Consider the following 43,090-nt stretch of genomic DNA (forward strand, 5'->3'; position numbering starts at 1 on the left):
GGCAACTCTGATATCTTATCACGACCGCTTTCGTTTGTCAACAACTTTTTTAAAACTTTTTTGTCTTGAAAAACTTATGTTTTTCGCGGCAGGTTTTTATATTACCATATCTGCCAGACATCTGTCAACAACTTTTTCGAAATCTTTTTGAATTTCTTTTTCGTTGTTGTGTTGTCTCGGTACTGCCCTGACAACAAATCTGAGTATATCACCCCATATATCACTTGTCAACATTATTTTTTGAATTTTTTACACAAATTATCCCCTGCCATGCAAATTCCGCATGTGCAGGGGATTTTTACCACTTTTCTATTCTATTTTACGAAGAAAGGAAGCTTTTGTCCGAGCTGTTCGATCAGGTATGCCAGGTAATTGTTTTCATACAGACATGTAAGGATCTTGCTGTCTCTGGTGTAATCTACGATGACCTGTCCCAAGGTTCCCAGATCTCTGAAGATGTTAAATGCATATATTGTCCAAACAATTAGGACAGTTTCCAATATTCCAACCACAATACCTAGTAATTTGTCCAGGCTATGTACTATGGGTAGTTTTGAGATTACCTTTGCAGAGAAGAACACCACATTCAGTAAATGGTGTACCAGTCCGATGGCTGCCAGCAACAGCAGGGTGATTATCACATTGAAAAATCTTCCGTCAAAGTAACTGCTCAGCGCATTTCCCAACAGGAACAGTACAACGCAGGTGATCAGCAGGGAGATCAAAGAGATCAGGGATCTCACCATTCCCTTTTTATAACCGTCCATCACCATGCAAAGTAAGATCACTGCTGTAATAATAAGCAATAAATTCAGATTCATTCGTATACTCCTTTATTTTAACTGTATGGTATCTATTGTATTATCCGTCACCAGGTAATATTTGTAGGATCCTCCCGCCGAAAGCATAAGTCGCACGCTCTTGCCAAAGTTCCCCCGGTATTTTTCCACACCCTCTGTTGTGAAGATCTGACATTCCGACTCGTTGTAGATCACCATGGCATCCTCTTCAAAAAATATATCTGTATAATCCACATCGAAATAATAGCTCCCCACTTTTACCGCCGAAGCATTATATACATCCATACGGTATTTGGTCTCCGCCTGATCCGATAAAAATACCAGTCCTACGTATTTCTCGCTGTAAAAAACTGACTGGATCTCATCATCATAGAGATATTCTCCGATGGTTACCGGCTTCTGTGATCCGCTAAAAATCATCAGACGGCTATCACCTGCTGCGAAGGCGGTATCATTATTCATAAACTGCACTTTTGGAACGACCAGATCAGAATAGGTATAGGCGCTGACCATATAGTCACTCTGATTCGCACCCACCGGACCGAAATTATAGAACACCACGTTGGATTTCACCACTCCTGCATCTACATATAAGTAGCTGACCGCCAGCAGCTCTCCACTCGGGGACAGACTGATGGAGATAGGATATCCTCCGTCATTCATATGTGCCTGTCCGGTGTAACTGTTGCTTCCGTCCGCTTCGTAGGTCATGATCCAGGTTGCATCTGTGTCCGCCAGTGTTGCCGTTACTCTGCCGGTGTCTGCTACCGTAATATTACGGATTGGCATGGTCGTGGTAATGGTTCCCAGCTGTTTCTCCGTATTCTGTACATAAATCTCACGACCATTGTAACTACCGATAGCTGCCACACTTCCGCAGGTAGCAAGTTTCACATCCTGGATAACATAAGTCTGATTCCATTTCACATTTCCCTTTGCATCCGTACAATGTGCGCCATCCTTACTATATGTAAGAATTCCGTTTTTCAGGCGGACATCTATGGCATCTGACGAGGTCTCCCTGTTTACAGAGGACAAGGTATCATATCCTGTGTAAATATGCCGTTTTGCCTGCACCACTACCAGTGCCAGCGCCGCTCCCAGTGCCGCCGCTGCCAGAAGCACCCGGTATACAATGGTCAGTTTATGTTTACGGATCTTTTTCTTATAGTCATCCTGATTCTTTTGCCGTTTTTCTTTTTCTTTCAGATAATTTTTAATATCTGCTGCCATGCATTTATTTCCTTATGTATCCTTATATCCTACTATTGTGTAACATTTACAGTATACCATAATCTTACCTTTTGAAAATAAGTTTTTTACGGCAGAAGGATTTCCTGTCCGATTTTGATATCATCCGGATCTGTGATTCCGTTCAATGCACAGATTTCCGGCACTTTTGTATTGTTTCCGTAATTGCGTAAAGAGATACCGATCAATGTGTCACCTTTCTTGATCGTATAAGCCGTCGGCTGTGCCACAGCTGCCTGTGTCTGTGGTGTTTCCGATTCCACTGTCACTTCAGGTGTCGGTTCCGGTGTCGGTGTCACTTCCGGCTGCGGTTCTTCTGTTACCTCTGTTGTGTCTTCCACAGCAGCTTCGGTCACCATCGTCTCCGGCGCAGCGGTCTCCTCTTTAGTTGTCGTATTCTCTGCCATGGCATTGTTTTCCTGCCGCAGTGCATCTTCCAGCTTGTCCTCCGCCACGAGTGTGCTGACCTGGTTCTGCTCCTCCACCGCATCCGGTAATTTCTGCTCCATGAGGCTGCTCATCGCCTGCCTGGCCGTCTCCCCCAGGGATTCCCCGGTGTTTTCCTGCCGCATCAGTGCCAGTGCCATAACGCACAGCAGTACGAACACTCCCGTGGCCGCCATCTTCATCCGGCGTAGTCCCACCGTAGGCATGGGAATGATGTTATCTCTACGTTCTATTCGTCCGGCATATTCGGCATGCCCGGCATGTACGTTTTCCTGTCTCTGTCTGCGCTCTTCCTGCCGCTTCTTTACGACCTCATATTTTTCCTGATCTACCTTCTCCGGTTCCGCTTCCTCTCCCCGATTCTCCAGCATGTACGCCAGCATGCTGTCATTTTTTTCATAAAATTGTGCATAGCCTGCCACATACCTGCAGATCTCCTGCTCACAGATACGGAAGCCTTCCACCATCTCTCCGTTCAAAATCTGATATCCTAAAAATGTCATTTCCGGAAAATACTTTTTCCGCAGCTTCTCGATCTCCTGCTCCTGTGCCTGGGACAAGTGCCGTATCGGTTTTTGCAGAAAATTCAGTTTTGCCGAACCATAGGCGAACAGATAAGCCACACCATTCTCCGTCGTCCGTCTGCCATACAGCGCAATGGCAATGTCTTTGTTCTGTGCCATTCCGTTCATTTGTTTTATGTAAGATACCACATAATCTTCCACATAGACTCTGCAGTGCTTGTCCGCCTCTCCGATCTGCGTTATATTTTTCGGTAATTCCATACAAAAAACACCTCCCATGCCGTTTCTATCAGTTATCACTAACTATATCATCCGCACAGGAGGTATTTTAGCGTTCTTTGTCGCGTCCTTAAAAAAACACTTCGACAAAGTTTGCATAACTATTTATTTACTCGAATTTATATACGGTCACAGAATCATAATCACCATTTTCCCCACCAAAGATATAAGAAGGGAAATTCTCATGATGAATGGTATCCGGATAATACTGGGTCTCCAGGGCGAATCCGCTTCTATTATCATAGGCTGCGCCTGCTTTTCCCTCCTCCGGTGCGATAAAGTTACCTGCATAGAATTGTACGCCGGGCAATGTGGTATATACCTTCATCACTCTGCCGCTCTTCGGTCCTTTCGCAGTCGCAATGTGCTTCAGACTGCCATCCCAGTCATCAATGCAGAAATTATGGTCATAGCCACCCGTCAGCTTTAACTGTTCAAAGTCTGCTTCGATATCTCTTCCGATCTTCTTCGGCTGTGTGAAATCCATGGGTGTACCTGCCACTGCGCAGATCTCACCGGTAGGAATGGATCCCGGTACCACCGGTGTGAAATGGGAAGCTCCCAGCCATAATTCATGGTCTTCAATTCTGCCGGTGCCTTGTCCGTCCAGATTAAAATAGGAATGATTGGTCAGATTAAAAATAGTCCGTTTGTCACTGGACGCATGATAATGCAGTCTTAAGGCATTCTCCTCGTCCAGGGAATAGGTTACGGACACCTTTTTATGTCCGGGGAATCCCAGATATCCATCCTCGTCCTCCAGAGAAAAGGTGACACTGTTATCTCCCGGAACCGCATCCCAGATTCTCTTATGGAAGCCCAGTTCAATATGTGTGTGCAGGTTGTTGGGTCCGTCATTTTGATCCATCCGATAATCCACACCGTCTAATGTATATGCTGCCCCTGCGGTACGGTTCGCACAGGGTCCGATCACTGCACCGAAGAAGCTGTAATTCTTATAATAACGGTCCACGCTGTCAAAGCCCAGTGTCACATCAGCTGTCACACCTTGCGCATCCGGTACCAGGATTCCTACCAGATTCGCACCGAGATCTGTTACCTTCGCCTGCATTCCCTTGCTGTTGCTCAGGGTATACAGAGAGATCTCTCTCCCTTCGGGGCTTTTCCCAAATACACTTTTTGTTACTGCCATTGTCTTCTCCTCCCACATTTATTCATTTTCTCTGCTGCTTATAACTCCACTCTGCCTTCTAAGGCACGGAGCAATGTTACCTCATCGATATATTCCAGATCACCACCCACGGGCACTCCGCTGGCAATTCTGGTCACCTTGATCCCGGTCGGTTTGATCAATTTACTGATATACATTGCCGTAGTCTCGCCCTCCAGGCTGGAATTGGTCGCAATGATCACTTCCTGCACATCTCCCTGCAGGCGTTCCATCAGTTCCTTCAGCTTGATATCACCGGGTCCCACGCCCAGCATGGGCGAGATGGCACCATGCAGGACATGGTACACACCTTCGTATTTGCCGGTCTTCTCATAGGCTGCCAGATCTCTGGTATTCTCCACCACCATGATCGTATGATGATCTCTTCTGGGATTTGCGCACACCGGGCAGATTTCCTTATCTGTCAGGGTATAACACTCCTTACAGTACCGAACATTGGCTCTGGCCTCGATCATGACATTCGCCAGTCTGTCCACACGCTCCTTGGGCATATTGATCAGGTGAAAAGCCAATCGTTGTGCGGACTTACTGCCAATCCCGGGCAGGGCTGCCAGTTCATCTATTAATTTATTGATCTGTCCGCTGTAAAGTTCCATTAGAAAGGAAATCCTCCTAAGCCTCCGGTCATTTTGCCCATGAGTTCGGCATTGGCTTCGTCAGCCTTGCGCAGTGCCTCGTTGGCTGCTGCCACGATTGCATCCTGTAATGTCTCAATATCCTCAGGGTCCACGATCTCCTCTGCCAGTTTGATGGCTGTGATCTCTTTTTTACCGTTGATGGTCACTTCCACAGCTCCGCCGCCTGCGGATGCAGAGAACTCCTTGGTCTCTAATTCCTTCTGTCCCTCTTCCATCTGGCGCTGCATTCTCTGTGCCTGCTTCATCAGATTGTTCATATTACCGGGCATTGCGCCTCCGGGGAATCCACCTCTTTTTGCCATGTTACTGTTCCTCCATATCATTTATGATTGATTTCTCCGTGCTACGCATTCTCGAAATCATAATATATTCGCATTTCGGACTATCGTCCTGCGAGTGAGTTATTATTATATCTTACCTTATCTGTAAGCCTGTCGCAATCCTAAATTCATGCAGGATCACTCCTCTTCATCGATCTCCATGTTGATGACTTTGCTAAGATCTACGTAGTTGTCCTCGAACTGGCGGTTACTTTCCACCGTCTGGATCGTCACTTCGATCTCCTTGCCGGAAAAGTCGGACAATAAAGCCTCCAGCTGCTGCTTATTCTGCTCGTGGGCTTCTCCCTTGAAATAATCGGAAGCCAGTCCATCCTCCAGCACCACCATGAGCTTATTGTCTCCGCCCAGGCTCAATCTGGCATTTTTCAGATACATCTTCATGGGATTCTCCGCATTGCCTACGATGGCCGGCCATTTCCGCACGATCTCCTGTACATCCTCGGGGATAGCCTTGGGCAGCTCCGGTTTGGGTCTCGCCGCGCCACCCTGCGGTCCCCCCTGTACTCCGGGAGCTCCGGCAGGCATTTGTGCTGTAACGACAATACCGTTTTCCACTTTTTCCTCTACCTGACGGATTCGATCCAGGACAGCTTCCTGATCTGTCTCCATCTCCGGCTTGCACAGCTTGATCAGCGCGATCTCTACCAGGATACGCTTCTGCGCTGCATAGCGGATCTGTCCGGACAGTTCGGAGAAAATATGGATATAGCGGATGATCTGATCCATGGAAAGCATGGAAGCCTCTTCCTTCAGATTCGCCAGATTATCCGTGGACATATCTATGACATCCTCCAGATTATCCGCTGTCTGTACCAGCATCAGATTCCGCAGATACCAGGTAAAGTCCGTGACGAACTGCACCAGTTCTCTGCCCTGCATGACGATCTCTTCCAACAGTTCAATGCAGCCTAACACATTCCGGTCCATGACGAAGCGCAGCAATCTGCTGAACACTTCCGTATCCACTGCCCCCAACACATCCAGGGTCATGTCGTAGGTCAGCTCCTTGCCCAGATGGAAGGCAATACACTGATCCAGAAGGCTTAGCGCATCACGCATGGAACCGTCCGCTACTTTCGCAATGTAGCGCAGAGCTCTGTCCTCCACCTGTACCTGCTCCGTGTCCATCAGTTCCTTCATGCGATCCGTGATGGTATCAATGGAAATTCGTTTAAAATCATATCTCTGGCAACGGGACAGAATCGTAATGGGGATCTTGTGCACCTCTGTGGTCGCCAGAATAAAAATAACATAAGAGGGCGGCTCTTCCAGAGTTTTTAACAATGCGTTGAAAGCTCCGGGGGAGAGCATATGCACCTCGTCGATGATGTAGACCTTGTATTTTCCCTCCGCCGGGGAATAGGATACCTCGTCGATGATCTCACGGATATTGTCCACACCGTTGTTGGAAGCCGCGTCGATCTCGATGACATTCATGCTGGCTCCCGCCGCAATTGCCTTACAAATACGGCATTCCCCACAGGGGCCGTCCTCTGTGGGGTGTTCGCAGTTCACTGTTTTCGCAAAAATCTTCGCCACCGTAGTTTTACCGGTACCTCTCGTTCCGGTGAACAGATACGCATGGCCGATCCGGTTCGCCCGTAGCTGATTCTTCAGTGTGGTCACGATATGATCCTGACCTTTGACATCGGAAAAAGCATCCGGACGGAACTTCCGGTATAGCGCTGTATATGACATGTGTTTTCTCTCTTCCTAACTTTGTTCTGCCGTGAAGACTTTCTTAATCGCCAAAGCAGATGCCCAGCATCTTCGCCTCCTGCACGATGGTGGCATCGGGATCCACGGTCTTAAGCTTGCCCGCTACATCCTCTAACGGAACTCTTACGATCTCACGGTTCTTATAGCCTACCATGAAGCCGTACTGGTTGTCCAGGATCAGCTTGCCTGCCTCGGAGCCCAGACGACTGGCGAATACTCTGTCATAAGGGCAGGGGCTTCCGCCTCTCTGCATATGACCGGGTACGGTGACACGTACTTCTCTGCCGGTCTTCTCCTGGATCTGCGCAGCCACTTCATAGGATACGGAAGGGAACGGATATTTTTCCATCTTTTTCTTGTAATCTTTTTTCGTAAGGGCTGCATCCTCTTTGGAGATAGCACCCTCGGCTACCGCGATGATGGTAAAACGGCAGCCTTTTTTGTCTCTGTCTTCAATTTTCTCGATCACCTTATCGATATCATAAGGAATCTCGGGAATCAAAATGATATCCGCGCCGCCGGCCATGCCTGCATTCAGGGTAAGCCATCCTACCTTATGTCCCATCACTTCCACGATAAATACTCTGCCATGGGAAGCCGCTGTGGTGTGGATGCAGTCGATGGCATCCGTCGCAATATCCACTGCGCTCTGAAATCCGAAGGTCATATCGGTGCCCCACAGGTCATTGTCAATGGTCTTGGGCAGCGTTACGATATTCAGGCCTTCCTTGCGCAGCAGGTTTGCGGTCTTGTGAGTACCGTTACCGCCCAGGATCACCAGGCAGTCTAACTGCAGCTTGTAATAATTCTGCTTCATGGCTTCGACCTTATTCAGTCCGTTAGGATCCGGATCCTGAATCGTCTTGAAGGGAGTACGGGAGGTTCCCAGGATTGTTCCGCCCTTGGTAAGAATACCGGAGAAATCCTTGTCCGTCAGCATTCGGAAATTACCGTAGATCAGTCCTCTGTAACCATCCAGGAAGCCATAGATCTCCACCTCTTCCTTACCGTTCGCCAGGGTTTTCACCACGCCTCTCATAGCTGCGTTCAGGGCCTGACAGTCACCACCGCTCGTTAACATTCCGATTCTCTTCATCGTAGGATCCTCCGTTTCTATATTTCATTATTTTTTCTTGCGTCTGCTATATCTATCCAACACTTTGAATCGTTATTTCTATTTTAATACATTTGTTTTCATCTGAAAATAGTTTGTTGTAATTTCCAAAAGATTTCGATATCCTGCAAACAAAAAAAGAGTAACCGGAGCTCTCCGGTCACTCTGCATTGCCATCTCTGAAAAATGTATCCAGTTTTCCCAGACATTTGATCAATGTCTGCATTTCTTCCTCGTCCAGATCCCGAATGATCGTATGGATCATTTTCCTGTGGAAATCTCTGTGGTGGAAAAAAGCTTTTCTCCCCTTCTCTGTCAGGGTCACCAGCACCACACGTTTGTCCTGTGTGCTGCGGTTACGCTCCAGGTAGCCTTTTTTCTCCAGACTGTTCATATTCGTGGTCAGGGTTCCCACGGTGACGTGGAGTTCCCCCGCGATCCGGGACATACTCTTTGGTTCCTCGATGCCGATAGCCTCCAGAATGTGCATATCATTATTCGTAATATCCTTGAATTCTTCTGTTATGACCGCCTTTGCCTCTGCATCCATCACGTTATGGAACAGGTTCACCAGCAGTTCATTCAGCACCCGGTTGTTGCTCTTCTCCATAGTGTCCTCTACGATATCTGAAATATCTCTGTCGTATGTCCGAGATTTTTCGAAGCTGCCTTCTCCGACAGATATCCATCGTGTACGGCGCTCCGAATCATTTTCAGTATATCGTCTACCAGGTCATCACGCAAGCCCCAATCGTAAGTCCGGCGCCGAATCCCGCCAGAACGATGCGGTCACCGCGGTGCAGCTTTCCCTGCCTGTGCAGTTCATCCAGAAGCACCGGAATGGAAGCGGAGGACAGATTGCCTACCCGCTCCAGATTTGTGGGAAATTTTTTGCGATCCGCATGAAGGCGTTTCGCCACTGCATCAATAATACGTGCGTTGGCCTGATGTAATACGAACATATCAATATCCGGCACAGCAAGTCCGGCATCTGACAGCGCTTCCTCGATGCACTGCGGTACCCGTCTGGTAGCGAAACGATATACTTCCTGTCCATCCATTTGAATATAATGTTCTCTGTCGTTCGCCGGCTGGTTTTGGTCAGTTTTTGCCGCTGAAGTCCTTGCATAGGGGGTTGTCAGTTCTCTCGCTCCACATTGCAGGACTCCACCGCCGGTGCCGTCGGAATGAAGCGCCCGTCCCAGAATGCCTGCTGCAGGTATCCGTTTCTCCTCTGTCTCCGCCAAAGCGTTACCGTATTCCACCGCTCGGAACTCTGCCTTGCATCGTTCTACGACTACCGCTCCGGCACCGTCTCCGAACAGAATACAGCTGCTCCGGTCCGTCCAGTCCACCAGCTTGGACAGCACCTCACTGCCGATGATCAGTGCATTTTCTGCAAGTCCCATCCGCAGATAAGCATCCGCAGTATTCAGGGCAAATAAAAATCCGGAACAGGCCGCATTCACATCAAAAGCCAGTGCATTCACTGCGCCGATGTCCGCCTGCACCCGGCAGGCACAACAGGGCAGATACTGCTCCGGAGAACAGGTTGCCACCAGGATCAGGTCGATCTCTTCCGCTCTTTTTCCTGCCTGTTCCAGTGCTTTACGGGCTGCTTCTGACGCAAGTGTCACAACTGTCTCCCCAACAGACACATGACGCTCACCGATACCGGTTCTCTCGCGGATCCATTCATCCGAGGTTTCCACCATCTGCTCCAATTCTTTATTTGTAACAATCCTTCCCGGAAGTGCACTTCCGGTTCCGGTGATTCTTATGGTCCTCACGCCATTTCCTCCATGATATCCACTGTTCTTTCTATTTTCTGCGCCCTCCAAGCATTGCTGCCACAGAACAGCAGCCCGTTATCCACATCTCCCGTTGCTGCATTGATCAACGCTCTGGTGATGCAATAAGGCGCCGTCTTCGGGTCGCAGGTCTTAATGCAATGTCTACATCCGGTCATAAACCGTTCCCCGGATGCCGCTTTTTCCAGAAAAGCATTCCGTATGGCTCTCCCCGGCATTCCCACAGGGCTTTTCACAATGACAATGTCTTCTTTCCGTGCGCCGAGATATGCCTGCTTATATGCATCCGCCGCATCACATTCCCGTGTGGTCACGAACCGGGTACCCATCTGTACCCCCGCAGCCCCGAGGGACAGGCAGTGCTCCAGATCCCTCCGGTCATAAATACCGCCCGCAGCAATCAGAGGAATCCCCAGTTCTGCCGCCTGCCGGATCATTGCCGTAAGTTCCTTCTCATATGTCTGCGGTGTATACGCATCCAGTTCTTCCCGCTTAAATCCCAGATGTCCTCCCGCCAGTGGTCCCTCCGCCACGATAAAGTCCGGCTTTCTGTCGTATTTTTTCATCCAGTATTTCGTGACGACCGACAGGGCACGGGGGCTCGACACGATCGGCGCTAACATCGTCCGGTGGCTGCGCCCGGCCATCCTATCCTCCGTCTCTGCCACGATTCCGGGCAGATCTAACGGCAGTCCGGCACCGGAGATAATACAGTCAGTACCTGCCAGCACTGCTGCCCTTACATAATCCTCGTAGCGTTGTGTTGCCACCATGATGTTGACACCGACGATACCGCCTCTTGCGATCTGCCTTGCTTTTTCTATTTCTTTTCCGATAGTACGCAGATTACAGGCGATGGGATCTCTGTCAAAATCCGGCTCCCGGAAACCGATCTGGGCAGTAGAAATGATGCCGATCCCACCTGCCGCAGCCACTGCTCCCGCCAGACCGGACAGGCTGATTCCCACACCCATGCCTCCCTGGATCACGGGAATATCTGCATGTAATTCCCCCAGGATCATTTTTCCGTGCTTCATCCCACATCACCTCTCGTTACCGCTTTAATACTTGCGAAACCTTTCATAACGTTCCTCTGCGATCTGTTCACCGGTCATGCCGGTATATTTTTGCAGAAATTCCTTGATATGTTCCTTGAGATACCCACCGATGGCCTCCACGGTACTTTGGTCTGCCCCGCCGTATTCCGGTACGATCCGTTCGATCACACCAAGCCGTTTCAGATCTTCCGAAGTAATATTCATGACTTCACTGGCTTCTCTGGCACGGTCAGCATCCTTCCATAATATAGAAGCAAAGCCTTCGGGAGACAGGATCGAGTATGTGGCATTTTCCATCATCCACACCTCATTGCCTACCGCCGTAGCCAGTGCCCCGCCGCTGCCGCCTTCTCCGATAAGGATACACAATACCGGTACTTTTAAGGCTGACATCTCCAGCAGATTCCGGGCAATAGCCTCGCCCTGCCCTCTCTCCTCCGCCTCCACACCGCAGAAAGCTCCCGGCGTGTTTACAAAGCTGATAATGGGGCGGTGGAATTTCTCCGCCTGTTTCATCAGGCGCAGTGCCTTACGATACCCCTCCGGCATGGGCATTCCGTAATTGCGTCTGGCACACTCCGCAAAATCCTTGCCCTTCACATCTGCCAGCACCGTGACCGGCTGTCCGTCCAGGAATGCCACTGCACCTACCAGTGCTTTATCATCCCCATAATAACGGTCTCCGTGAGCTTCCACTACATAATCGAAAATGTAGGGAATATAGTCGGTTGCTGCCGGTCTGTCCACTCTCCGGACGGTCTTGACCTTTTCCCATGCTGTTCTGGGGAGTGTCAGGAATGACCGTTCCTTCACAATCTCCGTAGGTTCAAAATGGAAGTCAATATTTTTCTTAAAATCCGCATAGTTTCCTTCACTGCACCGATGCGTTGTGATCAGGAAATATAAGGTCTTCTTCAGATTCTCCCGACGGACGATACCGTCCACAAAACCATGCTCCTGTAAAAATTCCGCTGTCTGGAAGCCGTCAGGGAGACGCTGTCCCAGAGTCTGCTTAATGACTCTCGGTCCTGCGAAGCCGATCAAGGCTCCCGGTTCCGCCATGATCACATCTCCCAGCATGGCAAAACTGGCCGTTACACCACCTGTGGTGGGATCCGTCAAAATAGTCGCGTAGAGAAGTCCTGCTTCTCCATGGCGTTTGATCGCTGCGGCGGTCTTTGCCATCTGCATCAGTGACACGATTCCCTCCTGCATTCTCGCACCGCCGGAACAGCAGAATAAAAATACGGGCAGCCGCAATTCTGTCGCCTTTTCAATTGCCCGGGTGACTTTCTCGCCGACCACATGTCCCATACTGCCCATCATAAATTTAGATTCGCAGATGCCGATCACAGCTTTTTCCCCGTAAATCTCGCATTCACCTACGGTCACAGCTTCTTTTGTGCCGGATTTTTCCCTGGCCTCCGACAGTTTTTCTTCATAGCCCTCATATTTCAGTGGATTGCTCTCTTCTATCTCCTCGAACCAAGGCTGAAAGCTTTTCCGGTCTGCCACCATGCGGATCCGGTTGTGGGTCTTTACCCGGAAATAATAACCACACTCATAGCAGACATATTTATTTTTCGCTGCCCGGTCTCTGTTTATCATTTTCTTACATTTCGGGCATTTGATCTCTGTTTCTATCGTTACATTTCCCATACTTGCACCTCTTATCCTGCAATATTCATCCTCTTGCCCTGACAAGTCTCCCTGTCTGCCGGATATGCAGGCTGTTGTATCACTTTACCGCAAAGGTAAGCTCTGCTTTCGCCGCCAGTTTTCCATTCACCGTGGCGATCGCTTCCCCGACACCTATCGGTCCCTTACTGCGGATAATGGTGGTCTCCAGTTCCAAGGTGTCTCCGGGACGCACCATCTGTTTGAATTTTGCCTTGTCAATCCCTGCAAAATAAGCTGTCTTGCCTCTGTTCTCCGGCAGAGACAGGATTGCCACCGCCCCGGTCTGGGCCAGTGCCTCCAGGATCAGTACTCCGGGCATCACCGGATTTCCCGGAAAATGTCCGGCAAAATACGGTTCATTGAAGGTTACGTTTTTGCGTCCCACCGCTCTGACACCAGACTCCAGCTCCTCGATAGTATCGATCAGCAGAAAGGGATGTCTGTGGGGCAGGATCTCCATGATTTCCTGTGTGTTATATACTGACATGATTCCTCCGTTCCGCAAATAGCATCTTGCCAGCAGATGCCCCTTCGCATTCCGTTACGATTATTCCATGTACTTCTTTAGCAAGAGACTGGCATTATGTCCGCCGAAGCCCAACGAATTGGTCAGTGCATAAGGCACCTCTTCTTCGTAGCTGTCTCTGCAGTAATTCAGATCCAGTTCCTCCTCCGTCTCACGCAGTCCCACGGTACGATGGATATAGCCTTCCTGAATTTCTTTTACGCAGGTGACGAATTCCACTGCACCAGCTGCTCCTAAAAGATGCCCTACCATGGATTTGGTGGAATTGATCTTCAGATCATAAGCATGTTCTCCAAATACGAGCTTGATAGCTCTGGTCTCAAACAGGTCATTATGATGAGTGCTGGTTCCGTGTGCATTAATATAAGTAAGCTTCTCCGGCGCCACACCGCCGTCTTTTAAGGCATTCAGCATGGCGGTGGCTGCTCCGCTGCCGTCCTCCGCAGGGGAGGTAATATGGTAAGCATCCGAAGAACAGCCATACCCGATCAACTCCGCATAGATCTTCGCTCCGCGTCTCTTTGCATGCTCCAGTTCTTCCAGCACCACTACTGCCGAGCCTTCCCCCATGACAAACCCATTGCGGTCTTTATCAAAGGGAATAGAAGCTCTCTGAGGATCTTCACTAAACGACAATGCTGTCAGTGCGGAAAATCCGGCAATGCCGATGGGTGTAATAGAACTTTCCGTTCCTCCGGCTACCATCACGTCTGCATCACCGTACTGGATTGTACGATATGCTTCTCCGATGGAATGTGTACCGGTTGCACAGGCAGTCACAACGTTCAGACTCTTGCCCTTCAGCCCATAGGCAATGCTGACATTACCTGCTGCCATGTTGGAGATCATCAGAGGCACCAGCATGGGGCCTACCCTGCCGGGGCCTTTCTCCTTCAAGCGGTCATATTCCCGCTCCATGGCCTGTAAGCTTCCGATGCCGCTTCCCACACTGCAGCCCACCATATACGGATCTTCCTGTTCCATAGTAAGACCTGCATCTGCGATCGCCTGTCCTGCAGCTGCTACTGCGAACTGGCAGAACTGCTCCATTCTGCGGGCGGATTTTTTGTCCATATATTGTGTAGGATCAAAATCCTTCACTTCCGCCGCCAGCTTACAACGGTAATCCGCAGTATCAAAATAGGTTATAGGACCAAATCCGGTCTTGCCTTCTTTGATACCATTCCAGAATTCCTCTACGCTGTTTCCAATAGGAGTGATGGCTCCCATACCTGTTATTACAACTCTTCTATTTTTACCCATACGTGATATACTCCCTCGCGTCCTGACTTATTTTCTATCCTGCTGTATCGTTAGCGGACATATTTTTCTATTCTGCTTTCCTGTTGCCGGACATAGTTTTACATCGCCATACCGCCGTCCACGCACAGCACCTGTCCGGTGATATAGTCCGAGGCATTTCCTGCCAGGAACAGAACCGCCTGTGCCACATCCTCCGGTCTTCCCATTTTCTTAAGCGGGATCTGTCCGACCGCATTATCCTGTACCGCCTCCGGCAGCTTGTCTGTCATATCTGTCCGGATAAATCCGGGTGCCACGGCATTCACACAGATATTCCGGGATGCCAGTTCTCTTGCTACGCTTTTCGTCAGTCCGATCAGCCCTGCCTTGGATGCGGAATAATTAGCCTGCCCGGCATTCCCGACGATACCACTGACAGAAGAAATATTGATGATTTTCCCATATCTCTGTTTCATGAAAGTCCTGCCAAGATGCTTGATCATGTGAAACGCACCCTTTAGATTCGTGTCTAGCACAGCATTGAATTCTTCTTCCGTCATCCGTACGATCAGATTGTCCCGCGTGATCCCGGCATTATTGACAAGGATGTCAACTCTGCCGTATTTCTCTGTTACCGCCTTTACAAAGGCTTCACTCTCTGCAAAATCTGCAACATTACACTTCACAGCCTCTGCCATGCCGCCGTGGCTTCGGATGTCCGTCATCACTGCTTCCGCTGCCTCTGCAGAACCATTATAATTAATGATCACCGTGGCTCCTTCTGATGCCAGTGTTTGTGCCACTGCTTTTCCGATGCCCCGTGATGCCCCTGTGACAATAGCAACTTGTCCTGTCAGACTTTTTCCTGTCAGCATGCCAGTTCCTCCATCACCCGGTCCAGATCCTCCGGTTTCTCGATATTGTATACTTTGACATTTCTGTCAATTTTATGGACGAAGCTTGTGAGTGTCTTCCCCGGGCCGATCTCTATGAACGTGTCCACGCCATCCGCGATCATGCGCTCTATGCTCTGGGTGAACTGTACGGGACTGGATACCTGTTGTTTCAGCAGTTCCGCAACCTGTGACGCATCTGTCACATAATCCGCTGTTACGTTGGATACATAAGGAATCCAAGGGGTTGACAGCTTGACGCTTTTCAGTTCTTCTGCCAATTGTTCTCCTGCATTTTTTAACAGGGCTGAGTGGAACGGTCCGCTGACCTTTAAGGGGATACAGCGTTTTGCACCTGCTTCTTTCAGCGCTTCTGATGCCGCCTCTACTGCATCTGCCTCTCCGGTGATCACGATCTGTCCCGGGCAGTTATAATTTGCCACCGAGACGACTTTGCCGGTTTCTTTTGCTGTCTGTTCGCAGATTGCTGCCACGGTATCTCCGTCCAGTCCTAATACCGCTGCCATGGCGCCTCCTTCCGGATAGGCCTCCTGCATATAGATACCACGCATCCTTATGATCCGGAACAGGTCCGGCAGTTCCATCACACCAGCAGCAGCCAGCGCCCCATATTCTCCAAGGCTTAAGCCTGCTGCCATCTCCGCTTTCAGACCCTTGGCTTCCAGTACCTTCAGGATTGCGACTTCCATGGTAAGCATAGCGATCTGCGTATATTCTGTAACGTTGATATAAGGATTTTCCTCAAAGGTCAGCTGCTCCATAGAGTACGGATGTCCGCTATCCGCCTGCTTTTCCCGTTTATCCTGCCAGTATAGATTCTGAAGCACCTTGTCTGCCAGCTTCCATACCGCCTGTGCTTCCGGGTAAGTATCATGGAATTCTTTTCCCATTCCTATGTACTGAGATCCCTGTCCCGGGAATAAAAATGCGATCTTGCTCATTCTTGTCATCTCCTATTACTATGTGATACGATTTGTTCCCCTCATTACAGCACAGTTTCTATTGCACCGTTTTCCACATACACTACGCCACCTGCCGCTGTTCGAAATCTGTTGTCAGCGGCTAGCTGTCGCTATGTTTTATTTATGCTGTCCTTGTGCCGCTATGCACTCCTGCGCCTGCTGCACTGTTTCTTCAATAATCTCACGGCAGGTCTGTTCTCTGCGGATCAATCCTGCGATCTGCCCAGCCATCAGGGTTCCATTTACGGTATCACCGTCCTGCACTGCCTTCCTAAGAGATCCCAACGTCAGCTTTTCCAGCTCCATGAAGTCTGCGTTTTCCTTTTCCAGCTTCAGATACTCTCTGGTCATCTGATTACGCAGGGAACGCACCGGATGTCCGGTAGACATTCCCGTCACCACGGAATCGATATCCTTTGCCTTGATGATCTGATTCTTATAATTTTCATGAACAATAGATTCCTTCGATGCTACGAACCGGGTTCCCATCTGGATTCCCTCGGCCCCCAGCATAAATGCCGCCGCCATGCCTCTGCCATCGGCGATACCTCCGGCTGCGATCACCGGGATAGACACAGCATCCACCACCTGCGGCACCAGTGCCATGGTTGTGGTGGAACCGATATGTCCGCCGCTCTCCATGCCTTCCGCCACTACGGCGTCTGCTCCTGCCCGCTCCATCATCTTCGCCATAGCTACACTTGCCACCACCGGGATGACCTTCACTCCGGCATTTTTCCACAGCTCCATGAATTTTCCGGGATTTCCCGCACCTGTCGTTACCGCTTGTACTCCTTCTTCCACAACGATCTTCGCTACTTCCTCTGCGTTGGGATTGAGCAGCATGATATTCACGCCGAAGGGCTTGTCGGTCAGCTCTTTACATTTGCGGATTTCCTCCCGGACGACCTCAGGCGGAGCGGAAGCGGCACCGATGATGCCTAAGCCTCCGGCATTCGATACCGCTGCCGCCAGCTTATGTTCCGCCACCCATGCCATGCCGCCCTGGAAAATGGGATATTCGATTTGTAGAAGTTCCGTGATCTTTGTTCTCATTGTCTTTCTGATCCTTCTCGTCGTTCTGCGTTATATTACATATTCTGATGATACCAGGGTCAAAAGGTCTAAGCCCACATGAGCTTGCTCATAAGTGGGTGAAAGACCTTAGGACCCGCCCCGATATGAGCATAAAAGTGGGATGATAATCCCACGATATGCAGTTCTTACGCCTGCTCCTGAATATATCTGATAACATCACCTACTGTTGCCATATTTTCCAATTCCTCGGAAGGAATGGACACACCATATTCCTCTTCAAATGCCATTACCAGTTCAAACAGATCCAGGGAGTCCACTTCCAGATCCTCCTTGAAACGGGTCGCCTCCGTGATCTCTACATTCTCCTGGTTTAACTGTTCTCTGATGATGGCTGCTACTTTCTCTAACATGTTTTTACTCTCCTTATGCATTCTTTTTTAATATTCTGTCTTTGCCGCTTTGTTCTCTTCGGCACAATTGCTTTGGCTTCGCTATATCGTACAGCATTGCCCTGCGAATACTTTGATTATCAAAGTATTTATTTGCAATATACTACTTAGATGTTGTTCTGTCAACATCTTTTTTTATAACTACCGCTTTCAACCTTATTATCACGTAGGCAGTAACAATCTCATTACAAAAGGTTTTTTCGTTTCTCCCCTTGCCAAACCGGCATTTTTCAGATAAAATAATCTACGTTGTAATCTTTTGGAGACGTATCGAAGTGGTCATAACGGGGCGCACTCGAAATGCGTTAGCCCTTCTCGGGCACGTGGGTTCAAATCCCACCGTCTCCGCGCATAAAAAAGCCGGTAATCTGCGAAAACAGACTATCGGCTTTTGTATTTTAGAAAAATGTGTTACGTCTCCCGCAGGATCTGCATGATCGTATCATAGTGCTCCGGATCGTGCGGGAAGGTGCAGCCCGAGCAATCCTTGATCCGTCTGCCGTTTTTCTCAAAATACCGGGGATTCCCCGGGCAGTGCTCCATGCGGTACATGGGGCAGTAACAGAACAGGCAGTTAAACTCCGTAAGGCCCTTGTGGCAGGGGAAATATTTACAATCTTTATTCTCAAAAAAGCGATAAGAATTTTCCATTTTCAATACCCACATCCTTCCATAACCTGCAAGGTTTGCGCCATAGCGCAAACTTGTGTATGAAACATAGAACTTCTTCACGAAAGAGCCTTTGCTCTGAGTGATTAGAAGTTCTTTTCACACTTCACACTACACTTCTTCCGCCATGCACATTCCATGGGCAATGCCCTGCTCTTTCAGCTGTTCCTCCAGCTGGTTCAGAGCGTCATCCTCGTCTTCTGCGAACACCATCGCCCGATAGGCCTCCTCAGATCCCTCCGGCGCCAGCGCCGTCACCTCATACATCTGCATGATTGTTCCCTCTTTCTCTTCCGATACAATTATGCCAAAATATTGCATCGTTCTTCTATCAACTTCTCAAACTGTTCTTTTATCTCTTCCGGCAGCATAGATTCCCTGTTCATTTTTTGATAAACTTCTTTCATGGATACCAGTTTTCCTATCATCTTTTCTGCAGAATTATGTGCTATACCGCATTTTCCCGCAAAAATATAGAAATCCTTTTTTCTAAGGTTCATTTTCTTCCCATTGAGAGTTAACGCAAGTTCCTCTTCATCCTCAGGCATGATCAGATTCACCGGAAGCATATCATACGCTGGTGAAAGCGCATACTCTCCGCTTCCCTCCTGCGTCTCCAACAGGGAAAAATTTTTCAAATGCATATCGGAATTTCCAATCAGGAATGAAAACACGATTCGTAAAAACAGTTCTGTTCTGTCCAGTCCCACCCTTGTTGAATATCGTTCTACGATCTTTTCACATCTTTCATAAGAGCCTCTGTACTTGTCCTCGGTCAGTCTCAGATCTAACTGGCAGAAATCTTCCATTGCCAGCATCCTGACACTGTCCTTTTGAAACACTCTGTCAATCCTTTTCGTGATATAAGCAAATCCATCCTTTAGCTGCAACAGCGCATGTGGTACCGTAACAATCCCGGACGCATCTGCCATGCACATTACCAGTTGTTCCGCCTCCGGCAACGCTCTGAATTCCGGAACCTGCGGTTTCAAAATATATCCCGTCGGATAGTTTACCAAAGTCAGCCTCGTTTTCTTCTTATCCGAGAACAGTTGCAATGACATTTTCCGCTGTACTCCGGGAACTGTATATCCACGGTTTACCGTTTCATTTGCCAGTTCTTTCAATTTTTCTTCATCCAGATCCAGCTCCGGTATCCTGTCGCTTCCGAAAAAATGTCTGACACAGCTTTTATGCCATCCCCGCTTCTCATCTTCTACCGTCTGCAGTTTTTTCCAGCAGCACAGACAATTCATTCCTTCTTCTCCCTTATACTGACATTGCCGATCGCGTCCCGGCAGGCTACCGCCAACAGTCCAAAACGATCTTTCACATCAATCTTCCAGTTTCTGCTTACCACGCCCAGAAGCCATCCCTCCGGAATCAGACCGTCAAAAAAAGAAAACAATGTTTTCGACTGGTATGGTTCCTGTCGGATCGGCATTGTAAGAGATACCGCACTGGCATCTTCTCTTTTTCTGTATTCTTCATCATAGGAAAAAAGATAGCCTTCATCTGTCTCGGAAAGTTCTCCGGCATACGCATTCCGGATATATACCTGAACACTTCTGAATATCTCCATAATATTCTTACCCTCTTTCCTTTCTGCCCGGCACAGCTTCCATGTCGAACATCGCCAATGCGATATTTACTTTATCCATCCGCACGGTCTCTTTCCCCTGTTCCAGATCTCTGACAAAGCGAAGTCCCAATCCCGAACGCATTGCAAAATCTTCCTGTGTCAGTCCGGCTGCTTTTCTATTTTCTTTTATAAATTCTGCAATCTTATTCATTATAATATCCATCCTAATTATCACCAATTATATACCCGTTCGGGTATATTTTCAAGTTCTTTCGTTATTTTTATACCCGATAAGGTATATTTTATCCATTTCTTTTTTAAATTATACCTCATCGGGTGTAATTTATTTTTTTGCAAGCGAAAAGCGCCACTCCGGGGAAGGGTGCCGCTTTTCAGGAGAGATTTATGTATTGAATGTTGCTGGCGAAATATTAACCCTTGACACTTCCCATTGCCACGCCCTGGACAATGAACTTGGAAAGGATCAGGTACACTACGATAACGGGGAAGATGGAGAATGCAATCGTTACATACACCTGACCCATATCGAACTTCAGGAAGTCTGCGGAACGCAACTGAGCGATCAGGATAGGCAATGTCTTCATCTTATCGTTATGCAGGATCAGTGCCGGTGTGAAGTAATTGTTCCAGCTGCTTACAAATGTGAAGATCGCCTGTACCGCGATGGCGGGCTTCATCAGAGGAAGCACGATAGTATTGAAAGTACGGAACTCACCGGAACCGTCGATTCTCGCTGCCTCTACCAGCGACAGGGGCAATGCGCTCTCCATGTACTGCTTCATATAGAAGAAAGTAACCGGAGCCGCGATTGCAGGAACGATCAAAGGAATAAAGTTATCTTCCAGTTTCATGTCTGATACTAACTGCAGGAAACCAAGTGCGGTAACCTGTGTAGGAATCGTCATGACTGCCATGATGAAAGTGAACATAAACTTTTTGATCTTAAAGTCATATACATGAATTGCATAAGCGGTCATGGTGGAGAAGTAGGTACAGAGTGCTGCGCTGCACAATGCTACGAACAAGCTGTTGAACATGCCTCTTACGATGGGTAATGTTCCTGCCATAACTCCCTGCCAGTTTTTCAACAGGTACGTGCTGGGAATCGGGGTAAAACCTTTGGTCAGTTCTCCGTGGGATCTGGTTGCGTTTACAAACAGCACATAGAACCAGAACAGACACAGGAAGCTTACCAGTATCAATACTACATATGCAAGAATTCTTCTGGCATGGATGCCCATACCTTTTTTTGTTTCGTTTGTTTCGATACTTAACATGTCTGCCACCCCCTATCAATCTTTCTTGTTGGAGAACTTGAATACAACGAGACTCAGGAGACCTGTGATAATAAACAGGATCACGGAGAGTGCACCGCCCATACCATAGTTCTTACTGAACAGATGCTTGTTCAGATACATGATCAGGGTCATGGTAGATCTCATAGGATCACCGGTACCATTGGTCAGGATCTGAGGTACATCGAACATCTGTAAGCCACCGATCAGGGATGTGATCATTACGTAGATCAGAATCGGTCGAAGCAGAGGTAATGTAATCTTAAAGAATACCTGTGTAGAAGTGGCACCGTCTACTTCTGCTGCCTCGAAAAGGGATGTATCAATACCCATCATACCAGCCATCAGAAGGATGGTGGTATTACCGAACCACATCAGGAAGTTCATAAATGCTACCAGGGATCTGGTACTCCATTCGTTGGAGAGGAACTTATAGGGTTCGCTGATCCATCCAAGCTGCATCAGGATCTCATTGATCGGTCCGCCCTCAGAGAACAATGTGAAGAACAACATTGCAAATGCTGCTGCCATGATCAGGTTCGGCAGATAGATCACTGTCTTAAAAAATCTCTGTCCTTTTAATCTGAGGCTGGGATCCGAGAACCATGCGCCCAGTACCAGAGATACAATAATCTGCGGAATAAATCCCATGATCCACATGATCAACGTGTTCTCGGTATAAATCCAGATATCCGGATTTTTGAAAATTGTAATAAAGTTCTGTAATCCGACAAAGTTGGGACCGATCTGTGTCAGTCCGGAACGATAGTTCTCAAAAAAGCTGTAATAGAATGTTCTGAAAAGTGGAACTAACTGGAATATCAGATATACTACAATGAAAGGAATCAGGAAAATATAACCCCATTTATTGTAGCTTACCACCTTTCCGCGTTTTACCTTTGCCATAAATCATTCCTCCCTTTAGTTGCCATGCATACCTTCTGCATAGATTGTCGTGCCATAATTTCCGATAAGGCTCGCAGCAGATCTCTTACTTGCATTTTTTACTTATAAAAAAGCTTCTGCCAGCCTTCTCTTTTTCTTATTTTTCTTGCTTTTTCCATTTTTTTGAGAGAAAAACCGTACCCACCTGACCAACCAGGCAGGTACGGCTCTCAATTACTTATTTTCAGCCAACTGCTTATCTAATTCAGATTAGTGAGTAAGCTCAGGATACTTCTCTTCTACTGCTTTGTAGAACAGATCCAGCGCACCATCCAGATCAGTCTTGCCTTCGAAGTAGTTCTTCATAGCATTCTGGAAGCTCTCGTTACATCCCTGATCGTAAGCGGACAGATTGCTCAGATCGATCTTCTCAGCACCTGCGCAGTACATAGCCAGAGGGTTCTGACCGCCCAGTACTTTGCTGGAGTAAGAGGTATCTGCTGCCATAGCTTCCATTGCAGGTACGTTGTTTACGAAATCATTATCATCTTTAACGATGTCGGTCATGATATCGGTATCGGTGGTCATCTTCAGGATGATGTCCTTAACAAGGCTCGCATTGTCAGTGCCCTGTGCTGCACATACCCAAGTACCGCCCCAGAAGAAGCCCTGAGGTCCTTCGGTAGCGCCCCACTTACCGGCGTTAGCGATAGATCCGTCAGTATCTGCTGCCATAGAGAAGTCTACGAACCAAGCGGGTCCAAAGTAGCAGAATACCTTACCATCGGGATAGAAGCCTTTGCTCCAGTCATCAGACCACAGATCGTAAGTATTGGTTTCCTTAGCATCAACCATCTTCTTGGAGTCCTCAACCCACTTCATGATGTTGTCATCTACTACGATCTTGCCATCCTGTACCCACTTACCGGATACGTTGTTGGAGTATACACGATAGGTATCGTTAGCAGAAGAAGTCATGAAGTAACCGGCTTTCTTCATAGTCTCAGCGGTTGCGGTAAAGGTATCCCAGTCAACTACTGCCTTCTGAACCTCTGCAGGATCATCAGATCCAAGTACTTCCTTAGCTACGTCACGGCTGTAAATCAGGACACCGGGGCAGCCCTGCCATGAAACGCCCTTCAGAACGCCCTTGGAATCTGTAACGATATCCTTGGTGTACTGATACTGATTAGCCAGATCTGCATCGGTGATACCCAGATCAGCGATAGGCATGGTGTAATCGGTATCTACGTATTTCAGAGCGTAGTCAGCCTCGATCAGGAACATATCGATCTTGTCATCAGTTGCTGCGTCAGCCTGCTTTAACAGGTTGGCATCCAGATTGTTCTGGTAAGCGTTGTCATTACTGGGGGTAATGTTCCACTTAACAGTTACATCACCGATCTTACCGGTGGTACCGTCAACCTCTTCATATCCGGGATAGTGAGCGATCAGACGGCTCTTGAACTCTTCGTTCCAAGCATAGATGTTGAGGACTTTTCCTTCCTCAGCTGCAGGCTCAGCTACCTCGGTAGAAGCTGCTGCTTCGGTGGATGCTGCGGGTGCTGCCTCGCTAGAAGCTGCTGCAGGAGCATCGTTGCTGCTGCCACAGCCTACCAGCATGCTAGCAAGCATAGCGGTTGTAAGTAAAGCACTAAGTACTTTTTTCTTCATGTTTGTTTCCTCCCATTTTTTGTTGAATGTTTGTTGTAAGTGCTTGTTGCATTTATCTTCATATGGTTGCGGTTGCGGCGCTTCCATATAAATGCCTGATTATTTGTCTGTCGGAATCTGTGCTACCGACTTGCCTTCCACTACCTTACCGGGTACTATGACCTGTTCGATAATGGTGGTCTTAGGTCTCTCTATGAGGCTGATCAGTTCTCTGGCTGCCAGGCAACCGATCTGTTCGGTATCCTGCTGGACTGTGGTCAGCCTGGGCTCCAGCTGTCTTGCGGACTGAATCCCATCATATCCTGCCACCGAGATATCTTCGGGAATCTGTAACCCCCTCTCCCTGATAGCATTGATGCCTCCGAAAGAAGCAAAGTCATCCGGATAAATGATACATGTCGGTGGATCCGGAAGATCCAGTAATTCGTTAGTCACACGATAGGTCGTGGCAGTATCTCTGTAAGCTGCTTCTCTGATGTACTCATCGGGAATCTGTAATCCCAGCCGTTCTGCCGTCCGGTAGAAGCTGGATAACCGCCCCGAGGTAACTGCTGACATTGCGCCGTGGATATAGGCAATTTTCCTATGTCCTCTACTATATATGTATTCCAGCAGTTCTTTCATACCTGTCACATTGTCCGACATGATCGCGATACGATTATTAAACAAATAGTCAATGGTGACCACCGGGATGGAACTCTGTACTAATTCGATGACTTCGGGATCTGCAAAATCGATACAAGCGAGTACCACTCCATCAAAGCCTCTGTACCTGCTGTGTTCCAGGTAGGACATCCGATCCGGACGGTTCTTGCAGCTGTTAATAAATGTAATGTCGTAACCGCTCTTCTCTGCTGTCCTCTTGAAGCTGTCCAGTACACTGGAAAAGTAATCATGAGTCAGGCCGCTTTGTGCTTCATCTACGAAGAGGACTCCGATTCCGTAGGTTCTGTTCGTCTTCAATGCTCTGGCGGAAAGGTTCGGGGAATATCCCATCTCCTTGGCTACCCGTCTGATATTTGCTTTGGTTTCTTCTCCAATGTCCTTGTGGTCGTTCAGTGCCTTACTGACAGTTGCAACGGAGACTCCACAAATCTTGGAAATGTCTTTCAATGATGCCATAGCGTTCTCCTGTTCCATGTCTTCGTCATTTCATCCGACCTGTTTTGTAACTTAATCGTTTTCGTAGTTTTAATATATACCACCTTTGAGCATTTTGCAATACTTTTTTGCAGTTTTTTTCTAAAAAGTATCCACTTTGTCTATAATCAACAATTTCAAATAGGAGTTTTTGTACATTTGGCTTGTACAGCAATTGTATTTCTTCTATATAATGGCAAAGTATGCGATAACGTTTGCTATTATTTCGTTTCGTAAATCCTTTTTTTCGGAGTCCGTTTTGTTTTGTATCTTCTGTCCATGTTTTTCTTGCGTATTTGTATATATTGCGCATTTTGCAGGCTTTTTCAAGATTCGTATTGCATTTTCAGCATTGCTTCTGTATAATACAAATCAGAATTTCGGATTACTTAATCGTTTGCTGAACATTAAGCAATCCGCAACGAAAAAACAAACACTCAACATACAACAACATGAAAGAAGGAGATTTTCTTATGAAGTATGGTCATTTTGATGATGTGCATCAGGAATATGTCATCACTACTCCCAAGACTCCGCTTCCCTGGATCAACTACCTGGGCTGCAACGAGTTTTTCAGTCTGATATCCAACACCTGCGGCGGTTATACCTTCTATAAGGATGCAAAGCTGCTGCGTCTGACCCGTTATCGTTACAACAATGTACCGGCAGACATCAACGGCAAATATCTGTATATTAAGGATGGAGATACCGTATGGAATCCCGGCTGGCAGCCTACGAAGACTGAGCTGGATTCTTACGAGTGCCGTCACGGTATCGGTTACAGCCGTTTCACCTCTTCCAAGAACGGTGTTAAGGCTTCCGTGCTCTCCTTCGTTCCTCTGAATGATAACTGTGAGATCTCCCAGCTGACTCTGACCAACGGAAGCTCCGAGGACAAGAAGCTGTCCGTATTCTCTTATGTAGAATGGTGCCTGTGGAATGCTGACGATGATATGAAGAACTTCCAGCGTAACTTAAGTACCGGCGAGGTGGAGGTACAGGATTCCACTATTTACCACAAGACCGAGTACCGCGAACGCCGTAATCATTACGCAATCTATTCTGTAAACACGAAGATTGACGGTTTCGATACCAGCAGAGATGCTTTTCTGGGTGCATACAGAGGTGCGGATTCTCCCGAAGCGATTGAGAACGGCAAGTGCACGAATTCCATGGCAAGTGGCTGGTCTCCCATTGCTTCTCATCAGATCAATGTAGATCTGGCAGCCGGCGAGAGCAAGACTTTCATTTTCGTACTGGGTTATATCGAGAATCCCGAAGACGAGAAGTGGGAGTCCTATGGCGTGATCAACAAGACCCGCGCGAAAGAAATGCTGGCAAAATACCAGACCGACGCCCAGGTAGAAGAAGCTTTCGCAGCGCTGCAGGCTTACTGGAAACAGTTACTTGCCCGTTACACGGTAGATTCTGCTGACGAAAAAGTAAACCGTATGGTCAACACCTGGAACCAGTATCAGTGCATGGTAACCTTCAACATGTCCCGTTCCGCTTCTTATTATGAGTCCGGAATCGGTCGTGGTATGGGCTTCCGTGATTCCTGCCAGGATCTGCTCGGCTTCGTACATCTGATCCCGGATCGTGCAAGAGAGCGTATCATCGATATCGCTTCCACCCAGTTCCAGGACGGCAGTGCTTACCATCAGTACCAGCCTCTGACCAAGAAGGGCAACTCCGATATCGGCAGCGGCTTCAACGATGATCCTCTGTGGCTCATTGCAGGCACCAGTGCTTACGTAAGAGAGACCGGTGATACCTCCATCCTGACCCAGATGGTTCCTTTTGACAACGATATGAGCGTGGCTGCTCCTCTGATGGATCACTTAAAACGCTCCTTAGACTATATCATCAACCACAAGGGTCCTCACAATCTGCCTCTGATCGGGCGCGCCGACTGGAATGACTGTCTGAACCTGAACTGCTTCTCTGCTCATCCCGGAGAATCCTTCCAGACCTTCGGTCCCAGCGAAGGACCTGTGGCAGAATCCGTATTCATTGCCGGTATGTTCGTAAAATACGGTGAAGAATATGCTCAGCTGTGTGAGCTGATGGGCGATGCCGATGAAGCTGCCCGCGCACGCAAGGAAGTACAGGCAATGTACGATGCGATCCTGAAGGATGGCTGGGACGGCGACTGGTTCGTTCGTGCTTACGATGCTTACAGTCACAAGGTAGGTTCCAAGGAATGCCGCGAAGGTCAGATCTACATCGAGCCTCAGGGCTTCTGTGTACTCGCCGGTGTCGGTGTAAAGGAAGGGCTGGCCGAGAAGGCACTGAATTCCGTAAAAGAAAGACTGGATACCAAGTATGGTGTCATGATCTTACAGCCTGCATACACAGAGTATCACCTCGAACTTGGTGAAGTATCCTCTTATCCCCCCGGATACAAGGAGAATGCCGGTATCTTCTGCCACAACAATCCCTGGGTATCCATCGCAGAGACAGTTCTTGGCAGAGGTGACAGAGCTTTCGAGATCTACCGCAAGACCTGTCCCGCATACATCGAGGATATCAGCGAAATTCATCGTACCGAGCCTTATGTATACTCTCAGATGGTAGCCGGTAAGGATGCAAAATTCCACGGCGAAGCGAAAAACAGCTGGCTGACCGGTACCGCAGCATGGACTTTCGTAAATATCTCCCAGTACATCCTGGGTGTATACCCTACTCATCAGGGATTATCCGTAGATCCTTGTATTCCTAAGGGCTTCGGCGATTTCTCCATCACCCGTAAGTTCCGTGAGGGCACCTATCACATTCAGGTGAAGAACCCTCAGAACGTGGAGAAGGGTGTAGTATCCATGACCGTTGACGACAAGGCTGTTGATGGACACATCATCCCTTACGAAAAGGGCAAGGAAGAGTACAACGTAGTTATTACGATGGGCTAATTCCTTTCAAAACGATTTCTATCCTCCTTAAAACCCCGGCAGTTGTTGTAACTGTCGGGGTTTTGCATTGGATATTCGTAGTTTGCGCTGTAACGTCTGCTTACGGCCTGCTCGTCCTTATGGTGCGATGTTGTAGATATTTTCGCAGATTCCCGGTGGGACTTGATCACATACCGAATGACTGTCAAATGATAGTATCTTCTCCATTTTTCTGAAGCAGCTTGCGGTATGTGGCATCCATTCCCAATGCCCCAAGCGGCGCTGTAATGAGGATCGCCAGCACCGCCACGGACAGAACGATCTTGCCGCAGGGCAATCCCATGGCCAGGGGCACGGAACCGATGGCTGCCTGTACGGTAGCTTTCGGCAGATAAGCGATCATGCAAAACAGGCGCTCCTTTTTACCCAGTTCCGTTCCCAGCAGGCACAATGCCACACCGACAGAACGGAACACCAATGCCAGCAGGATCATGCCTACCGCTGCCAGACCGGCTTCCATGGTATAGCGGATGTCCACCGCAGCGCCTACCAGCACGAACAGCACCACCTCCGCTGCCAGCCACAGCTTGCCGAACTTGGCAGACAGCCTGCCTGCGACTTCCTGAGGTGTCCACATCTTCAGTACACAGGCCATGCTCACCACTGCTAATAATCCGGAAAAGGCAACCATTCCCTTTAACATCGTCTCCAGTGCCATTAATAAGAAGGATAATCCCATAATAATAATGACTTTCATGCTGTTGCGCACATAACTGCCCTTCCGATATAACAGTTCAAAAAGCTGTCCCAGCAGCCATCCCACCAACGCACCAAACAGCACACCGGTCAGAATTGACACCGGAATATTTGCAAAATCCAGTGCATTTACATGTCCGCCCTGCGCCATTCCGACAAAGGTGGAAAACAGTACTATGACATAAATGTCATCGCAGGAAGCTCCTGCCAGGATCATCTGCGGAATACTTTTCTCCGTGCCATAGCCGTTCTCCATGAGGTGCACCATCCGTGGCACCACCACAGCAGGTGACACTGCTGCCAGTACCGCACCCATGACCGCCGCATCCACTCTGTTGATATTCAGGATCATGGGGGCAAATATTACAAAAGCAAGCAATTCACAAGTAGCGGGAACGCAGGACAGCATGACTGCGGAACGTCCTACTTTTTTCAAATCCTTCAGATCCAGAGATAATCCGGCCTTGAGAAGTATAATGATCAGCGCGATCTGTCGCAGCTGTGATGAAATATTCAGAATCGATACATCCAACAGGTTCAGCACATATGGTCCCAGAATAATTCCGGTAAACAACATTCCAATAATGCGTGGCAGGTGAATCTTCTGACAGATTGCTGCCATAAGAAGTCCCAGCAAAAAAATCAGTCCCAGTGATGTAAGCATAAAAATTTCCTCCATTTTCTCGCAGCAGGACGTTTTGGATTCCAGCAAAAAGGCTGGTGTCTCCTGCATATTCTGCAGAAGTCATCAGCCAAATAAAATCCTATTTCGGCGGTTCGAAACCTAAGTTTCCGGGAGAACCTCATTCCCGATGTTTTTATTATATACTAGAAAATATCCGCCGTCAACGCATCCCCGAAATCCTCTGCTGGAATCTCGAAATCAACAATTCCCACTGCATACGGCTGCAGTACATACTGTCCGGATTCAAAGGCAAATCCATCTCCCGTAATGCTGAAGGTCGGGCTTGCCGGTCCATTGCCGGTACCTGCAATGTCCGCTCCATAGATTTCCTGATAGATAGTATCCATATTTTCCGTACCATCTAACACTACCAGTTTAATACTCTTCTCATAATCAGGGAAGAAGCAGTCATCCGTCGCCTGCATCTCGGCAGCTTTTTTCGTCACCAGTTCCAGTGCTTTGTCACGGAAGCTGTTTCCGAGACTGTCAAAGGTGATTTTTTCTCCTGTCTGCGTATAATAGTTTCTGTAATCCTGTATGTACCAGCCATGCGCTCCCTGATCATATCCCTCATTGCCCCATACCACGCTGATCACCTTGTCATCTGCACGGATCACCTGAAATGAAAGCTCTTCATAGCTTGTCACTCCCGACATCTCGCCCTCATAAACTGTACCGAAATCACTATTGTTGATACTATCCAAAAAAGTTTCCACATACGCGTTCAGATCCTTTTGGATCTTGTTCTGCGCTTCTTCATTACCTTCTATCGTGATCGTCGGCACCTGATAGGTATAGGTGTATTCTCTTTCCGCATTTTCCGGATCACTGCTGCCTTCAAAATCCTCTGTGGTAATCTCCACTTTACCGGTTGCAGTAGTCTCGGTCTGCGTCTCCTGCTGCGATGCAGTCTCCGCCTCTGCATTTTCCTGCACGCTTTCCTCCACGTTCTCAATCGGGGTGCCGGTCACCTCCGAGATCACCGGAGATTCCGGACTTCCGCATGCAGTGCATGTAAACAATAGTCCTGTAAGTAATGCTGCCAATAATTTCTTCTTCATATTAATCTCCCTTCCGTAGACAATTCCTTCCGTCGGAGGAATCGCAAATCAAATTTTAAATTTGATTCTGCGACACTATTTTCCTCCCAACGTCAATATATACCGTCTCTGCATCATAACTGCATCATATTCGAACAGTGGAATTTAGTCTGACATACTACATTCCAGTGGCTTGTTTACTATACAGAAAAACAGAGAATTTCGCCACGAATTACTATGATTATAACAGAAATCCATTATTTTTTCTCTAAAATCATTCGATTTCAGGCAACTTTTAAAGACACGGTGGAATTTACCTGTACACTGGAATTTAAAAAATCAAGTCAGCAGAAAAATAAAAACGAATGGTCCTCCCAAACCATTCGTTTTTATTTTCGTTTTCAATTTCCCGTCTTATACTTTTTCTCTTTTTATTGTGCCCACGTCTTAGTTCAGATTCATTCTCTGACCCACCTTGATCACATTCAGGTTCGTGATCTGTGCGTTTCTGCGAAGCAACTCTGTCAGGGTCATATGATTCCTCTGTGCGATCTTGGAAAGTGTATCTCCTGCCTTAACTATGTAATTATCTTCTGCAAACCATACGCTTTCGGACGGTCTGCGCTCCGTTACTGTTACCAGATAATTACCACCTCGCTTTAACGCGAACATGGACTGTCCATTAGAAGTTACGGTAAAGGATCCACAGTACTCCAGGCGACCCTTTTCTGCATTGTAGCGGTACATGTTTGCAGTCTTGCCTGCATTTTCCTTACCTACATTTACATGAATATTCACATTCACGCCAAAGCTGCCGGTGTCCTTAATCGCCAGTTGTCTTGTAGGTGCGGATGTCTTAGCAGTTACAACATTTGCAGGAATATTATTGCTCGCCTGATCCACTGTCAGGTCAATGTTCTGAATCTTAGACAGATCTTTATTTTTCAGATCCTGACCACTGATACTCATCGCTATACCATTTCCACTATGGAATGCAACCGTTACGTTGGTACCCTTAATGGTATTCAGTACCTTCTGCGGAACCTGTACCTCACCGGTACATACCATGTTCATGTTAACCGTTGCAATCGCTGGGTTCTGTGTGATTTCTGTAACCTTATCCTGTACAGAACTGCTTACTTCATTCCAGTTCACAGTCTCCGGAGCGGAAGAAGTGGCTGCACTGCCAGAGCCATTATCATTGCTATTGTTGTTATTATTATTATTTTCAGGCTTACTGTCATCCTGCTTCGGTTCATCGGGTGTTACAGTAATATCCCCGGAGGTTCTTCCGGACATTCTTGCACCTACACCTTCCGGTACCTCATCGGTCAATTCAAGGAAGCCATTCATATTGATGGTACCGTCTGCATTTCTGGTAATACCACCATCCTTCAGCGCAGATGCTGTATCCAGACTCTTGAACCAGGAAGCAGCTGCCTCCTTACCATTATTATTGACAGTCTTACTGCCATCAAAATAGTAATTCGTAACACCTTTGACATCTGCAGCATTCTGTGTTCCCAACAGTTTAAACTGCTCAGCCACCTTGTTGGACACCTTGTAGGATAAAATACCGTCTGCTGCAAATGCTGTATTTACAGCGGTGTTGGTGTAAAATGCTACATTGTAACTTTCATTATCGAATGTTGTGCTACTGTATACCTTAATATCAGGACAGCTGTTAGAGTCAATACCCTTTGCCTTATTGGCAAAAGCAACAGAATTCTTCAGTACATGAGCTCCCGGCATACTGTCGCCACCCATTTTGAAACCATTACCATTGCCGGCATTGATCTCTCTGCCATTCTCATCTAAAATATAGCCATTTTTGAATGCCACACAGTTCTGAATCGTTACCACTCCAATGGAACCACTCTGCACTTTAGCGAACAGATCCCATCCATCATCGGCATTGTATGCTGCGATACATCCGTCGAATACGTTGCCCTGACCTACAGTCAGTTTTGCAGCGAATCCATCCGCATCCTCATAACCCTTATCTGCATTCAGATAGGAACTACAGTTCAAAATTGTGTTATGAGCTGGCCACTGATTAAATTGATCAGTGCCAAGATAACGGCTGATCTGTATACCTGTGTTACCATTTTTATATGCTTTGATCCGATCCAGTATATTATGGTTACCGGATACCTGAATACCCTTCTGGGCATCTGCCGATCTGGTCACATCGAATCCCTGGAAATACCAGTAATCGCCTGCCAGTATCATACCTGCGCATTTTCCGCCAAAGTCAAATACAGGTCTTGAGTCCGCCTCAGGATCAGCGATCATATAGATCATAGCATCTGCAGTACCATTGATTCCACGTTCTACTTTTACAGTACTGGACAGATCGTAAGTTCCTTCCTTGATCAGAATCTTCTGTCCGGGTGCCGCGATCTTCACTGCGTTGTAGATATCCATAGGATCATCCCTGGTGCCTGCTGCATTCGATTTACCATTCGGACTCACATAAATATTGTTGTTCTCTACTGTCTTATATTCTACAGTGTGGTTAATAGTCACCGGATCATAGGAAGTCATTAACTTAAATTCGCCGGGTTTGTATTCCTTATCCGGGATAAAGTTGATCGTAAATGTGTTTTTGCCACTGTTCAACTTCAGAGCTACCGTTTCCTTGGTCAATGCTTTGAATTCCTTGTTCAGGACTTCTTTTCCGTTCTGATCCTTCACGACCAGAGTACCGTCAGCATTGCCATAGTATACCAGATTATAATCCGCAGAATTGGAGAACACAGGAGATTCTATCGTATTGATCGGATATACATATTCAATCTCTCTTTCCTCTGCTTTTTCATCATCCGCAGGGGTAATCGTCTTCAGATCAATATTGCTTACAGTAATTCTCGCATTTCTGGAAGCAAAGAATCCAACATAAATATTGTCTTTATCAATCTGGGTCAAAGAATTTCTCTCCAGATCATAGTAACGTACTTCTTTGATTACTTTGTTATCCTTATCTAAATATCTCAGATAGTAACCTGTGTTGTTTCTCTGAATCTGCAGTCGGAAGTCAGTCAACGGATTCTCCAAGCTTCCGGTAGGCTCTGCTTTTTTATTCCAGTTACCCACAAGATTATAAGTGCCAGGACCCTTAGTTGCCGCACCGGTCTCCAGTGTTGTGGTCTCACTGACATAACCTGCAGGCATCGTAATGGTTCCATTTTTAATTGCAGCAACATCATCTGCTGTTACACCAAGTCTGGAAATCGCACCCAGACCAAGTTTCATAGATATCTTGTTTGCAGAACTATCAGCAGTTACGTCCTCGCCATCCCAGTAATACTCAACCTTGGTAGCAATCGCCTGATAAGCATTGTTCCAGAATGCGGTTCCATCACCATTCGAACCAACTGCATCCGCAGCCATCATACCGAAGCCTTCCTGTCCATTGGAAAGCGTCCAACTGTCTACATGAATATCTGCTGTCAAAGTAAAGTTCTCAGTCTCAGGATCAATTGCCGTATAATAGAAAGTCAGTCCATCCGTAGATCCGGGTACAATCTTACCTTTGCCACCTTCACTGTATACCGTTACCTTACCGTCATTTGCATTTCCGATAACACCATTATTCTTAGAATCCGTACTGGAACCGTATGTGGATACTCTCCAGACTCTCTGTGCCTCATCCACTACTGTCACCTCTGTGGTACCTTTTCCGGAGACGTCCTCTCCTCTGACTGCTACTACGGATATGGTATACATATTGCCCACTGTAAGACCACTTATGGTTGCTGCGGTAGTGGTACTCTCTGTTTTATTATCCGTTCCTTCTACAGTCACTACGTATTTCTCAGCTTCTTTTACTTCGCTCCATTCCAGTGCCACGGCACCTTTTCCTACATTCGTAGCGCTGGAGATCTTCGGTGCGGTCAGTGGAAGTACGAAATCTGCGTTCATGCTGTTGCCCGCCTTGTCCTCTTCTCCGTCACGGATTGCTTTTACCGTAAAAGTATAAGTTCCGGATGCTGCGGGGGTAAAGCTTACGACTGCCTCATTGCCTTCCTTGGAAGGCTTCGCAGTTCCGATAACGCTTCCTTCTGCATCGCTCATAGCGACTTCGATCTTGTCCGCGCCGTCGTAACCGATGTTGGTCTTTACGGTCACATCCACTTTACCGGCATTCTGTACCGCGCTGATAATCTCAGGGTTCTCTACAGTAGACCAGTCTGCGCGGGCAGGCTTCTCTGTGCTGCCTGTGGTCTCTGTTACGATTACTTTAAAAATGTAGTTATTATTCTCCAGACCTCCCAGGTAATAAGTTCCAGCCTCTGTTACTTTCAATACAGAAATGCAGGTTGCATTTTTCGCCAGGGTCTCTCCTGTCTTCGCTACCACGGTTCCGCTTCCGGTAAGCAGTGCCATCTGGCGGTTGTCGGCTCCGCCTTCCACCCAGTACACTTTAACTTCTGCAGCTCCGGTGGTCTTGAAGCTTACTCCGTTTTTATTATTGGTAACATCCAGTTTTCCTCCCAGATTGATTCTCTGGGTGAATGCCGTTCCATCTTCAAAGCTCTTCTTACTGCCATCTACCTTAGATTTTGAGCTCCATAAAATCGTAAAATAATCATCGGTCCCGGCGCTCTGCTCTTCTCCGTCCTTCTTGGCTCCGTTTGTAAACTGTGCCAGATCCGCGGCATCTAGTACATACTGTTCTGCATCGCCGGCAGCATCCTGTGCACTTACGGCAACATCTTCCGACAATAATGCGATCTGTGCCTCTTCGGGCACACTCTGTGTATCGTCTTGTGTATCCGCTGCCTGCATTTCTGTCGTTTCGGCATTCTCATTTCCGGACACTGTGGTTGCTTCCGCTTCCACAGCAACCGCGTCAGTCTCCTCTGCCTGTACTACCACGGAAGGTGTACCCATTCCCGATAATATCATGGCACCTGCCAGCAGTAATGCTAACCAGCGCTTTCTCTTTTTACCCTGTCTGTTACCCAACATTTCCATACCTCCATCTGCTTTGCGTGCAATACACAAATGGTAACCCCTCCATTTGCTGTTTTGTAACCGCTTACAACGCTATGCACTATATATTATCACTATCGCTTTACATTAGTAAACTATTTTTTGTACATGTTGGATATTTTTGGAAGTTATTCATAGAATTTTTGAGCAATTTTTAGTCACTATTTTTGCGCAGTTTTCTGATTTTCACAAAAATGCACAGTTTTGTTATTTTGTTTCTATTTTTATAAAGTAAACGCTTTCATGTGAAATGGATTAAATTCTGTATCTTTGACTTGGCAAAAGTTATATAGAGTTATATAAGAAAGCATTAAAATAGGTTGTCTTTTCAGGCAACCTATAACCATCTCTCTATTATTCCACGCCCCGCAACACAACTTTCCCCACATATTTCCGGACGAGTTCCGCCATCTGTTCCAGTTCCTCCCGCGAGAAAGCACCGAACGCTTCCGCACCGCCCGGCTTAACAGCATTGCTTTCTGCTGTCTGTATCATCCGGTACAGGCAGTTATCATTCTCCTGATAACTCTGCAAGTAGTATGCAGGACACCCTTCGATCCATCTGCCGATCTCCTCAAATTCTCCCACGGTATGGATTCCCTTTACCACAGTAGTTCGGAATTCATAGGGAATTCCGCTGCTTTTCAGGATACCGATACTCTCCTCGATGCGAGAGATATCCATATGTGGCAGTCCCGCCGCCCGGGCATAATTATCTCTGGAAGCCTTAATATCCATCGCCACATAATCGATCAGGTGCTCCTGTAACAATTCCCACAATACTCCCGGCATATACCCGTTGGTATCCAGCTTAATGGGATACTCCAGCTCCTTGATCTTTTGCAGGAACTTGCGAAGGTCCCACTGCAGAGTCGGCTCTCCGCCGGTGACGCAGACGCCCTGGAGGATTCCCTGCCTTTTCTTCAGGTAGGACAGCACTTCCTCTTCCGCGACGGAGGGCTGACCCGCAGGATCCAGTACCAGTTCCCCATTGTGGCAGAACGGACAGCGAAAATTGCAGCCTCCTGTAAAAACAGTGGCTGCAATATGTTCCGGATAATCTAATAAAGTTGTCTTGTTAAAACCATGTATTTCCATACAGTATTCCCTTCGTCCCCACAGGGACTGTATGACTCTTTCTTACGCCCTCGGCATGGCAGAATCCCGTACCACCAGTTCTCCGTCGAATACACAGTGCTGATGCTTCGCTTTTTTCCCGATAATGTCAAACAGAATCCGGGCGGTCTCTCTTGCCATACTGTCTACCGGCTGCTTTAAAGTGGTCAAGGATGGGATAACATATTTCCCGATTTCCACACCATCAAAGCCTGTCAGGGAAATATCTTCCGGTACCTTGTATCCGGCATCAGACAATGCTTTTCCTGCACCGATTGCCAACATATCGGAGATCGCGAAGATCGCCGTGCACGGAATCTGCTTCTCCAGGAATTCCTTCGTCACCATATAGCCATTCTCCAGGGAGTAATCTTCCAAATCACTCCTCATAGGCAGGATCAGTTCTTCTCTTACTTCTATTCCGTTATCCTTCAACGCCTTTTTATAGCCCTCCAGACGCAGCTTACCGATGGAAGCATCCGTTTTGCGGGCACAGAGGATTGCAATATCCTTATGTCCGTTCTTGCACAGATAGTCCACCATCTTGTAGCTTTCCTTGGTATCATCCACGGTCACGGAAGAATAGGTATTACGACTGAATCCCTTTGGTAACATTCCGGTAGTGCTCAAGATAAACGGTACATGAAGCTGTGCCAGTTTTTCCTCGCTGTGGACCAGATAACCGCCAAGGAAGATAATGCCCCGAAGCCTTTTTTCCTTCACCAGCTTCAGCGCCACCTCCACTTCGTCCTCGTCGTAATCGACATGCTGCAAAACCATGGAGTAGGACTTTTCCTTGATCTCTTCTTCCAATACCTTGATCATCTGGCTGAAGAAAGAGTTGTTAATACCTTTGACCAATACTGCAATTGCCTTGGCATCCTGACGTTTCAGGTTTCTTGCGCTGTTGTTGGGTACGTAGTTATTCTCTTTGATTACCCGCATGATCGTTTCCTTGGTCTCAGGATTGATGTCCGGGTGATTATTTATGGCACGGGATACCGTGCTGACGCCGACACCGCAGATTCTGGCAATGTCTCTGATCGTGATTTCCTCCATGGAGTGCAACCCTTTCTAAGCCTACAGACTTATCTGCCGTACAGCTTCGTCATGCTGCGGATCCGCCCTGCAAGCTCCTTTGTAAAATCTCCGTTCCCCATTCTCCACATCCAGTTGATGCCAAGTGTGGAAGGAATGTTGATGCGGGCCTCCGATCCCAGTCCGAGATAATCCTGCATGGGAATGATCGCCATATCCGCTACGCTGGACATTGCGGCACGCACGAATTCCCAGGGAATCTGCTCTCTGGGAATCGGCTCTCCGTCCGCATTTTTCAGACGCAGATAGTCGTCACAGAGCTTTTTATCAGCTCCCTTCAAGGTGTCATACCACCCCATCACAGTATCATTATCATGAGTTCCCGTATATACCACGCAATTATGTGTATAATTATGCGGCAAATAATCACTTTCCTCACGGGAATCAAAAGCAAACTGCAAAATTTTCATACCTGGATAACCGGATTTCTTTACCAATTCTATCACCGATGGTGTCAAAAAGCCAAGATCTTCTGCAATAACTTCTTTTTCTCCCAATTTTTCCTTCATGGTACGGAAAATATCGTATCCAGGGCCCTGTTCCCAGTGACCGTGCTCCGCAGTGGGTTCCCCGTAAGGAATCGCATAATAAGCGTCGAATCCACGAAAATGATCAATACGTACCACATCATAGCGCTCAAAGCAAGCTGCCAGCCGCTGCATCCACCAGGCATAACCGGTCTCTTTGTGGTGTTCCCAGTTATACAGAGGATTGCCCCACAGCTGTCCGGTGGCAGAAAATGCATCGGGAGGACATCCCGCCACTGCTACCGGCTCACAATTCTCGTCAAACTGGAACAGCTCCGGATTTGCCCAGGCATCTGAGCTGTCAAATGCCACATAAATGGGAATATCCCCGATAATCTTGATGCCGTTATCGTTGGCATAGGTCTTTAGTTTCTCCCACTGTACCTGGAACAGATACTGCTGGAACTGGTAAAACGCGATCTCTTTCGCATATTTTCTGCGATATTTGTCCATAGCCGCAGGAGTTCTCAGTTTGATATCATCCTCCCAGGCTGCCCAGCAGATACCGCGGAAGCCGTCCTTGACTGCCATGTATAATGCATAATCCTCCAGCCAGTACGCATTCTTCTGTACAAACTCCTGAAATCCCGGATCCTCTTCGATATGACTGTTGTCAAACGCTTCTTTTAACAGGCGGAAACGGCTCTTGTAGATTTTGCCGTAATCCACGGAATGAATGTCGGTACCGAAATCGTAAGCATTGCACTGCTCTGCGGTCACATAGCCTCTCGCCACCAGATCCTCAGGATCGATGAAATAAGGATTCCCTGCAAAGGTGGAGAAGGACTGGTACGGAGAATCTCCATAGCTGGTCGGGCCTAACGGCAGGATCTGCCAGTATGCCTGACCTGCTTCTTTTAATCTGTCAATGAATTTGTATGCTTCTTTGGAAAAGCAGCCGATTCCGTATTTGGAAGGCAGACTGCTCACCGGCAGCAAGATTCCACTTTTTCTCATAACATAAATCTCCCGTTGTAACTTTTTCGTTTAACCCTTAACTGCGCCGGCTACCACGCCTTCGATGATGTACTTCTGACAGGTCAGATAGAAGACGATAATAGGGATAACCGACAGTACCAACAGTGCCATCATTGCACCCAGATCCTTTGCACCATAAGAGCCTACCAGGTATTGTACCACAACCGGGATAGTTTTGTAGTTGGTACTCAGACCAATTACCAGATAAGGTAGCAAATAGTCGTTCCAGATCCACATAGCGTTCAGAATCGCTACTGTGATAGCTGTCGGCTTCAGGATCGGCATTACGACGCCAAAGAAAGTCTGCAACGGGTTACAGCCGTCGATCATGGCTGCCTCTTCGATGTCTAACGGAATAGATTTGATAAATCCGCAGAACATAAATACGGACAGACCGGATCCGAAGCCCAGGTACAGAAGCACCATTCCGGGAGGGTTGTTTAAGTGAGTCATATTCGCCAGCTTAGACATCGTGAACATAACCATCTGGAAAGGTACGATCATGGAAAATACAAACATATAGTACAATATGTTGGTCACACCGGTTTTTACTCTGGTCAGGTAGTAAGCGGTCATGGAAGTAAACAGAATGATCGCTGCCACGGAAAATACCGTGATAAAAGCAGACCATCCAAAGGCTGTGAAGAAACCTGTTTTTTCAATACCATTCACATAGTTGGTAAGTCCTGCAAAAGTCTCTGCGGTAGGCAGTGCGAAGGGATTGTTACTGATGAACAGTTTTCCCTTAAAGGAGTTGATCAGTACGAAGAAAATAGGTGTCAAAAATGCAACTACCAGCACACACAGGATACAAAAAATGATTACATTAGAAGTTTTTTTCTTAGTCATTATTGCTCTACCTCCTTACGTCTGGTAAGTACCAGCTGTCCCAGGGCAATGACTGCCACTACAATGAAGAACAGTACTGCTTTGGCCTGACCAACACCTTCAAATCCGCTTCTGCCATAGAAGGTATTGTAGATATCCAGAGCCAGCATAGCTGTCTTTTTGCTGGGTGCTCCAGCCGTCAATGCAAGGTTCTGGTCGAACAGCTTAAAGCTGTTGGACACGGTGAGGAACAAACATATGGTAATAGATGGCATAACCATCGGAATTTTCACTTTGAATAATGTCTGTAACGAAGTAGCTCCATCAATCTCTGCTGCTTCGATCAGATCCGTAGGTACATTCTGCAGTCCGGCTACATAAATGATCATCATATAACCGATCATCTGCCAGTTCATCAGAATGATCAGACCCCAGAATCCATAGGTCGGATTCGCCACCAGTGTTGTCTCGTATTTTAACAATACTGCGTTGATCATCTGCTGCCAGATATATCCCAAAATGATACCGCCGATCAGGTTCGGCATGAAAAATACTGTACGGAACAGGTTGGTTCCTTTGATCTTTCTCGTCAATGCCAGTGCCAGAATGAAGGCAAACACATTAATGGTGACAATGGACACTACGGAGAATTTTAGAGTAAATCCAAATGCGTTGACAAAATCTTTGTCTGCAAAAATTTTAATGTAATTATCTAAGCCTACAAATTGCGCGTTTGTAATTGTCTTAAATTTGCAAAAGGACAGATATACGCCCATGACAAACGGTATGATAAAAGCAAAGGAAAACGCGATCAGGGTAGGCAGTACAAAAATGGGAAAATATCTTTTTAATGTCTTTTGCATAAGCCTGTCTCCTTTTTTACAAACACAGGGGCCGTGGTACCACCACCGCCCCCTGTGTCTGAAGTTATATAAGATGGATTAAGTTATTGTCTTTTTGTCGATGGAGCTTAGTTAGCTGCGGTTGCGGCCTTTTCAGCTGCCCATCTTTCAACTACGGTTGTCTTTACAGCATCCCAGTCGATGGAACCGGAAGCGTACTCCAGAAGAGCTGCGCCGAAGTCATCCTTGAACTGCTGGCTGGGGAAGGAAGTGAAGTTCCATGCTACAGATGTCTTGGAGCTATCTGCCATGTAACGAAGAACTTCCTGTGCCAGAGGATCGGTGGGCTTTTCGTCATCGCTAAAGGTATCGAAAGGAGCGATGAATCCAAGGTCGTTGGTTACTGCTGCCTTACCGGTCTCAGAAGAGAACAGCCATTCAACGAATGCGATAGATGCTGCCTGATCCTCAGCAGAAGCTTCCTTGTTGATGCAGAAGAAGTTCTCAGTACCGGTGCACAGTCCCTGGTTCTCTTCACCTTCAACTCCTGTATAGATAGGAAGGAACTTAACATCCTCAGCTTTAACAGTGTTACCGTCTACGCCATTGATCTGGCTCCAACCCCAGTTACCGTTCTGTACCATTGCTGCCTGACCCAGAGCGAACTCAGCCATGGAGTCGTCTACAGACTTGCTTCCCAGCAGGCCGGGTGCTGTGCAGGAGTTGTTGATGTACAGATCGAAAATGTTCTTGAAGTTATCGGAGTAAGTGAACTCCAGGTTGTCGGTATCGGTGATACCCTTGTCTTTGAACTCATAGTATACAGGGATGTTAGCCAGATGAGTCTGCCATCTCCAGTCTTCACCGGGAGTCAGGGATGTGGAAGCGAATACGCCTTCAATGCCCAGCTCATCTTTCTTAGCCTGCATATCTTCTACAACCTCTTTTAACTTAGCGAAGTTGTTGATCTCATCCATGCTTGCTGCCTTAGCACCATCCAGTGCGAAGTACTTCTGCATGATAGCGTCGTTGTAAATGATACCGTAACCCTCTACTACGTAAGGGATTCCGTATACACCACCGTCTTCGCCGGTGATTGCCAGGCTCTTATCCATTAACCAGCTGTACAGGTCTGTATCCTTTAAGTCTGCACAGTAGTCTTTCCAGTTCTGATAACCGATAGGTCCGTTGATCTGGAACAGGGTAGGTGCTTCCTTGTTAGCGATCTCAGACATCAGGGTCTGCTCATAGGTACCGCTTGCTGCGGTAACAACCTTTACAGGAACACCGGTCTCCTCGGTATATTCCTTAGCCAGTTTCTGCCATACTTCATCAACTTCAGGCTTGAAGTTCAAGTAGTATACAGATCCGTCTGCAGCTGCTGTCGTGTCGGCAGCTTCGGTGGTTGCTACATCTGTCTTGCTGTCAGTAGCAGGGGTGGTAGCTGCTGCATCACCGGAGTTTCCACAACCGGTCAGCATAGAAGCTGCCATTACTGCACAAAGTAATACGCTTGCCAGTTTCTTCTTCATAATCTTACCTCTCCTTTATGTTTGTACGGGTCATTTCATAATTTTTTCATGTTCCCGTGAGTGTTTCGGAATCGGTATCGGTATTGTTACCGGTAACGTTTCCGTTGCTGTAATTAGAAGATAGCACATTCACGAATCAGTTGCAAGAGATTTCCTGTAATTTATCGGAAGTTTGTATATTGTCATCAAATCTGCAACATTGTTTTTGTGCATTTTCACAACGGAATAAAGTGTTGATAAATGTTTATGGATAATTTCAGTTGTTCTGTAACTTGAGAGTTTACGCGAGCAATGAGCCGCGCATAGGCATAGTGAGGACAGCGATGGGCGCTTGCGCACAAATCGCTGTCTTTACTTATGCCGTGATGCGGCGAACGCCGCGATATGAAATAAGATTGGCAGCGCCTTTTGCTGGCAATCTTATGAATAGCGTGGCTCATTGCGGAGAACTGCCAATAAATGTGGAGCGTCCTTTGCGACACATTTATGAATTGAATGCATGGCTCGTAACGTAGGGTTGCCGTAAACCCCACGAACGCCCACGGCGAACG

At 47.5% G+C, this 43,090-nt stretch carries 37 protein-coding genes, 1 tRNA gene and 1 riboswitch; of the genes, 2 read left to right on the forward strand and 36 right to left on the reverse strand.

The features are described from left to right. Nucleotides 1–314 precede the first annotated feature (314 nt). The 18 genes from ACTRDR_RS10100 to acpP form a co-directional block, all read right to left on the reverse strand. Nucleotides 315–821 carry a CvpA family protein gene (locus tag ACTRDR_RS10100; RefSeq protein WP_176862612.1) on the reverse strand — a complete coding sequence of 169 codons (507 nt, stop codon included), beginning with the start codon at nt 819–821 and terminating at the stop codon, nt 315–317. A gap of 12 nt (nt 822–833) precedes the next feature. Further along, nucleotides 834–2,033, reverse strand: a complete 1,200-nt coding sequence (locus tag ACTRDR_RS10105; protein WP_440527310.1) for a DUF5711 family protein — start codon at nt 2,031–2,033, stop codon at nt 834–836. An 86-nt stretch (nt 2,034–2,119) separates the two neighbouring features. After that, nucleotides 2,120–3,283 (reverse strand): LysM peptidoglycan-binding domain-containing protein, encoded by a 1,164-nt coding sequence (locus ACTRDR_RS10110; RefSeq protein WP_440527312.1) that lies wholly within the window; start codon nt 3,281–3,283, stop codon nt 2,120–2,122. Nucleotides 3,284–3,410: 127 nt separating this feature from the next. After that, the gene (locus tag ACTRDR_RS10115; protein WP_440527314.1) at nt 3,411–4,454 is read right to left on the reverse strand and encodes an aldose epimerase family protein; all 1,044 of its coding nucleotides are present in this window, start codon (nt 4,452–4,454) and stop codon (nt 3,411–3,413) included. Nucleotides 4,455–4,492: 38 nt separating this feature from the next. Beyond that, nucleotides 4,493–5,089, reverse strand: coding sequence for a recombination mediator RecR (gene recR, locus ACTRDR_RS10120; protein WP_148448136.1), 597 nt, complete (start codon nt 5,087–5,089; stop codon nt 4,493–4,495). After that, the gene (locus ACTRDR_RS10125; RefSeq protein WP_176862601.1) at nt 5,089–5,433 is read right to left on the reverse strand and encodes a YbaB/EbfC family nucleoid-associated protein; all 345 of its coding nucleotides are present in this window, start codon (nt 5,431–5,433) and stop codon (nt 5,089–5,091) included. The genes recR and ACTRDR_RS10125 overlap by 1 nt, the downstream gene beginning before the upstream one ends. 156 nt (nt 5,434–5,589) lie before the next feature. Beyond that, on the reverse strand, nt 5,590–7,170 hold the full coding sequence (dnaX, locus tag ACTRDR_RS10130) for a DNA polymerase III subunit gamma/tau (protein WP_440527316.1): 1,581 nt from the start codon (nt 7,168–7,170) through the stop codon (nt 5,590–5,592). Between the two features lie 43 nt (nt 7,171–7,213). After that, the gene (locus ACTRDR_RS10135; RefSeq protein ID WP_440527318.1) at nt 7,214–8,287 is read right to left on the reverse strand and encodes a 6-phosphofructokinase; all 1,074 of its coding nucleotides are present in this window, start codon (nt 8,285–8,287) and stop codon (nt 7,214–7,216) included. Nucleotides 8,288–8,465: 178 nt separating this feature from the next. Beyond that, complete coding sequence (locus ACTRDR_RS10140) at nt 8,466–8,915, reverse strand: MarR family winged helix-turn-helix transcriptional regulator (RefSeq protein WP_440527319.1); 450 nt, start codon at nt 8,913–8,915, stop codon at nt 8,466–8,468. 115 nt (nt 8,916–9,030) lie between these two features. After that, the gene (locus ACTRDR_RS10145; RefSeq protein ID WP_440527320.1) at nt 9,031–10,095 is read right to left on the reverse strand and encodes a beta-ketoacyl-ACP synthase III; all 1,065 of its coding nucleotides are present in this window, start codon (nt 10,093–10,095) and stop codon (nt 9,031–9,033) included. Continuing rightward, a complete protein-coding gene (locus ACTRDR_RS10150) occupies nt 10,092–11,153 on the reverse strand; it encodes an NAD(P)H-dependent flavin oxidoreductase (protein ID WP_440527322.1) in 1,062 nt (353 codons plus the stop codon). The genes ACTRDR_RS10145 and ACTRDR_RS10150 overlap by 4 nt, the downstream gene beginning before the upstream one ends. A 24-nt stretch (nt 11,154–11,177) precedes the next feature. Next, nucleotides 11,178–12,833 carry an acetyl-CoA carboxylase carboxyl transferase subunit alpha gene (gene accA / locus ACTRDR_RS10155; protein WP_440527323.1) on the reverse strand — a complete coding sequence of 552 codons (1,656 nt, stop codon included), beginning with the start codon at nt 12,831–12,833 and terminating at the stop codon, nt 11,178–11,180. A gap of 79 nt (nt 12,834–12,912) precedes the next feature. After that, on the reverse strand, nt 12,913–13,341 hold the full coding sequence (fabZ, locus tag ACTRDR_RS10160) for a 3-hydroxyacyl-ACP dehydratase FabZ (protein ID WP_176862589.1): 429 nt from the start codon (nt 13,339–13,341) through the stop codon (nt 12,913–12,915). 60 nt (nt 13,342–13,401) lie between these two features. Beyond that, nucleotides 13,402–14,643 carry a beta-ketoacyl-ACP synthase II gene (gene fabF, locus ACTRDR_RS10165; RefSeq protein WP_440527325.1) on the reverse strand — a complete coding sequence of 414 codons (1,242 nt, stop codon included), beginning with the start codon at nt 14,641–14,643 and terminating at the stop codon, nt 13,402–13,404. Nucleotides 14,644–14,741: 98 nt separating this feature from the next. Next, the gene (gene fabG / locus ACTRDR_RS10170; protein WP_440527326.1) at nt 14,742–15,497 is read right to left on the reverse strand and encodes a 3-oxoacyl-[acyl-carrier-protein] reductase; all 756 of its coding nucleotides are present in this window, start codon (nt 15,495–15,497) and stop codon (nt 14,742–14,744) included. Further along, the gene (gene fabD, locus ACTRDR_RS10175; protein WP_440527328.1) at nt 15,491–16,477 is read right to left on the reverse strand and encodes an ACP S-malonyltransferase; all 987 of its coding nucleotides are present in this window, start codon (nt 16,475–16,477) and stop codon (nt 15,491–15,493) included. The genes fabG and fabD overlap by 7 nt, the downstream gene beginning before the upstream one ends. Before the next feature lie 138 nt (nt 16,478–16,615). Further along, on the reverse strand, nt 16,616–17,554 hold the full coding sequence (fabK, locus tag ACTRDR_RS10180; RefSeq protein WP_337544903.1) for an enoyl-[acyl-carrier-protein] reductase FabK: 939 nt from the start codon (nt 17,552–17,554) through the stop codon (nt 16,616–16,618). 167 nt (nt 17,555–17,721) lie between these two features. Then, nucleotides 17,722–17,946: an acyl carrier protein gene (gene acpP / locus ACTRDR_RS10185; protein WP_117466369.1), complete on the reverse strand. Its 225-nt coding sequence runs from the start codon at nt 17,944–17,946 to the stop codon at nt 17,722–17,724. A 300-nt stretch (nt 17,947–18,246) separates the two neighbouring features. Between acpP and ACTRDR_RS10190 the strand changes: the two genes are divergently transcribed. After that, a tRNA-Ser gene (locus tag ACTRDR_RS10190) sits at nt 18,247–18,333 on the forward strand. Nucleotides 18,334–18,396: 63 nt separating this feature from the next. On the opposite strand, the gene ACTRDR_RS10195 is transcribed toward ACTRDR_RS10190, so the two are convergent. From ACTRDR_RS10195 to ACTRDR_RS10235, 9 genes are all read right to left on the reverse strand, one after another. Next, nucleotides 18,397–18,636, reverse strand: coding sequence for a cysteine-rich small domain-containing protein (locus tag ACTRDR_RS10195; RefSeq protein WP_440527349.1), 240 nt, complete (start codon nt 18,634–18,636; stop codon nt 18,397–18,399). A 129-nt stretch (nt 18,637–18,765) separates the two neighbouring features. Beyond that, on the reverse strand, nt 18,766–18,927 hold the full coding sequence (locus ACTRDR_RS10200; RefSeq protein WP_440527329.1) for a hypothetical protein: 162 nt from the start codon (nt 18,925–18,927) through the stop codon (nt 18,766–18,768). Between the two features lie 29 nt (nt 18,928–18,956). Further along, complete coding sequence (locus tag ACTRDR_RS10205) at nt 18,957–19,910, reverse strand: HipA domain-containing protein (protein WP_440527330.1); 954 nt, start codon at nt 19,908–19,910, stop codon at nt 18,957–18,959. Then, entirely contained in the window at nt 19,907–20,236 is a 330-nt protein-coding gene (locus tag ACTRDR_RS10210; protein WP_440527332.1) for a HipA N-terminal domain-containing protein, read from the reverse strand. The genes ACTRDR_RS10205 and ACTRDR_RS10210 overlap by 4 nt, the downstream gene beginning before the upstream one ends. Before the next feature lie 7 nt (nt 20,237–20,243). Beyond that, nucleotides 20,244–20,447, reverse strand: coding sequence for a type II toxin-antitoxin system Y4mF family antitoxin (locus ACTRDR_RS10215; RefSeq protein WP_176862575.1), 204 nt, complete (start codon nt 20,445–20,447; stop codon nt 20,244–20,246). A 220-nt stretch (nt 20,448–20,667) separates the two neighbouring features. Next, the gene (locus tag ACTRDR_RS10220; protein ID WP_154496287.1) at nt 20,668–21,534 is read right to left on the reverse strand and encodes a carbohydrate ABC transporter permease; all 867 of its coding nucleotides are present in this window, start codon (nt 21,532–21,534) and stop codon (nt 20,668–20,670) included. A 15-nt stretch (nt 21,535–21,549) separates the two neighbouring features. Further along, complete coding sequence (locus ACTRDR_RS10225; RefSeq protein WP_154496285.1) at nt 21,550–22,458, reverse strand: carbohydrate ABC transporter permease; 909 nt, start codon at nt 22,456–22,458, stop codon at nt 21,550–21,552. A gap of 249 nt (nt 22,459–22,707) precedes the next feature. Then, nucleotides 22,708–24,111 carry a carbohydrate ABC transporter substrate-binding protein gene (locus tag ACTRDR_RS10230; RefSeq protein ID WP_440527335.1) on the reverse strand — a complete coding sequence of 468 codons (1,404 nt, stop codon included), beginning with the start codon at nt 24,109–24,111 and terminating at the stop codon, nt 22,708–22,710. A 99-nt stretch (nt 24,112–24,210) separates the two neighbouring features. Beyond that, nucleotides 24,211–25,233: a LacI family DNA-binding transcriptional regulator gene (locus ACTRDR_RS10235; protein WP_176862569.1), complete on the reverse strand. Its 1,023-nt coding sequence runs from the start codon at nt 25,231–25,233 to the stop codon at nt 24,211–24,213. A 491-nt stretch (nt 25,234–25,724) separates the two neighbouring features. On the opposite strand from ACTRDR_RS10235, the gene ACTRDR_RS10240 reads away from it, so the two are divergent. Next, the gene (locus ACTRDR_RS10240; RefSeq protein WP_440527337.1) at nt 25,725–28,160 is read left to right on the forward strand and encodes a GH36-type glycosyl hydrolase domain-containing protein; all 2,436 of its coding nucleotides are present in this window, start codon (nt 25,725–25,727) and stop codon (nt 28,158–28,160) included. A gap of 184 nt (nt 28,161–28,344) precedes the next feature. On the opposite strand, the gene ACTRDR_RS10245 is transcribed toward ACTRDR_RS10240, so the two are convergent. The 9 genes from ACTRDR_RS10245 to ACTRDR_RS10285 form a co-directional block, all read right to left on the reverse strand. Further along, nucleotides 28,345–29,559 (reverse strand): cation:proton antiporter, encoded by a 1,215-nt coding sequence (locus tag ACTRDR_RS10245; protein WP_440527339.1) that lies wholly within the window; start codon nt 29,557–29,559, stop codon nt 28,345–28,347. Nucleotides 29,560–29,627: 68 nt separating this feature from the next. Then, a riboswitch (Fluoride riboswitch) is annotated at nt 29,628–29,715 on the reverse strand. A gap of 8 nt (nt 29,716–29,723) precedes the next feature. Next, nucleotides 29,724–30,641, reverse strand: coding sequence for a PdaC/SigV domain-containing protein (locus tag ACTRDR_RS10250; RefSeq protein WP_440527340.1), 918 nt, complete (start codon nt 30,639–30,641; stop codon nt 29,724–29,726). Between the two features lie 426 nt (nt 30,642–31,067). Further along, entirely contained in the window at nt 31,068–35,600 is a 4,533-nt protein-coding gene (locus ACTRDR_RS10255) for a LysM peptidoglycan-binding domain-containing protein (protein ID WP_440527342.1), read from the reverse strand. Nucleotides 35,601–35,972: 372 nt separating this feature from the next. Beyond that, nucleotides 35,973–36,716: an anaerobic ribonucleoside-triphosphate reductase activating protein gene (locus ACTRDR_RS10260; RefSeq protein ID WP_440527343.1), complete on the reverse strand. Its 744-nt coding sequence runs from the start codon at nt 36,714–36,716 to the stop codon at nt 35,973–35,975. Nucleotides 36,717–36,758: 42 nt separating this feature from the next. Then, on the reverse strand, nt 36,759–37,793 hold the full coding sequence (locus tag ACTRDR_RS10265) for a substrate-binding domain-containing protein (protein ID WP_176862557.1): 1,035 nt from the start codon (nt 37,791–37,793) through the stop codon (nt 36,759–36,761). A 29-nt stretch (nt 37,794–37,822) separates the two neighbouring features. Continuing rightward, a complete protein-coding gene (gene malQ, locus ACTRDR_RS10270) occupies nt 37,823–39,316 on the reverse strand; it encodes a 4-alpha-glucanotransferase (RefSeq protein WP_440527345.1) in 1,494 nt (497 codons plus the stop codon). 30 nt (nt 39,317–39,346) lie between these two features. After that, complete coding sequence (locus tag ACTRDR_RS10275; protein ID WP_176862553.1) at nt 39,347–40,186, reverse strand: carbohydrate ABC transporter permease; 840 nt, start codon at nt 40,184–40,186, stop codon at nt 39,347–39,349. Further along, nucleotides 40,186–41,028: a carbohydrate ABC transporter permease gene (locus ACTRDR_RS10280; protein ID WP_118546498.1), complete on the reverse strand. Its 843-nt coding sequence runs from the start codon at nt 41,026–41,028 to the stop codon at nt 40,186–40,188. The genes ACTRDR_RS10275 and ACTRDR_RS10280 overlap by 1 nt, the downstream gene beginning before the upstream one ends. 107 nt (nt 41,029–41,135) lie before the next feature. Then, nucleotides 41,136–42,539: an ABC transporter substrate-binding protein gene (locus ACTRDR_RS10285; protein ID WP_440527347.1), complete on the reverse strand. Its 1,404-nt coding sequence runs from the start codon at nt 42,537–42,539 to the stop codon at nt 41,136–41,138. Nucleotides 42,540–43,090 lie beyond the last annotated feature (551 nt).

Source organism: Simiaoa sp. (genome assembly GCF_051972595.1).
In the GTDB taxonomy this organism is placed as follows: domain Bacteria; phylum Bacillota; class Clostridia; order Lachnospirales; family Lachnospiraceae; genus Acetatifactor; species Acetatifactor hominis.

What these genes read in the sequence shown, in the direction of transcription:
- ACTRDR_RS10100 (WP_176862612.1), bottom strand. Translation starts at nt 821, where the DNA reads ATGAATCTGAATTTATTGCTTATTATTACAGCAGTGATCTTACTTTGC.
- ACTRDR_RS10105 (WP_440527310.1), bottom strand. Translation starts at nt 2,033, where the DNA reads ATGGCAGCAGATATTAAAAATTATCTGAAAGAAAAAGAAAAACGGCAA.
- ACTRDR_RS10110 (WP_440527312.1), bottom strand. Translation starts at nt 3,283, where the DNA reads ATGGAATTACCGAAAAATATAACGCAGATCGGAGAGGCGGACAAGCAC.
- ACTRDR_RS10115 (WP_440527314.1), bottom strand. Translation starts at nt 4,454, where the DNA reads ATGGCAGTAACAAAAAGTGTATTTGGGAAAAGCCCCGAAGGGAGAGAG.
- recR (WP_148448136.1), bottom strand. Translation starts at nt 5,089, where the DNA reads ATGGAACTTTACAGCGGACAGATCAATAAATTAATAGATGAACTGGCA.
- ACTRDR_RS10125 (WP_176862601.1), bottom strand. Translation starts at nt 5,433, where the DNA reads ATGGCAAAAAGAGGTGGATTCCCCGGAGGCGCAATGCCCGGTAATATG.
- dnaX (WP_440527316.1), bottom strand. Translation starts at nt 7,170, where the DNA reads ATGTCATATACAGCGCTATACCGGAAGTTCCGTCCGGATGCTTTTTCC.
- ACTRDR_RS10135 (WP_440527318.1), bottom strand. Translation starts at nt 8,287, where the DNA reads ATGAAGAGAATCGGAATGTTAACGAGCGGTGGTGACTGTCAGGCCCTG.
- ACTRDR_RS10140 (WP_440527319.1), bottom strand. Translation starts at nt 8,915, where the DNA reads ATGGAGAAGAGCAACAACCGGGTGCTGAATGAACTGCTGGTGAACCTG.
- ACTRDR_RS10150 (WP_440527322.1), bottom strand. Translation starts at nt 11,153, where the DNA reads ATGAAGCACGGAAAAATGATCCTGGGGGAATTACATGCAGATATTCCC.
- accA (WP_440527323.1), bottom strand. Translation starts at nt 12,833, where the DNA reads ATGGGAAATGTAACGATAGAAACAGAGATCAAATGCCCGAAATGTAAG.
- fabZ (WP_176862589.1), bottom strand. Translation starts at nt 13,341, where the DNA reads ATGTCAGTATATAACACACAGGAAATCATGGAGATCCTGCCCCACAGA.
- fabF (WP_440527325.1), bottom strand. Translation starts at nt 14,643, where the DNA reads ATGGGTAAAAATAGAAGAGTTGTAATAACAGGTATGGGAGCCATCACT.
- fabG (WP_440527326.1), bottom strand. Translation starts at nt 15,497, where the DNA reads ATGCTGACAGGAAAAAGTCTGACAGGACAAGTTGCTATTGTCACAGGG.
- fabD (WP_440527328.1), bottom strand. Translation starts at nt 16,477, where the DNA reads ATGAGCAAGATCGCATTTTTATTCCCGGGACAGGGATCTCAGTACATA.
- fabK (WP_337544903.1), bottom strand. Translation starts at nt 17,554, where the DNA reads ATGAGAACAAAGATCACGGAACTTCTACAAATCGAATATCCCATTTTC.
- acpP (WP_117466369.1), bottom strand. Translation starts at nt 17,946, where the DNA reads ATGTTAGAGAAAGTAGCAGCCATCATCAGAGAACAGTTAAACCAGGAG.
- ACTRDR_RS10195 (WP_440527349.1), bottom strand. Translation starts at nt 18,636, where the DNA reads ATGGAAAATTCTTATCGCTTTTTTGAGAATAAAGATTGTAAATATTTC.
- ACTRDR_RS10200 (WP_440527329.1), bottom strand. Translation starts at nt 18,927, where the DNA reads ATGCAGATGTATGAGGTGACGGCGCTGGCGCCGGAGGGATCTGAGGAG.
- ACTRDR_RS10205 (WP_440527330.1), bottom strand. Translation starts at nt 19,910, where the DNA reads ATGAATTGTCTGTGCTGCTGGAAAAAACTGCAGACGGTAGAAGATGAG.
- ACTRDR_RS10210 (WP_440527332.1), bottom strand. Translation starts at nt 20,236, where the DNA reads ATGGAGATATTCAGAAGTGTTCAGGTATATATCCGGAATGCGTATGCC.
- ACTRDR_RS10215 (WP_176862575.1), bottom strand. Translation starts at nt 20,447, where the DNA reads ATGAATAAGATTGCAGAATTTATAAAAGAAAATAGAAAAGCAGCCGGA.
- ACTRDR_RS10220 (WP_154496287.1), bottom strand. Translation starts at nt 21,534, where the DNA reads ATGTTAAGTATCGAAACAAACGAAACAAAAAAAGGTATGGGCATCCAT.
- ACTRDR_RS10225 (WP_154496285.1), bottom strand. Translation starts at nt 22,458, where the DNA reads ATGGCAAAGGTAAAACGCGGAAAGGTGGTAAGCTACAATAAATGGGGT.
- ACTRDR_RS10230 (WP_440527335.1), bottom strand. Translation starts at nt 24,111, where the DNA reads ATGAAGAAAAAAGTACTTAGTGCTTTACTTACAACCGCTATGCTTGCT.
- ACTRDR_RS10235 (WP_176862569.1), bottom strand. Translation starts at nt 25,233, where the DNA reads ATGGCATCATTGAAAGACATTTCCAAGATTTGTGGAGTCTCCGTTGCA.
- ACTRDR_RS10240 (WP_440527337.1), top strand. Translation starts at nt 25,725, where the DNA reads ATGAAGTATGGTCATTTTGATGATGTGCATCAGGAATATGTCATCACT.
- ACTRDR_RS10245 (WP_440527339.1), bottom strand. Translation starts at nt 29,559, where the DNA reads ATGCTTACATCACTGGGACTGATTTTTTTGCTGGGACTTCTTATGGCA.
- ACTRDR_RS10250 (WP_440527340.1), bottom strand. Translation starts at nt 30,641, where the DNA reads ATGAAGAAGAAATTATTGGCAGCATTACTTACAGGACTATTGTTTACA.
- ACTRDR_RS10255 (WP_440527342.1), bottom strand. Translation starts at nt 35,600, where the DNA reads ATGGAAATGTTGGGTAACAGACAGGGTAAAAAGAGAAAGCGCTGGTTA.
- ACTRDR_RS10260 (WP_440527343.1), bottom strand. Translation starts at nt 36,716, where the DNA reads ATGGAAATACATGGTTTTAACAAGACAACTTTATTAGATTATCCGGAA.
- ACTRDR_RS10265 (WP_176862557.1), bottom strand. Translation starts at nt 37,793, where the DNA reads ATGGAGGAAATCACGATCAGAGACATTGCCAGAATCTGCGGTGTCGGC.
- malQ (WP_440527345.1), bottom strand. Translation starts at nt 39,316, where the DNA reads ATGAGAAAAAGTGGAATCTTGCTGCCGGTGAGCAGTCTGCCTTCCAAA.
- ACTRDR_RS10275 (WP_176862553.1), bottom strand. Translation starts at nt 40,186, where the DNA reads ATGACTAAGAAAAAAACTTCTAATGTAATCATTTTTTGTATCCTGTGT.
- ACTRDR_RS10280 (WP_118546498.1), bottom strand. Translation starts at nt 41,028, where the DNA reads ATGCAAAAGACATTAAAAAGATATTTTCCCATTTTTGTACTGCCTACC.
- ACTRDR_RS10285 (WP_440527347.1), bottom strand. Translation starts at nt 42,539, where the DNA reads ATGAAGAAGAAACTGGCAAGCGTATTACTTTGTGCAGTAATGGCAGCT.